52 protein-coding genes, 1 pseudogene, 1 riboswitch and 1 other annotated feature are annotated in these 53,530 nt (G+C 33.5%); of the genes and pseudogenes, 14 read left to right on the top strand and 39 right to left on the bottom strand.

The window, feature by feature from the left end; genetic code table 11:
• The first annotated feature begins 501 nt into the window (after positions 1-501).
• Positions 502-759, top strand: coding sequence for a GlsB/YeaQ/YmgE family stress response membrane protein (locus H9636_RS14465; RefSeq protein ID WP_191708277.1), 258 nt, complete (start codon positions 502-504; stop codon positions 757-759).
• Between the two features lie 157 nt (positions 760-916).
• On the opposite strand, the gene H9636_RS14460 is transcribed toward H9636_RS14465, so the two are convergent.
• Positions 917-1,609: a lytic transglycosylase domain-containing protein gene (locus tag H9636_RS14460; RefSeq protein ID WP_191708276.1), complete on the bottom strand. Its 693-nt coding sequence runs from the start codon at positions 1,607-1,609 to the stop codon at positions 917-919.
• A 141-nt stretch (positions 1,610-1,750) separates the two neighbouring features.
• Here H9636_RS14460 and mscL point away from each other — a divergent pair, with 141 nt between their 5' ends.
• Both mscL and H9636_RS14450 read left to right on the top strand, forming a co-directional pair.
• Complete coding sequence (mscL, locus tag H9636_RS14455; protein ID WP_191708275.1) at positions 1,751-2,140, top strand: large conductance mechanosensitive channel protein MscL; 390 nt, start codon at positions 1,751-1,753, stop codon at positions 2,138-2,140.
• Positions 2,141-2,337: 197 nt separating this feature from the next.
• On the top strand, positions 2,338-3,444 hold the full coding sequence (locus tag H9636_RS14450; RefSeq protein WP_191708274.1) for a methionine biosynthesis PLP-dependent protein: 1,107 nt from the start codon (positions 2,338-2,340) through the stop codon (positions 3,442-3,444).
• Positions 3,445-3,609: 165 nt separating this feature from the next.
• Here H9636_RS14450 and H9636_RS14445 read toward each other — a convergent pair whose 3' ends face one another.
• The 5 genes from H9636_RS14445 to H9636_RS14425 form a co-directional block, all read right to left on the bottom strand.
• On the bottom strand, positions 3,610-4,041 hold the full coding sequence (locus H9636_RS14445; RefSeq protein WP_191708273.1) for a CBS domain-containing protein: 432 nt from the start codon (positions 4,039-4,041) through the stop codon (positions 3,610-3,612).
• 124 nt (positions 4,042-4,165) lie between these two features.
• The gene (locus tag H9636_RS14440) at positions 4,166-4,780 is read right to left on the bottom strand and encodes an SCO family protein (protein ID WP_191708272.1); all 615 of its coding nucleotides are present in this window, start codon (positions 4,778-4,780) and stop codon (positions 4,166-4,168) included.
• A 115-nt stretch (positions 4,781-4,895) separates the two neighbouring features.
• Positions 4,896-5,024, bottom strand: coding sequence for a YvrJ family protein (locus H9636_RS14435; RefSeq protein ID WP_122970630.1), 129 nt, complete (start codon positions 5,022-5,024; stop codon positions 4,896-4,898).
• An 86-nt stretch (positions 5,025-5,110) separates the two neighbouring features.
• Complete coding sequence (locus H9636_RS14430) at positions 5,111-5,338, bottom strand: DUF2922 domain-containing protein (RefSeq protein WP_191708271.1); 228 nt, start codon at positions 5,336-5,338, stop codon at positions 5,111-5,113.
• A gap of 30 nt (positions 5,339-5,368) precedes the next feature.
• Entirely contained in the window at positions 5,369-5,587 is a 219-nt protein-coding gene (locus H9636_RS14425) for a DUF1659 domain-containing protein (RefSeq protein ID WP_191708270.1), read from the bottom strand.
• Positions 5,588-5,709: 122 nt separating this feature from the next.
• On the opposite strand from H9636_RS14425, the gene H9636_RS14420 reads away from it, so the two are divergent.
• The gene (locus H9636_RS14420) at positions 5,710-6,141 is read left to right on the top strand and encodes a DUF2621 domain-containing protein (RefSeq protein ID WP_225230245.1); all 432 of its coding nucleotides are present in this window, start codon (positions 5,710-5,712) and stop codon (positions 6,139-6,141) included.
• 54 nt (positions 6,142-6,195) lie between these two features.
• Here H9636_RS14420 and H9636_RS14415 read toward each other — a convergent pair whose 3' ends face one another.
• The 8 genes from H9636_RS14415 to H9636_RS14380 form a co-directional block, all read right to left on the bottom strand.
• Positions 6,196-6,687, bottom strand: coding sequence for a CcdC family protein (locus H9636_RS14415; protein ID WP_191708268.1), 492 nt, complete (start codon positions 6,685-6,687; stop codon positions 6,196-6,198).
• A gap of 119 nt (positions 6,688-6,806) precedes the next feature.
• On the bottom strand, positions 6,807-7,178 hold the full coding sequence (locus H9636_RS14410) for a response regulator (protein ID WP_225230241.1): 372 nt from the start codon (positions 7,176-7,178) through the stop codon (positions 6,807-6,809).
• A 50-nt stretch (positions 7,179-7,228) separates the two neighbouring features.
• A complete protein-coding gene (locus tag H9636_RS14405; protein WP_191708267.1) occupies positions 7,229-7,939 on the bottom strand; it encodes a cytochrome c biogenesis CcdA family protein in 711 nt (236 codons plus the stop codon).
• Between the two features lie 187 nt (positions 7,940-8,126).
• Complete coding sequence (gene rarD / locus H9636_RS14400) at positions 8,127-9,053, bottom strand: EamA family transporter RarD (protein WP_191708266.1); 927 nt, start codon at positions 9,051-9,053, stop codon at positions 8,127-8,129.
• Positions 9,054-9,231: 178 nt separating this feature from the next.
• Positions 9,232-11,001 (bottom strand): ABC transporter ATP-binding protein, encoded by a 1,770-nt coding sequence (locus H9636_RS14395; protein ID WP_191708265.1) that lies wholly within the window; start codon positions 10,999-11,001, stop codon positions 9,232-9,234.
• Complete coding sequence (locus H9636_RS14390) at positions 10,998-12,755, bottom strand: ABC transporter transmembrane domain-containing protein (protein ID WP_191708264.1); 1,758 nt, start codon at positions 12,753-12,755, stop codon at positions 10,998-11,000. The genes H9636_RS14395 and H9636_RS14390 overlap by 4 nt, the downstream gene beginning before the upstream one ends.
• Before the next feature lie 215 nt (positions 12,756-12,970).
• Positions 12,971-14,209, bottom strand: coding sequence for an ABC transporter permease (locus H9636_RS14385; protein WP_191708263.1), 1,239 nt, complete (start codon positions 14,207-14,209; stop codon positions 12,971-12,973).
• The gene (locus H9636_RS14380; protein WP_191708262.1) at positions 14,202-15,101 is read right to left on the bottom strand and encodes an ABC transporter ATP-binding protein; all 900 of its coding nucleotides are present in this window, start codon (positions 15,099-15,101) and stop codon (positions 14,202-14,204) included. The genes H9636_RS14385 and H9636_RS14380 overlap by 8 nt, the downstream gene beginning before the upstream one ends.
• Positions 15,102-15,617: 516 nt before the next feature.
• On the opposite strand from H9636_RS14380, the gene H9636_RS14375 reads away from it, so the two are divergent.
• Positions 15,618-15,983: a CotD family spore coat protein gene (locus tag H9636_RS14375; RefSeq protein ID WP_191708261.1), complete on the top strand. Its 366-nt coding sequence runs from the start codon at positions 15,618-15,620 to the stop codon at positions 15,981-15,983.
• Positions 15,984-16,025: 42 nt separating this feature from the next.
• Here the strand turns inward: H9636_RS14375 and H9636_RS14370 are convergent, their stop codons facing one another.
• From H9636_RS14370 to H9636_RS14350, 5 genes are all read right to left on the bottom strand, one after another.
• On the bottom strand, positions 16,026-17,174 hold the full coding sequence (locus H9636_RS14370; RefSeq protein WP_191708260.1) for a toxic anion resistance protein: 1,149 nt from the start codon (positions 17,172-17,174) through the stop codon (positions 16,026-16,028).
• 250 nt (positions 17,175-17,424) lie between these two features.
• Positions 17,425-18,207 carry an SDR family NAD(P)-dependent oxidoreductase gene (locus H9636_RS14365; protein WP_191708259.1) on the bottom strand — a complete coding sequence of 261 codons (783 nt, stop codon included), beginning with the start codon at positions 18,205-18,207 and terminating at the stop codon, positions 17,425-17,427.
• Positions 18,208-18,281: 74 nt separating this feature from the next.
• Positions 18,282-20,444 (bottom strand): DUF2339 domain-containing protein, encoded by a 2,163-nt coding sequence (locus H9636_RS14360; protein WP_191708258.1) that lies wholly within the window; start codon positions 20,442-20,444, stop codon positions 18,282-18,284.
• 499 nt (positions 20,445-20,943) lie between these two features.
• Entirely contained in the window at positions 20,944-21,060 is a 117-nt protein-coding gene (locus tag H9636_RS14355; RefSeq protein ID WP_191708257.1) for a YjcZ family sporulation protein, read from the bottom strand.
• Between the two features lie 146 nt (positions 21,061-21,206).
• Positions 21,207-21,386 carry a YjcZ family sporulation protein gene (locus H9636_RS14350; protein WP_191708256.1) on the bottom strand — a complete coding sequence of 60 codons (180 nt, stop codon included), beginning with the start codon at positions 21,384-21,386 and terminating at the stop codon, positions 21,207-21,209.
• A 493-nt stretch (positions 21,387-21,879) separates the two neighbouring features.
• On the opposite strand from H9636_RS14350, the gene serC reads away from it, so the two are divergent.
• Positions 21,880-22,977 carry a 3-phosphoserine/phosphohydroxythreonine transaminase gene (gene serC / locus H9636_RS14345; RefSeq protein WP_225230240.1) on the top strand — a complete coding sequence of 366 codons (1,098 nt, stop codon included), beginning with the start codon at positions 21,880-21,882 and terminating at the stop codon, positions 22,975-22,977.
• Positions 22,978-23,295: 318 nt separating this feature from the next.
• Here serC and proS read toward each other — a convergent pair whose 3' ends face one another.
• The 13 genes from proS to H9636_RS14280 all read right to left on the bottom strand — a co-directional run bounded on the left by proS (position 23,296) and on the right by H9636_RS14280 (position 36,917).
• A complete protein-coding gene (gene proS, locus H9636_RS14340) occupies positions 23,296-24,732 on the bottom strand; it encodes a proline--tRNA ligase (RefSeq protein ID WP_191708255.1) in 1,437 nt (478 codons plus the stop codon).
• 115 nt (positions 24,733-24,847) lie between these two features.
• Positions 24,848-25,070, bottom strand: a binding site (T-box leader).
• An 88-nt stretch (positions 25,071-25,158) separates the two neighbouring features.
• Positions 25,159-25,923: a coiled-coil domain-containing protein gene (locus tag H9636_RS14335; RefSeq protein WP_191708254.1), complete on the bottom strand. Its 765-nt coding sequence runs from the start codon at positions 25,921-25,923 to the stop codon at positions 25,159-25,161.
• A 90-nt stretch (positions 25,924-26,013) separates the two neighbouring features.
• On the bottom strand, positions 26,014-26,832 hold the full coding sequence (locus H9636_RS14330; RefSeq protein ID WP_191708253.1) for an MBL fold metallo-hydrolase: 819 nt from the start codon (positions 26,830-26,832) through the stop codon (positions 26,014-26,016).
• 157 nt (positions 26,833-26,989) lie between these two features.
• Complete coding sequence (locus H9636_RS14325) at positions 26,990-27,757, bottom strand: aminoglycoside phosphotransferase family protein (RefSeq protein WP_191708252.1); 768 nt, start codon at positions 27,755-27,757, stop codon at positions 26,990-26,992.
• Positions 27,758-27,813: 56 nt separating this feature from the next.
• Positions 27,814-28,446, bottom strand: a complete 633-nt coding sequence (thiE, locus tag H9636_RS14320; protein WP_191708251.1) for a thiamine phosphate synthase — start codon at positions 28,444-28,446, stop codon at positions 27,814-27,816.
• On the bottom strand, positions 28,436-29,260 hold the full coding sequence (gene thiD / locus H9636_RS14315) for a bifunctional hydroxymethylpyrimidine kinase/phosphomethylpyrimidine kinase (RefSeq protein ID WP_191708250.1): 825 nt from the start codon (positions 29,258-29,260) through the stop codon (positions 28,436-28,438). Before thiD ends, thiE begins: the two co-directional genes overlap by 11 nt.
• A complete protein-coding gene (thiM, locus tag H9636_RS14310; RefSeq protein ID WP_191708249.1) occupies positions 29,245-30,009 on the bottom strand; it encodes a hydroxyethylthiazole kinase in 765 nt (254 codons plus the stop codon). The genes thiD and thiM overlap by 16 nt, the downstream gene beginning before the upstream one ends.
• 119 nt (positions 30,010-30,128) lie before the next feature.
• Positions 30,129-30,228, bottom strand: a riboswitch (TPP riboswitch).
• Between the two features lie 108 nt (positions 30,229-30,336).
• The gene (locus H9636_RS14305; RefSeq protein ID WP_191708248.1) at positions 30,337-30,873 is read right to left on the bottom strand and encodes a GNAT family N-acetyltransferase; all 537 of its coding nucleotides are present in this window, start codon (positions 30,871-30,873) and stop codon (positions 30,337-30,339) included.
• Between the two features lie 66 nt (positions 30,874-30,939).
• Positions 30,940-31,845 (bottom strand): NAD(P)/FAD-dependent oxidoreductase, encoded by a 906-nt coding sequence (locus tag H9636_RS14300; RefSeq protein WP_191708247.1) that lies wholly within the window; start codon positions 31,843-31,845, stop codon positions 30,940-30,942.
• Between the two features lie 135 nt (positions 31,846-31,980).
• Positions 31,981-32,598, bottom strand: coding sequence for a nitroreductase family protein (locus tag H9636_RS14295; protein ID WP_191708246.1), 618 nt, complete (start codon positions 32,596-32,598; stop codon positions 31,981-31,983).
• Between the two features lie 101 nt (positions 32,599-32,699).
• Positions 32,700-33,134, bottom strand: coding sequence for a MarR family winged helix-turn-helix transcriptional regulator (locus H9636_RS14290; protein WP_191708245.1), 435 nt, complete (start codon positions 33,132-33,134; stop codon positions 32,700-32,702).
• A gap of 263 nt (positions 33,135-33,397) precedes the next feature.
• The gene (locus H9636_RS14285) at positions 33,398-36,346 is read right to left on the bottom strand and encodes a Tn3 family transposase (RefSeq protein WP_191708244.1); all 2,949 of its coding nucleotides are present in this window, start codon (positions 36,344-36,346) and stop codon (positions 33,398-33,400) included.
• A 1-nt stretch (position 36,347) separates the two neighbouring features.
• Positions 36,348-36,917, bottom strand: coding sequence for a recombinase family protein (locus H9636_RS14280; RefSeq protein WP_000668444.1), 570 nt, complete (start codon positions 36,915-36,917; stop codon positions 36,348-36,350).
• A gap of 346 nt (positions 36,918-37,263) precedes the next feature.
• Here H9636_RS14280 and H9636_RS14275 point away from each other — a divergent pair.
• The 5 genes and pseudogenes from H9636_RS14275 to H9636_RS14255 all read left to right on the top strand — a co-directional run bounded on the left by H9636_RS14275 (position 37,264) and on the right by H9636_RS14255 (position 43,977).
• A pseudogene (locus H9636_RS14275) lies at positions 37,264-38,526 on the top strand (IS110 family transposase).
• Between the two features lie 822 nt (positions 38,527-39,348).
• Positions 39,349-40,674, top strand: a complete 1,326-nt coding sequence (locus H9636_RS14270; RefSeq protein ID WP_191708243.1) for a spore germination protein — start codon at positions 39,349-39,351, stop codon at positions 40,672-40,674.
• A gap of 20 nt (positions 40,675-40,694) precedes the next feature.
• Positions 40,695-41,750 carry a GerAB/ArcD/ProY family transporter gene (locus H9636_RS14265; RefSeq protein WP_225230243.1) on the top strand — a complete coding sequence of 352 codons (1,056 nt, stop codon included), beginning with the start codon at positions 40,695-40,697 and terminating at the stop codon, positions 41,748-41,750.
• Positions 41,737-42,813: a Ger(x)C family spore germination protein gene (locus tag H9636_RS14260; RefSeq protein ID WP_191708242.1), complete on the top strand. Its 1,077-nt coding sequence runs from the start codon at positions 41,737-41,739 to the stop codon at positions 42,811-42,813. The genes H9636_RS14265 and H9636_RS14260 overlap by 14 nt, the downstream gene beginning before the upstream one ends.
• Before the next feature lie 564 nt (positions 42,814-43,377).
• A complete protein-coding gene (locus tag H9636_RS14255) occupies positions 43,378-43,977 on the top strand; it encodes a YitT family protein (protein ID WP_191708241.1) in 600 nt (199 codons plus the stop codon).
• Positions 43,978-44,031: 54 nt separating this feature from the next.
• Here H9636_RS14255 and H9636_RS14250 read toward each other — a convergent pair whose 3' ends face one another.
• From H9636_RS14250 to H9636_RS14240, 3 genes are all read right to left on the bottom strand, one after another.
• On the bottom strand, positions 44,032-44,235 hold the full coding sequence (locus H9636_RS14250) for a hypothetical protein (protein ID WP_191708240.1): 204 nt from the start codon (positions 44,233-44,235) through the stop codon (positions 44,032-44,034).
• A 103-nt stretch (positions 44,236-44,338) separates the two neighbouring features.
• Positions 44,339-46,291, bottom strand: a complete 1,953-nt coding sequence (locus H9636_RS14245; protein WP_191708239.1) for an elongation factor G — start codon at positions 46,289-46,291, stop codon at positions 44,339-44,341.
• A 149-nt stretch (positions 46,292-46,440) separates the two neighbouring features.
• Positions 46,441-47,127, bottom strand: coding sequence for an MBL fold metallo-hydrolase (locus H9636_RS14240; RefSeq protein WP_191708238.1), 687 nt, complete (start codon positions 47,125-47,127; stop codon positions 46,441-46,443).
• 214 nt (positions 47,128-47,341) lie between these two features.
• Here H9636_RS14240 and H9636_RS14235 point away from each other — a divergent pair, with 214 nt between their 5' ends.
• Positions 47,342-47,797 carry a GNAT family N-acetyltransferase gene (locus H9636_RS14235; protein ID WP_191708237.1) on the top strand — a complete coding sequence of 152 codons (456 nt, stop codon included), beginning with the start codon at positions 47,342-47,344 and terminating at the stop codon, positions 47,795-47,797.
• Positions 47,798-47,836: 39 nt separating this feature from the next.
• Here the strand turns inward: H9636_RS14235 and H9636_RS14230 are convergent, their stop codons facing one another.
• The 3 genes from H9636_RS14230 to H9636_RS14220 all read right to left on the bottom strand — a co-directional run bounded on the left by H9636_RS14230 (position 47,837) and on the right by H9636_RS14220 (position 51,022).
• Positions 47,837-49,342: a succinate CoA transferase gene (locus H9636_RS14230; RefSeq protein WP_191708236.1), complete on the bottom strand. Its 1,506-nt coding sequence runs from the start codon at positions 49,340-49,342 to the stop codon at positions 47,837-47,839.
• A gap of 188 nt (positions 49,343-49,530) precedes the next feature.
• A complete protein-coding gene (locus H9636_RS14225; RefSeq protein WP_191708235.1) occupies positions 49,531-50,187 on the bottom strand; it encodes a reverse transcriptase-like protein in 657 nt (218 codons plus the stop codon).
• Between the two features lie 97 nt (positions 50,188-50,284).
• The gene (locus H9636_RS14220; RefSeq protein ID WP_191708234.1) at positions 50,285-51,022 is read right to left on the bottom strand and encodes a hypothetical protein; all 738 of its coding nucleotides are present in this window, start codon (positions 51,020-51,022) and stop codon (positions 50,285-50,287) included.
• Between the two features lie 184 nt (positions 51,023-51,206).
• Between H9636_RS14220 and H9636_RS14215 the strand changes: the two genes are divergently transcribed.
• Positions 51,207-52,034: an EcsC family protein gene (locus tag H9636_RS14215; protein WP_191708233.1), complete on the top strand. Its 828-nt coding sequence runs from the start codon at positions 51,207-51,209 to the stop codon at positions 52,032-52,034.
• 73 nt (positions 52,035-52,107) lie between these two features.
• On the opposite strand, the gene purU is transcribed toward H9636_RS14215, so the two are convergent.
• Positions 52,108-53,007, bottom strand: coding sequence for a formyltetrahydrofolate deformylase (gene purU / locus H9636_RS14210; protein WP_191708232.1), 900 nt, complete (start codon positions 53,005-53,007; stop codon positions 52,108-52,110).
• A gap of 130 nt (positions 53,008-53,137) precedes the next feature.
• On the opposite strand from purU, the gene H9636_RS14205 reads away from it, so the two are divergent.
• Positions 53,138-53,356 carry a hypothetical protein gene (locus tag H9636_RS14205; protein WP_191708231.1) on the top strand — a complete coding sequence of 73 codons (219 nt, stop codon included), beginning with the start codon at positions 53,138-53,140 and terminating at the stop codon, positions 53,354-53,356.
• The last annotated feature ends 174 nt before the right edge of the window (positions 53,357-53,530 follow it).

Here is a 53,530-nt window from a genome sequence, read left to right as displayed (position 1 = left end):
AAAAGAAAAAGGTGAATTTGAGTTTCCTCAAATTCACCTTTCTCACTATTTGAAGCTAGTTATGTCCCAGCCTCTTTAACTATGAAACAATTACTTTATGAGGAATAAATCCCAAGAGAGGTTTAATAGGATGACACTGTGCAAAAAGGCCAAAAGAATTCCACGTCGATTTAACTTTTTCATCATTTTCATATCCATACTAAACACCTCATTTTTTAATTTTTATTTCTTTTTTGCAATTATACTCCCCCCTTTTAAAAAATGCAAAATTTTTTGAATATTTTGTGAACGTATTTTGAAAATTCATTCAATAAAATATTTCTATTTAATGGATTAAATTAAATTACACGTTATTTATGCATTTGTTTACTTAAAATTGAGCATATTACTTACTAAAGAGCTGTATTACCTAGTATGAAATTTTATAACTTATGTTTAATTTTTAAATAATCGGTTATAGGTAAGTACACGCTTTAATAAATAAAAGGAGTTGACTAAATTATGATGAGTTTCATTTGGTATTTAGTTATTGGCGGAGTACTTGGCTGGCTTGCAGGAGTCATTATCGGTAGAGATGTGCCTGGAGGTATTATCGGAAATATTGTTGCCGGTATCATTGGTTCTTGGATAGGTAGTGCTGTATTAGGAAACTGGGGATGGCAAGTATCTGATTTCTACGTTTTCCCTGCATTAATCGGTGCAATCGTATTAATCTTTATTGTAAGTCTCATTATGAGATCGATGAGAAAAGCAACTTAAAAAGTTTATTCAAGTTCAAACTGAATAGCGTGTGAAAAGTAAAAAAAGGTTCATTACAAATAAAGACGAAAGAACCCAACCTTAGTATTAGCACATTATTATTTAGTACTAATTATTGACGAAAGTTGGGTCTTTCGTCTTTTTGTATTGGTAAGTTTTATGAATGATTAAAACTTAATTGTACTAGTTCCTCGCCAACTTCTTCATATAGATGAAAATAATATAATATATCTTCTACATATTCCTCACTATGGTTATAATTAAAAATCGCTTCTCTTAATTTCCCGTCCGAAGCGCCAGATTTCGATAAATAATTTGCAGCACTGTAAATTGCGTCTTCAATATCATAAGGGTCTGCAACACCGTCACCATTTGCATCTACCCCGTATCCACCGTATTTTTCAATTATTTTGGGGTTCGTTTTTTCATCAGAAGGAATTTCCCCTTCGCCTAATCCACTGCATGTCGGATGATTCCAACCGACAAATGTACATGGCATAAATTGCATATGCCCTTCTGCTCCAGCTGGGGATATTAATTGCTCCATTGTTGAAAATCTTGTTTCTACACGATGATGTGCAGCTAGTAATGTCCACGGTACTTCATAGGCTTCTCCTGCTGAAATGTAAATAGGGATATACTCTTCTGGTATTTCAATATCAAAATGGTCCTGAATATTAATCGCTTTTTCTCTTTGAAAGAGAGTGGAAATATTTAAATTATCCCAAACTAAAAAAACACCAAAATAAACTGTCACGGAAACCGGAAGTAATAAAATAATAAGAAATAATTTTTTAGCAGGGCTAATAAATGGTTTTTTTTGCTTCTTTTTAAAAGTTTTATTTGCCACTTTAGCCACATCCTTTATATTTTTTTTAATACAAAACTATTAATTTGATGTAATTCATTTGAAATATTGCATGAAAAGATAGCTTTATATAATATAGCTTTCTATACTAATTATGTATTATACAACAAGGAGTGGAATAAAATGTGGAAAGAATTTAAAGAATTCGCAATGAAAGGTAATATTATCGATTTAGCTATTGGTGTCGTTATTGGTGGAGCTTTCGGTAAAATCGTTTCATCATTAGTAGAAAATATCATTACCCCGATCATTGGAATCATTACGGGTGGTATAAATTTAACGGATAGTCTAATTTTCGGTATAGGTGATGCACAAATTAAGCTTGGTGTATTTATTCAGTCTATTATTGACTTTATTATTATTGCATTTTCTATTTTTATGGCATTACGAGTATTATCGAAATTAAATCGTAAAAAGAAAGAGGAACTAGCAGAAGTACCATCAGCCCCAGAAGTTGATGCGAAAGAAGAGTTACTAATGGAAATCCGTGATTTATTAAAAAATAAACAATAATGATGACAAGTATTTAACTATTATTGGTTAAATACTTTTTCTTTATACTTTTTTTCATCATTTTTTCTTGTAAATATGAATTTTCATTAAGAGAGTGTTGTTTTCACTAATTTATCGTGATAAATTGAATTAATAATCGATTCATTCCCAATGTTTCGTAAAATGAGACAACTTTGAAAGAGAAAGAAGTGAGTATAGTGACAAATCGTTCAATCGAAACGAAACTTGTTCAATTAGGAAATTTAAGTGATGCCAAAACGGGTGCGGTTAATCCACCAATTTATATGTCAACGGCCTATAAACATAATGGAATCGGACAATCTACTGGATATGATTACACTAGAACTAAAAATCCAACTCGTGAAATTTTAGAAAAAGGAATTGCCGAATTAGAAAATGGTGATGCTGGATTTGCTTGTAGTTCTGGTATGGCAGCGGTTCAGTTAGTTCTTTCTTTATTTAAACCTGGCGATGAAATTATCTTACCCGATGATATTTACGGTGGGACATACCGTTTATTAAAAACTTTTAGTGAAACGTATAATATAAACCCTGTCTATTTTACATCAATAGAAGATATCGAAGGACTCGTTAATGAGAATACGAAGGCTATTTTCCTTGAAACACCGACGAATCCTCTGATGATTGAATTTGACCTTGATCAATTTGCTGTTATTTGTAAAAAGCATAATTTATTATTCATCGTAGATAATACGTTTTATACACCATACTTCCAGCGTCCGATAGAACATGGAGCAGATATTGTATTACATAGTGCAACAAAATATATTGCGGGTCATAATGATGTTTTGGCAGGGTTAGTCGTTGCCAAGGGAGAGAATTTATGTGAAAAATTAGCTTTTGCCCATAATGGAATGGGGTTAGTACTTTCTCCTATGGACAGTTGGCTAGTTATTCGTGGCTTAAAAACAATGCACTTGCGTTTAAAACAGCATGATTTAAATGGGAAAAAAGTAGCTGCTTATTTAGAATCTGAACCTTTAGTAAGCGATGTATTATATACGGGTAAAGGTGGTATGTTATCTTTCAGAGTTCAAAAACCAGAAATGGTAGATCCTTTCCTCCAAAAAATTCAATTAATCACTTTTGCTGAAAGTCTTGGAGGCGTTGAAAGTTTTATTACTTACCCAGCAACTCAAACCCATGCGGATATCCCTTATGAAGAGCGGGTTGCTCGTGGGGTAGATGATCGCTTATTACGCTTCTCTGTTGGTGTTGAAGAAGCAGAGGATATTATTGCTGATTTAAAACAAGTATTTGACCAATTGAGAAAAGAATTTTAATAATGAATAAAGAAAATCTGCTCGTTTTCTAAGAATTGTACGAAGACAAACTGATGTTAACAATGATTATCAATATTATGACCACTGTTAACCTATTTGTTCTTCTTACATTCTCGTATAAACAAGCAGATTTTTCATCTCTCAAAAAATAATCTTTATATATTATTAATGATCATAGCGAGAATGTTCAGAAATATCACTTAGAGCATCCCCTGCTTCATTAATATATATATTTTCTCTAGCTAAGTCACCAATAGCAATAATTCCTACTATTTCACCATTTTCAACTACCGGAATACGACGGATTTGGTGCTGCGCCATCATACGCGCACACTCATGCACATCTGTATCTGCAGTACATGTAACAACATCTGTAGACATACAGTCATGACAATGTACTGAATTGCTATCTTTTCCTTCTGCAACACATTGAATGACGATATCACGGTCAGTAATAATTCCTACCACTTCTTTTCCTTCACAAACAGGTACTGAACCACATTCAATATCGCGCATAATTTTTGCAGCAGATGTTACAGAATCATGGGGTGTACATACTTTAATATCTTTCGTCATAATTTCAGAAACAGTTTTCATCTTCTTACCTCCATTCATATTTACGATATTATTTTCTGTTATTTAAATAAAATTATTCCTTAAAGTACGAATATCGAAAAAAAACATAGAAAAAGCCAGGCAATTATGCCTGACTTTAGGTAGTTTATTTATCTAATCTTTCTTTAATTAATGTTTCCATATCGATTGCAATCGTTTCAGATGGAACACCATCTGCACTATCTGAATAACCAGTATAACTTTTTACTGCTACACCCTTTTCATCTACAAGATAAAAAGTAGAACCATGGATTACTTGATCTCCTTCTTCAGGCATTTTTACTAATGATTTAAATGAATTTAATGCAAACTGTTCAATCCATTTTTGATCATAATTCGTTAATAAGTTCCATTTCGATTCATCTGCAATTGTGTAATGACTTAAATATTCAGAAAGTACTTCGGGTGTATCAGTGGCAGGGTCAACGGAGAAACCTACAATATTGTAATCTTCAACCCCACGTTTTTCCAATTCTTCTTGAATCGTTGTCATATTAAAAGTCATCGGCTGACAAATCGTTGTACAATTTGTAAATATAAACATCGCTAACCACGGTTTCCCTTTTAACTTATCAAGTGAAACTTCTTCACCGCGATGATTTGTCGCAGTAAAATCATTTACTTCATATTCTATATCCGGTTTAAATTTATAATTGCTACATGCATTTAAAATAGTCATAAGTAATAGTATTCCGATAAGTCCGACTAATTTCTTTTTCAATGTATTCACTCCCTCTAGTCCTTCTCTCATATTATCGGAATACGAAACATAGTACAACCTCTCGAATCAATAGTTCTGGAACAAATTTGTGAAATTTATCCCTCCATTTAATCTATTAATTTTGATGCATTGATATAATGGCTGTGTGAATGGCATCAAGTTTCGTTTCAATACGATATAACAAATAAAATGATACGAGTATTGGAAAACCGATTTCTTGAACTAAAGACACCCATTCTTGCATCAGTTTCTCCCCCATCCTCTCTAATATTGAATAAAAAAGCCGACAAAATCGAACGGATGATTTTGCCGACTTAAAAAGGAAGTTCATTAACGATTTTGTGTTAAATTAAACTCCGAAACATTTCGTTCAACAATACGTGCCTGATTAATCGCTACTAATCCATGCCCTTCATTATGAAAAACATCGGCAGTCATAATTGTTTGCATTGCTGCAGCGATTTCTGTAGCTGTTAAATTTGCTTTCGGTTCATTGATAGATAATGTCATTGTTTTCCCATTCGCTGTATCAAATTTTAATTCTAATACTTGAGCCATTTAAAAAACTCCCTTCCTTATTTCGTTTCATTACAGTTCAACAGATTCGGTTTCGATTTTTTGAGCTTTTTGTAAAGTATAGCTAGATAGACTTGCTAGTACTTGTACAACTGCAGCAATTTGCGAAGCATCCACATTAGCGCGAACATGTTTGTAAGTTTTAGAAGTTAAAATTGGCTTACCTTGTTCATCAACTCCTGTTTCAAATGATAATTTTAATGTGGCATTATCAAAATTATATGCTGCCATCCTTTTTCCCCCTTTCATTTATATAAATACCTTCTTTTCCTGGAAAAAGAGACATGAAATTAGTGAAAACTTTTGAAGTTCCTTTTATAATAGATATTAGTGAAATTAAAGAGGTGAACGGTTTGAATTTAGATGGTTGGTTTTTATGGTTTATACTATTTTGGGTATTTGTTCTCATTACGTTAATGGGGATTGGCGGATTTTTTATGTTCCGAAAATTTTTGAAAGCTTTACCTAAGCAGGATGGAAAGTCTGATTTAGATTGGCAAAATTATTATTTAGATAAAACAATCCACCTATGGAATGATGAGTCAAAGGAACTGTTAAATGAATTAGTAAGTCCTGTTCCTGAGTTATTTCGGCAAGTGGCAAAAGAAAAAATCGCAGGTAAAATTGGAGAAATTGCTTTAAAAGAAAAGGCAAAGTCAATCTCCCATGATTTGATTATTAAAGGTTATATTCAAGCAACACCAAAACGGGATCATAAGTTTTTAAGAAAGAAACTAGATGAAATGAAAATTGATGTATCGCCATACGAACAATATTTTGAATAGTTTCTCTTCTACATACGAACAAAAGGGATTGTCCAATAAGACAATCCCTTTTGTTTAAGCTGTTATTAAACTTTTTTTAATTTTTTTAAATTGTATAAACATGGCGATTCTCCATGGCCATAGCATAGAGAATGCTAATATCCAAAACATTCCGCCAAGTTCACCTATATTAAAGGAATTTGAAAGAATAACCTTCATAAACACTCGAATAATCAGTAAACCACCTAATATAAAGAAAAAAGCTTTAGAACGTTTCATATAAATTTCATCTTGCCTTACTTCAAATTTTGATGTGGCAATTAATACTGTTGAAAATATGACTCCAACAACAACAGCTTCTAATATTTGTAACGGTGTAACACGGAATTCCTCAAATAAAAACATCAGTGCGCCGGATGACATAGCGATGGGAGGAATTAAGATTTTCTTAGCAGTAACTGGTTTTTTTTGAGATCGTATACGAACAAACATAACAAGCAATCCCATAAATATAGCCATTACTGTTGAACCGATTATTAAATATTGAGAAGGTATATTAGCAAACATAACTCTTCCCTCCTCTTGCAATCTCTATTAAAATAACGTATTGATAATACCTTATTTTCTAAATTATTTCCACAAAAAGCTCAACGAAAATCCTGCTAAACAACATTAGCAGGATTTTTTTATAAATCGTAAGTATCGAAAATATTCGCTACAATCATTTTTAATTGATTTTGTTCGAATGGTTTAATAATAAAATCCTTTGCACCAGCTTCTATTGCTTCAACTATAATCTTTTGTTGATCTAGTGCAGAAAGCATAATAATGTTTGCATTAGGGTATTGGGGCAATATTTCTTTTACTGCATCTAAGCCTGACTTAATCGGCATTGTTACATCCATCATCACAAGATCAGGTTGGTATTGTTTAAATAATTCCACCGCTTCTTTCCCATTTGCGGCTTCTCCAACAACTTCGAAACCCCACTCTTTGAACATATTGCCAACTTTTACTCGCATAAAAAGTGTATCATCAACTATTAATACTGTTGGCATAATTTATTCCCCTTTTTCTATACTACTAATTATTTTCTTCTAAAGTGATATTAAAAACCTGTAAATCCTCCAAAGAAAGGAGAAAGGAGGCGAATAATATAATCTAAACCGTCGAAAAATAGTAAAATTCCGACAGCAATCATGATAATTCCACCGACTTTAACGATTTTTTGACTATGTTTTCGAATCCAGCCAAGTTTAGAAATGAAGAAAGATAAAATAAAGAATGGTATAGCAAAACCAAAATAATACGCTAACATATACCATAAGCCCGATTGTGGATTAGCTCCAGCTAAAGTAATAATGGACATTAAGATCGGCCCTGTACAAGGTGTCCAACCTGCTGCGAAAGCAAGACCAATTAATAACGAACCAAAGTATCCTGAGGGTCTATTTTTAAATTGAAATTTGTGATCCTTCATCAAAAAGTCAATTTGTAATAATCCTACAATCATTAATCCGAAAATAACAATTAAGATGGCGCCAATTTGTCTTAATAAATCTTGATACGAAATAAAAAAGTCTCTCGCTAATGAAGTACCAAAACCGATGGCGATAAATATAATCGAAAAACCTATAAGAAAGAATAGCGTATGTAAAATGGCTCTCTTTTGTAACATCCCCTTCTCATTTTTTAGCTCATCATAGCTCATTCCCGTGATATAGGATAAAAAGGCTGGGTATAGGGGTAATGTACATGGTGAAATAAAACTTAAAAACCCAGCACCGAATGCTAAAAAGACATTAACATCTGTGTTCATGTATTTCTCTCCTTACAATTAATGTCTTCATCGTACCAAACTTTCCATAAAAATGCCCTTAATGGGTTGTGAAAATTTCTTGTCTAAAAACAATACAAAAACAATACAATGATAAAACTTGTTTATAGTGAAGCGCTATATTCAGTTATCTATGGAAAACTAACATGTTTCCAAGAAAAACGATAAACTATAATTCACTATTCACAGTTTTTTGGTGTAAAATATGTCTTTTTCTCGACTCCCAGATGGTCGATATCGTAAAGAGTAAAATTGCTAACCAAATAAAACTAAAAGATACTAACTCGGTTTTCGTAAATGGCTCATGATATAAAAGGACCCCTAAAATAAGTACAATCGTAGGGGTCATATATTGAATAAACCCTATTACATATTGTGGCAGTAGTTTAGCACCTTTTGCAAATAAAACAAGAGGATATGCAGTTACTACCCCACCTAAAATTAAAAATACATCCGTTTGCCAACTAAAATGTAAAAAAGACATTTTATCAGTAGACATAATATAAATATAGTAAACTATACCGAAAGGTAGAATAAATAACGTTTCAATCACTAAGCCTCGAGTAGCATTCAAAGTAATTTTTTTCTTTAAAGCACTATAAATTGCAAAACTAAAAGCAATTAAAAGGGCTATCCATGGTATTTTACCATAGCCGAAAGTTAGCAATAGTACGCCTATAAATGCGACGAGTACGGAACATAATTGAAGCTTCGATAATCTCTCATTAAAGAAGATCATTCCAAATACAACTGTAATTAACGGGTTAATATAATAACCTAAACTTGCATCAACTACATGGTCGTTATTTACAGCATAAATATATAAAAACCAGTTGCAGGAAATGACGAAGGAAGCAGCTAATAGTGATATAAATAATTTTTTATTTTGCCACAATGATTTTAAATCTTCCATTAACAAATGTCTTTGTTTAATAATTAAAATAAATATAAACGTAAAAACAAAGGACCATATAACTCGAGAAACTAATACTTCCAAACTATCGACATGATTTAGTAACTTCCAGTAAAGGGGAAAAATACCCCATATTCCATATGCTGCAAAAGCATAGAGAATACCTTTTTGATTATCATTCATTTTGACACCTTCTTCATTTTTATAACTGTAGAATAAACCAATTATAGTACTCGGGAATTATGAAGTAAATGCTCTAATTTACTAATTCCATTTGAAACAGTCAGCCAAAGAGAATAGTGAGATAAATTATGGTAAAGAAAGGGATGTTTCAATTTTGAAACATCCCATTACTACTTTCTTATTGTACGATTCCATTTTGTAATAAATACATTTTATGGTAAAGACCTTGCTGTGCTAATAATTCTTGATGAGTACCCTTTTCAATTATTTCCCCTTGATGTAAAACTAAAATTTGTTCCGCATCTTGAATGGTTGATAGACGATGGGCAATCGCAATCGTTGTTCTACCTTTTCTCATCTTTTCCAGTGAAGATTGGATTGCTACTTCCGTTTCCGTATCAATGGATGCTGTCGCTTCATCTAAAACTAATATTTTCGGATTAGTTGCAATTGTTCGTGCAAAGGCAACAAGTTGTCGTTGGCCGCTTGAAAAAGTTGAACCTCGTTCTGTTACCCGTTGATTATATGCATTTGGCAATTGTTCGATGAATGTATCTGCTTGCACAAATTTCGCTGCATCCACTACATCTTGATCTGTCAGTTCGTCATTAAATAGTTTAATATTACTTTCTATCGTCCCATAAAACAAAAACGGATCTTGAAGTACTAAACCAATTTTTCTTCTTAATTCATCTTTACGATAGGATTTAATGGAAACACCATCTATGAAAATGTCACCTTGTTTAAACTCGTAAAAACGCATTAATAGATTAATAATCGAACTTTTCCCGCTTCCAGTATGTCCAACGAGAGCAACCGTTTCACCAGGTTTAACAGTAAACGATATATTTTTTAACACATTTGTTTTACCATCATAACTAAAAGTAACATTTTTAAACTCAATTAATCCTTCTGTTATAAGTTCATTACTTTCCCCTTGTTTTGGTTCGTTTTCCTCTTCATCTAGCAAAGTGAACACTCGGGAACCCGCAACAATAGCTTGTTGATAAATCGCTAACCGTTCCATCACATTGTTAACCGGTTCAAAGAAGCGATTAATGTAAGTGATGAAGGCATATACCGTACCAACTTCAATTGCAGTCTCAAAAGATGTAATCCCAAAGTACGTTAGTAATATGACAATGGCAGTAAAGTAAATTAAGTCGATTACAGGACGAAGTAAAATACTATTTAACTTTGTATTATTCATCATTGCTATATAATGCTCATGATTGATTTCGTCGAATTCTTCATTAAAACGTTTTTCTTGGCGAAAAGCTTGGATAATCCCCATGCCCGATAAACTCTCAGCCAATTTGGCATTCAATTGACTTAACTTTTCTCGCATCGTCATATATACTACCGAACTATATTTTCGATACAAGTAAACAACTAAGAAAATAAGCGGTAGTAAAATTAACGTAAACAAGGCTAACATTGGATTTAATAAAAACATAGCAACATATATCCCTACGATTAGGAAAGCAGCTTGTACGAAGGTGCTTAAAACAGAAACAAACAAATCTTTAATGGCCTCTGTATCATTTGTCGCTCTGGAAACAATCGTTCCTGCAGGAGTATCATCGAAATAACGCATGCCTAGTTGATGTATTTTCTTAAATACATCGATTCGTAACTGTTGAATAATTTTTAAAGCAATTTCTTGAAATTTTACTAACTGTAAATAAGAAATAATGACATTTAGCACTTGGATAACAAAATAAGAAACAGCCAACAAAATGATTGGTTGTAAATCAAAATTTCCAACGGCTAAATGATCATCAAGAAAAACTTTTATAATATATGGACCTAAAACATCCCCAATAACCGTCAACAATAATAAAAACAACGCAAAAGAAACGGCTTTTTTATGGGGCTTCAAGTAACTAAACAGTCTTACTACAATTTGTCTTTGTTCTTTACTAGAAAAGGCAGTTTGTTTTTTCATGATACTCCCCCTCCCTTTTCTACTAATTGTTCAAGTTGTTGAAGCTGATACATTTCATAATAGCGTCCTTGAAGTTCCATTAATTCATCATGGGTACCTTTTTCAACAATGGTCCCTTCATGCATCACAATAATGAGATGGGCGTGTTCAATGGCACTTAAGCGATGGGACGTAATAATCGTTGTCGAATCTTCCCTTGCTTCTTTCAATGATTTTAAAATGGATTCCTCAGTTTTAGCATCTACAGCTGATAACGAATCATCTAAAATTAATAATTCCGGTTGCATCATTAAAGCTCGCGCAATGGAGATACGCTGCTTTTGACCACCAGATAGTGAAACGCCACGTTCACCGACAACTGTGTCATATCCATCTGAAAAGCGTAAAATATCGTCATGTATGTGGGCAAGTTTTGCAACCCGTTCCACTGTTTCTTTGTCCGTTTTCGGATTAATAAAAGCGATATTTTCATAGACGGATGCTGAAAATAGGAAATGATCTTGGGGAACATAACCAATTGCTTCCCTCAATTTAATTTTTTTATATTCATCAATTGAATAATTACCAAACTTTATAATCCCGTCAAACCCTTCAAATTCACGAAGTAATAACTTCAAAATTGACGTTTTCCCGGAACCGGTTTTCCCAACAATTCCTAATGTTTGGCCTTGTTTTAATTCAAAGTGTACATTATACAGAGCGCTAGCTTCTTCTCCAGGGAATTTAAAATCATTGACAGAGAAAACAATATCACCATTCGGTTTGACATCAATTGCTTGCTCTTTGTCATCGATTTCTACTGGTACAGACAGAAGTTGTTCAATCCGATCATAGGAAGCAGATCCCCGTTCCATTATGTTAAATAACATTCCAAAGGCAAGCATTGGCCATACAAGCAATCCTAAGTATGTGTTGAAAGCAACCAAGTCTCCAATTGACATTATACCTTCATGTATAAATTTTGCTCCAAATCCGAGACTTAACATAAAACTAAATCCAATGATTAAACTAATTGTAGGATCGAATAAAGAATCGATTTTAGCTACTTTCATATTTTTTTCTACAACATCATTAGAAAGACGAGTAAAGTCTTCTGTATCTTCCCTTTGCTGACCAAAAGTTTTAATGACTTTTATTCCAGATATACTTTCCTGAGTTTTGTCGTTTAGATCTGAAAAAGCAGCCTGAGCATCACGGAATTTTAAATGTAGTAATTTGCCATAGTAACTTGTGGATATGGCCATCAATGGCATTGGGATTAAGGCAATTAATGTCAATCGCCAGTCAATCGTAATAGCCATCGCGAGAATAACAAATCCACCAGTCGTCACAGAATCAAATAAAGTGAGGACTCCTCCACCAGCTGTTTGTTGCACTGCTGAAATGTCATTTGTCGCATGGGCCATTAAGTCTCCAACTCGCCGCTGTTGGTAAAAGGATGGGCTCATTTTACTAAAATGACGAAAAAGTTTTTCCCGTAAATTTTTCGCAAGATAATTGGATGAACCAAAGATCATTAGCCTCCAATAGTAGCGGAGAATGTATGCTAAAATGGCAACAACAATGATAAGGCCTACCCATTTTGCCAGGGATCCAGAAGTAAGTTCTCGACTCCCAATTTCATCAATCACATAGCCAATAACCTTTGGCGGAATCAAATTTAGTATTGCTACTAAAGCGAGCATCGTTAGCCCAAAAAGATACTCCTTTTTTCTTTCTTTAAAAAACCAACCTAATTTCAAAAAAACTTTCATCGTTTCACCTTCTTCTTGCCTCAGAGTAAATTTTTAATTTCTAGAATTTTCAGTTCATTATATGAGACCAACCTATTTTAGCAAATAATGTATAATGCGTGAAGATGATTCCAAAAAATAATTCAATATTCGAAACATTTAGGTCGAAAGTTGTATAAGCAAAAAAAGATATATGTTCAAAAAGCGAACATATACCTTTTTTAAGTTAGAAAATTTTAAGTTGTTACTTTTAAAACGGTTTTGATTTTTTCAATAATGCCACCTGTACTATAAGTTAATACACTTCGTTTATAGAATGAAAGGCTTAATATATAAGCAGCAACACACGTTACAATAAGAAGTACTAATGAAATAATAGGTTCAACTGTTGAAATGTCAGTTGCTCCAATACGCATCGGCATGACCATCCCTGACGTTAATGGGATATAGGAGAATACTTTAATTAATAATGTATCAGGATTTGCCACACCTGAAATCATGACATAAAATCCAATTAAAGTAATCATGATGGCAGGCGTCATTACTTGTGATGCTTCTTCTACTTTTGAAACAAGGGAACCGAATAAAGCTCCGATAATTAAATAAAGAACGATCGTTAAGAATAGGAAGGCAATCACGTAAAATACGTAAGAATAGGAAATGTCACTTAGTACGGACTCAACCATTTTCCATTTTGAACCGCCATCCGTAAATCGTAATAAGACAAAAAGGAATCCGAAAATGACACCAAACTGTGTTAACGCGACTAACATTGTACCGATAATTTTCGATTGAAAATGTGTTCCTGGTTTTACACTTACTAATAACATTTCTAAAGCACGGGACCCTTTTTCGGAAGCCACATCTGTAGTAATAATAGATAAAAACGTCATTACAAAGAAGTAAATGACAATTCCAGCTCCATAAGAAACCCACATTCCGGATTGTTTTTGATCTTCACTTTTTGTGTCCCCGGTTTGCTCATTAATATTTGTTGTCGTAATAATTGGTTCAGAGTTTAATATTTTCTCTGCTTCCTCTGCCGTTAAATTTAATTGTTGTATACCATAAATACTTCCCGCATATTGAATTAAAGATGAAATTGTAGATTGATCATTTAACTTTAATGGGGTGTATGTAGCAATTTCCGCTTTTAACCTTTTATTTTCTTCTGAAACAATTATAACCGCATCTAATTTTTCATCTTTCAATTGTTCATATAAACTTTCTTTTGACTCGGTCGGATAACTAAAAGTAATGTCATCATTGGAAGCAAAAATAGGTTCCAATTCCACCGGTGTTTCATTAACTAGAGCGATTTGAAGAGCTTCTTCGTTAACAAACAGTGCTTTAATATCAGACCAAAACATTACGACAGTAATTACAGCGATATATAATAAGGTCATTAAAATAAAAGATTTTCCTTTTACCTTTTCCTTATATAGCTGCTTAACAAGTATGGATAATTTACTCATCATTTCCACCTACCTTATCTTTGAAGATTTCATCAAGGGATAAATAATCAAGACTAAATTTTTCGATATATTGACCGTTTGAAATCAACTCAAAAATAGGTTTTGCGAAGGATTCATTCATTAACGTTAAGACATATTCATCTCGCATTACTTTTACTTCTTTTACCCCTGCCATTTTTTCTAATTCGCTCTTCGGTACAGTAGTACGTATTGATAGCTTTGTTTTCCCGTACTGCTTTTTTAAATCTAATAAACTACCAGAAAACAAAGAAACACCGCGTTTTAATATACAAAGATGATCACATAACTCTTCCACGTTGTCCATTTGGTGACTTGAGAAAAGAATGGTTACCCCCTTTTCTTTTAATAATAAAATCGCATTTTTTAAAAGGTCACGGTTAACTGGATCAAGTCCACTAAAAGGTTCATCTAAGATTAAAAATTTTGGTTTGTGAATAAAACTAGCAATTAATTGGACTTTTTGTTGATTTCCTTTTGATAATGTTTCAGCTTTGTCATGTCTTTTTTCTTCTAATTCGAATCGATTAATCCAAAAGTCAATCTCTTTTTTTAATTCATTGCCGTTCATGCCACGTAATTTACCGAAGAAAATTAATTGATCTTCAACTTTCATTTGGGGGAAAATCCCCCTTTCTTCTGGTAAATATCCTAGCCAATCACGGTTAATTTTTTTTATTGGTGAGCCGTCCCATGTAATGCTTCCTTCAGTTTGTTCTTGCAAATCAAGAATCATGCGGAATGTAGTCGTCTTTCCCGCTCCGTTTTGACCGATTAAACCAAAAATTTCACCTTTATCAATTGTGAAATTTAAATCGTTTACTGCAGTGAAATCTTTATATTTTTTCACTACATGTTTTAAGGCTAAAGTCATTGTATAGCTCCTTCCTGAACTTTCGATTTCTAAGCGTATTGTACTAATAGCTGTCTGTTTGTAATACGGATTGGAATAGAAAAAGTTCCATGAATTATAAAATCCATTTACTTTTTTCCAATTATAAAGAAATTTTCCTCCAAATCGAGCATTTTCAAATTGAAATATCAATTACTTTATTGTTTATTCTATAAATATATTAAAAATAACAGTAAAATAGGTGAATATCAGTTACAAAGAGGTATGATTTTGCGAAATTTAATAGAATTACTATTTTGTTTTAAGCTCTTCCTTTTCTTAATTATCCAATGTAGAATCGGTTAATTTAAGCTTTAAGATGCCCCAAGGATTGAATTCCGATCTCTTCTTAAAAAGAAGGTAATTTATCACAAAAAAATAAAATTAGAAAATTGTTATGCTAGTACTTTCAATATAATAGGTAAAAATCTAGTTCATCTCCTTACAAATGAATACATTATTATTGCAGTAAATATTAAAAAGAGGAGGGGAAAATTTATGCATAGAAAACATCATCGTGGTCGATGCAATAATCCAATTTGCTGTCCACCAAACATTTTACCAACACGAGTTGCACCTACACGAGTATCACCAACTCAAGAGGTTGTAAAAACTAACATTATCAACACTGTTGTTCCACATGTTCATCCTATTCACACTACTACAGTAAATAGACATGTAATTCATAATGAACATTTCTTCCCAAGAACAGAATCTGTTGTTAATCAATTCGTTCGTGGGGCAGATAGATTCCCAATGGGAACTGGTGGATTTGGCGGTACTGGCGGATTCGGTGGAAATAGCGCAGTCGGCGGAGTTGGCGGTATTTGCGGAATGAACAGAAGAAGAAGATTTGGTTTTTAGATGAATAAAAAATAGATTACCTTTTCAGGTAATCTATTTTTTTTACAGTCGTTTTAATTTTTCATACTCAAGTTGTAATTGTTCAATTCGTTTTCTGCCTTCTTCCCGATTACGAACCGTTTCAGCTTGAATTTGTTTAGTCTCTTCGATGCCTGCCATAATCGTCTGCCAAGTTGTTTCAATTGTTTCTATTTTAATGCTTGGCTGCCCAGCGGAACGAGCAATATCCACACTATTTGATCTTATGTTTTCTGCGTTTCGTATCAACATTTCATTTGTACGTTTATCCAATTCATTCATCGAGTCGGCTACTAATTTTTGACGTTGAATTGAAACTGCGTGAATTAAACCTTGTTTAAATATCGGAATTGTTGTTACGAAAGCAGAGTTGATTTTTCCAATTAGATGATTATTCCCTTGTTGAATCATTCGAATTTGAGGTGCAGCTTGAAAAGAAACTTGCTGTGCCATTTCCAAATCGTATCTGCGCTGTTCTAATAGCTCCATAGAACGTCTTAACGATTCTAACTCCAATATTGCCTCTTGATCTCCTTCATTAGCACGTGCCTCAAGTAAAGGTATTTGAGGTTGTAATTGTTCGAGTTTTATTTCAATGGCAGCGATATGTTCACTTAAACTTTGAAAGTAATGTAAGTTTTGATCATACATTTGTTCCAATTCCATTGTATTTCGTTTCATTTCAATTTCATATTTTTGTATTTGGTTGTAGATGACATCGATTTCTTTATTCATCGTATCGTATTTTGATAATAGTCGCTCAAATTGTTCTTTTCCTTTATTAAGAAGACGTTTTAAAAAGTTCCCTTTTTTCTCTTCCTTGAAATCTTGAGGGTCAAAACGATCCATAATTTTATTTAAATTTTGTATTAACTCACTCGATTTTTCTAACTTACTTGTTTTAATCGTCGCAAGCATCTTATCAGAAAAATTCGAAATCGCTGTAGCTGTTTCCTTTCCAAACTCTAGGACGGCAATTTGATTTTTTTCATCGATTTTTTCAGCTAAGGACTGAACTTGTGGTTCTTGTTTTAGCGCAAGTTGCCGTTTTTTTATTTGAGACATTTCTTGTTGGGATACGAGTTGTGGTTGTGGCGTTTCAATCACATCCGTTGATTTTTCTTTTGTTATTGTTTCTAAATCTTCAAATAATGGATTTTTTATTTCAGACATCGTGTATCCTCCGTTCTAACAAATTGATATCTATTTTATATAAAATAGTAAGTATACTTCTTTATAATCTTTCACCATATTTGGCTTTTATAAAACATACGAATTAGATGGCACAAAAGTTTCATTCTATAAATTTACAAAATAGCGAAAATAAAAGGACACGAAACGAAAATCAAATCATTAATATAAAATTCTATGGAACGTAATAAAAAAATCCTGATTGTCGAAACAAACAGGATTTTAAATAAATTTATAGAGCTGCACCAGAACCGCCATCAATATTAACAGCAGTACCAGTTACATAGGAAGCCGCATCAGAAACTAAAAATGTAATCACATTCGCTGCTTCTTCCGTATTCCCTATACGACCTAGTGGAATGGATTTCCCTACTTCTTTTGAGTACTCCTCCCAAGTATGACTTGGCATTTCTTTTTGCCATTTTTCTTCGATTTGGCGGCTACGAATTAAGCCAATACAAACAGAATTTACACGAATATTATATTTACCTAAATCTTTACTCATTGCCTTTGTTAGGGCTAGACCTGCAGATCGACTTACTGTAGTTGGTAAGCTGGAAGCTGGTGGTGTTTTTGCTAATACGGCTGTTAAATTTAAAATGGCTCCTCCTTTTTGTTCTTTTAAATATGGGAGGGCGTATTTGGAACAATGGATGGCTCCAAATAATTTTAAATTTAGATCTGTATGCCAAAGATCCGAATCAACATCTTCAAATGAGTTGGCAGAAGATGTTCCAGCGTTATTAATTAAAATATTTAATTTACCATAATGCTGTACTGTCTCTTCAATTAGTCGCTTACAATCCTCTTCTTTTGAAACATCACAAGAAACGGTCAAAACGTCTTGACCCGTTTGTTGTTGGATAAATGATTTTGCCTCACTTAAAGTTGTTTCTGTGCGGGCAGCGATCACCACTTTTGCTCCCTCTTTTACTAGCTGTAAAGCGGTATATAAACCAATCCCTTTACTGGCACCCGTAATAATGGCTACTTTATCTTTTAATCCTAAATCCATTCGTTTTAACTCCTTTGTTAATGAAAGATATTTAAATTATATAAGAAAAGGATAGAATTGTGGGAATTTTTCTATTATTCTTCCCCTTTTCCTTTCTTTGATAATAATTTGTTTGATAGAAATAAACCAAGTCCTCCAATAGAAATAAATAAAATGGCACGAATAAATAGATTTAGGGAACTTAGATCAAAGAATACGAGTTTAAAAATAGCAAAAACAATGACCACATAGCCCATCACTTTTATTTTTCGGAACGGTTGTATCGTACTAATCCATAAAGAGATGCTGGAAACGATGAATAAAAGTATCGTTTTACTAGCGATAACAAAAATAGGACTTATCAATTGATCAAATTGCAACTGGTTTAGTAGTCCATATAACAACATCATCACAGCTAAAATACATACCGTATGAAGACCATCAAGATCAATTTTTGATTTTCGAATCCAAGTTTGATAGAAATATCCTTTCATCAAAATATCTACCATGAATGCGATAATAGAGCATACATAAACTAGCCGTGCAATAATATTTAACCAAATATCCATTCCGAAAACATAGTGACTAGGTAATAAATTAATCATAGAAATAGCAAATGCGAAAATGAATACATACTTTAAAAGTCTTCCGGTCAAATGTTTCGGCATAAAGAAGCTTACAAACATCATAAATGCCAATAAGATATAGGTTGCATATGGATATTCCTGAGAGATATAACTATAGTTAAAAATATTTACATAATAGAAGAAGAATCCTGTGATTACAATAGGCAAAATATCACCTGAAAAAGACAGATTTACTTTTGCCTTTCCCTCCACTTGAACATTCTGATGTTTTTGTTCAAATAAGAAAATAACGATTAAATATAGTAATATGAATAAATAGTTAGCATGTTCAATTGTCCAAAATGGTTTTACATCACTCAGTAACAAATGAGAAAAGACTGAAATTGTAAATAAAATACTATACGTTATTTTCATCATTTTTGCGCCAATTCGTATAGCTAACATGACGGATATAAAGGCACATAACGGGAATAATACGATATCTAACGAACTGGATAATTCCAGAGCTAGTAAAAGATTAAATAGGGAAAGTAAAGATAACGTCCCCATAACATCAACAAGTTGTTTCATTTTACTTTGATATGCATAGTAAGCGAAAACCATATAGACAATCGTTAATGATAATAAAGCAAGTTCTGGTTCATTTGAAATCAAATTGATCATCGCAATCGTCAATCCGCTTAAACTAAACAATAGCCCCTCGTGTAGTGCTATTGTTTTCCCTCTTAATTTATTTTGGTGCCACCAAACATAAAGCAAGAACACATTCAAAATAATAGCACTTGCTAGATAAAACCAAGGCTGTTCTTGATTTAATATCCAGATAATCATTATTGCGAGAAGCGAAAAACTGTAAGAAATGTAGAGCGCTATTTTTTGAATATGTTTAATAAATACAAGCTGCATTGCTATAAAAATAATTAAAACGTAAAGTAAAATAGATGGCCCGTTAAAATTCATATATTCTAGTAAATAAGGTAATAATAACGAGGTGAAAATAACAAATATTGAAAGAACTTCATTTTTCTTTACATAACAAATACTTACACCATAAGCGATGTAAATGAAGGTAATAAATAAAGCAAAGTAAAGACCTAATACTTCATAAATAATTGCTCCAGCTGCTGTTGTTAAAATTCCGATGATAAATGTCCCACCATATAAAACAACGGTCAAAACTTGTGTAGTATCCTTCTTCTTTTTGTCCATCGTAAATGCGATGATAAATAATCCTATCGATAAACCATAAGCTAAAACAAGCTTAACTACTGTTGACAGTAAACCGAAATCACTAATCAGTTTTAATCCCCAAAGAACACCTAAAACTAGAATAACCATAAAAATTTTCGGTAAAGACCATACAATGATTTCCTCAAAGCTTTTTTGCTTTTTAGGTGGCAAAGGTTGTTTCATTGGTTGTTGAACTTTTTGAGGTCGTTCTTTTGGCTTTTGAATGGTTTGATTTTTGGGGCGGATATTTTCTACGGAATCATTTGTATGGTTATTTACTCTCTGTATTTCTTTATGACCTTTTTCAGATGTTTCTTTCATCACAATTGGAAATGGTTGTTCCACATCCTTTGTAGCTGATTTTAATTGATGAAGTTCTAATCGTAAATTGTGTACTTCTTTCTCTAGAAAAGCGACACGCTTTTCAATGTCATTTTGCATTTTTGTTCCCCCATCATTCATTTCATTCTAGCTTTTTTATAACTCTCCTCTAAGGCTAGCTAGAAAATAGTGTGCGACATCCCTAAAACCCAAATATACCGAGTATAATAAGGAATGAGTATTGATAAGAAAAATATAAAGGTGCACCGCTAGATCCTACCAATTAATGTCTCAAAGGAAGAATCTGTTTAGCTAAAAGAATTGTTTGCCTTTCTGTTTCGAAAGTAGAGTGGATTACCTGCTGCTTTTAGTAAATGCAGCCCTTTTTACAGATCAGCTATGTATCCTACATTCCTTTATTATAGATTTTAAGAAATATACTCTTCAATATTATAAAATATCATGCTTTGCATTATAAATATACTCCTCTCCAAGATCCGTATTCATCATTTCTACAAATATAATTGGAAATCCTTTCAAGTTGTTTCTTTTACAGACAAAATAAAAAGGATTTTAAAGCGAAATGGCTTTAAAATCCTATCAGGTGTTCGATAATGTTTTAGTGGTTGAAGTAAAATGTTCCAACAATTATTAAAAGAATAAACAAAACAACGAGTAGAACAAATTCACTTCCATTTTTAGAGTAACCACCATCACCATAATAATTATAATGCATAACATTTCTCTCCCTTTATCTAAGATACTACAATTTATGTCTAGAACCTGGCATTGGTAGGGACAAATGTTTAGTTTTTAGAATGTATTTCCCATTTATGTAGTAAAGAATGGGATGTACTCCCATTCTTTTGTCAATAAATAATACTAGTAGTATCTTTTATTGAATTGTGTACCGATAATAATTAGAAGAATGAATAGAACAACAAGCAATGCAAAGCCGCCGCCGAATCCGCCGGATCCACCATTGCAGTAATTATCTTCTACTCCTCCTACATTATTATTACAGTAGTCGCCTACGCCACCTACATCGTTAGAGTATCCCATGCCATATTCCTCCTTTCGATTGTTATATTTCTACTTTATGATTTTAAGTAAGTAAGGTGATGGACAAGCGTGGAGCTTCTAAAGAAAAAATAGATTCTTTTTCATATATCACTATTGAAACTGTAAATTTTTTTAATCTCTGAGTAATAAATGCATGGAAAAAAGCTAGTAGCAAGACATACGTTTAATAAACTAACATTTTTTATACAAATATTTTTTAATCTTTCATAAACAACGAATAGTTTACTCTTTGGCTTTCTATTGCAAATTTTATTACCGAATTAACTAGGAAACAATCACTCTCTCAATAAGTTATTTTTTTCATTTAAAAATACTTTCATAAAATATTTTAGTATAAATATTTATCATTTATTTACAATAAAATTCGAAAAATCAAAATTTTTATCACTTTTATCTAAAATTCAAAACCACTTAGTTATAATTCAGTATATAATCAACTATATCGATTAATTTACTTCAAGGAGTGTTTCATTTGAATTCAACCATTACACGTGCATTTAATTTCAATGCAGGTCCATCCGCTTTACCACTAGAAGTACTTGAAAAAGCGCAACAAGAACTAATTAATTACAACAATGCTGGAATGTCCATAATGGAAATGAGCCATCGGAGTAAAGATTATGATGAGGTTCATAACGAAGCAATTGCTCGTCTAAGATCGTTATATACGATTCCAGAAAACTATGAAGTTCTTTTTTTACAAGGTGGTGCAAGTCTTCAATTTACAATGGTCCCGATGAACTTTTTAAAAGAAGATCAAACGGCGAGTTATGTACTAACAGGTTCATGGTCTGAAAAAGCATTAAAAGAAGCATTACTTTTCGGAAAAACGGCGGAAGCTGCTAGTACAAAAGAAAACAAATATCGCAACATCCCCACTTTAAATGAAATTCGATTTAATCAATCAGATGCATATGTTCATATTACTTCGAACAATACGATATACGGGACACAGTGGAAGGAATTTCCTACTACAGGCGAAGTACCTTTAGTAGCAGATATGTCTAGTGATATTCTTTCTAAACCGGTTGATATAAGTAAATTTGGTATAATATATGCAGGTGCCCAAAAGAATTTAGGTCCATCAGGTGTTACCGTTGTGATTATTCGAAAAGATCTTCTAGAAAAAGCGAACAAGAACATCCCTACAATGTTAAAATACTCAACCCATGCAGATTCAAATTCTTTATATAACACTCCACCAACCTTTGGTATTTACATGTTAGGTGAAGTACTAAAATGGGTAGAAGCTCAGGGTGGACTTGAAGGTATTGCGAAAAATAATGAAGAAAAAGCAAAATTGATTTATGATGTGATTGATCAAAGTAATGGATTTTATAGAGGACATGCCGAAACATCATCCCGTTCATTGATGAATATTACGTTCCGTGTTACAGATGAAGAACTAGAAAAACAATTCCTTATTGAGGCAAAAGAAGCTGGTTTTGTAGGTTTAAACGGTCACCGCTCAGTAGGAGGATGCCGTGCATCTACTTACAATGCTGTCCCGGTTGAAGCATGTCAAGCCCTTGCTAATTTTATGATTGAATTCCAGAAAAAACATCAATAAATGAAATGGCCCAATTTTGAAAATTGGGTCTTTTTTTATTTTCAAAACTACTGAGTGCAAAAACTAGCAAACAAGTATGATATTTATTAAAAGAACCAAACTGAATAATGATTCGAACAATTAATCATTGATACTATTTTTTCATCTTTTCCTAACAAGGGAGCTGATTTAATGACACATACTAAGTTAGAATCTTTCTTACTTTCTCTACTTTATAGTCTGTGCTAAGTCATATGAAGTAGCGTTCGAATCATCAAAATAATAAAATCCACCCAAAAATTCTCTTCGAGGAAGATTTTTGGGTGGATTATAATTTAATTAATATGCACGGCCAAACCAAACTGTATGTTTCGCTTCTTTGCCACAGTTAATACAAGTATGTTTTTCTGTTGGTGGATTAAACGGAATGTTACGAGTTGTAAATTTTGTTTGTTCTTTAACATTAGATTCACAAGCATCGTCACCACACCAACCTGCTAAAATCCAACCAGGAATCGTACCGTTTTTCTCAGAATCAGATAAATGTTGCTGTAATTGCTCTAAAGAATCAATGTGCGTATGAGAATTCGCATCGCGGAATGCTTTTGCTTTGTCATAAAGTCTTGTTTGCATCACTTTTAACTCTTCTTCAATTACTTCTACTACAGAACTTAATTCAACTGTTTGTTTGTCTGATTCATCACGCATTTTGATTAATACTTGATTATTTTCTAAATCACGAGGACCTAGTTCAATACGTGCTGGTACCCCTTTTAACTCCCATTCGTTAAATTTATATCCTGGTGATTGATCAGAATCATCAAGACGGACACGAATACCCTTTGCTTTAAGCGCTGCGAAGATTTCATCTAATTTCTCGATAATAGCTGGATTCTTCTTCCATGGACCTACAGGAATTAATACAACTTGTGTTGGAGCAATTATTGGCGGTAAAACTAAACCTTGCTCGTCACCGTGTACCATAATGACAGAACCAATTAAACGAGTAGATGTCCCCCATGATGTCGTATGCACATGAACATGTTTATTTTCTTTATTTAAATATTTAATATCAAAGGCTTCCGCAAACTTCGTACCTAAATAATGGGATGTACCAGCTTGTACTGCTTTACCATCTTTCATCATTGCTTCGATAGAGTACGTATCAACAGCCCCTGCGAAACGTTCAGACGGTGTTTTTTGTCCATCATAAACAGGAATCGCTAAAAAGTTTTCAACAACTTCTTTATAAATGTTTAACATTTGCATCGTTTCTTTTCGAGCATCTTCTTCATCGACGTGCGCTGTGTGCCCTTCTTGCCATAAAAATTCAGAAGTACGAATGAATGGAAGAGTTTTCTTTTCCCAACGGAAAACGTTTGCCCATTGGTTGATTAAAAGTGGTAAATCACGGTAACTTTTAATCCAATCAGAATAAAGGTGACCAATCATTGTTTCAGAAGTCGGACGAAGAGCTAAACGTTCTTCTAATTTTTCCCCTGCTGCTTCTGTTACCCATGGAAGTTCTGGTGAAAATCCTTCAATGTGATCCTTCTCTTTTTGGAAGAAAGATTCTGGGATTAACATTGGGAAATAGGCATTACGGTGACCTGTTTCTTTAAAACGACGGTCCATTTCCGATTGAATATGTTCCCATAGTTCATAACCGTCTGGTTTAAATGCAATACACCCACGAACCGGTGTATAGTCCATTAAATCTGCTTTTTGAATTGTGTCAATGTACCATTTAGAAAAATCATTCGTTTGTTGTGACATTGTTATTTCCTCCTAAAACTTTTTACAATTTTCATTTTCCCTATCTAGCGCTACAATTTATGGTTCCGACTCGTTCGTATTTTTTTGAACAATAAAAAGCACAAAGAGTCCTAATCAAAAGGACGTCTTTGTGCTGAATAGACGTGGTACCACCTTAGTTCGGTAAAAAGAAAAAATTCCCCTTTTACCCTCTACGCGTTTGTAACGATAACGACTCGGCAAGCTTTAACTTGCATCTCCGTGATAGGTTTCAATAAGAAGTGGTGATATAGCTCTCAGCATCTGCTATATTTTCTGTTTCACAATTCTTATTTACTTGGTCACTTCATAGATTCCATATTTCTTATACTGTATCAAATAAAAGGAATTAATTCAATCTAAGTGAAAAATTTTCTAAAAAATAATTATGACAAAGGAAAACAAAGTTTATTTTTTAAAAAATGTCACCGAGTTTTGTAGTACTTTCTCCAACTTTTCTTCTAAATCGTTCGTCCGTTCAAATAAAATTGATCGTAGATGATCGATTTGTCGCATTACTTTTTCGATTAATCCTTCGTTATTATCAACCCGATCTAAAACATCTTTTTGAGCTTCTTCGATAAAGGTCATTTGATTAACTAATTGTTGATTATGTTCTCTATTGGCATGAATTTGTTCTTCTAATTTCTCTTTCGTCATCGCAACTGTTTCCAAACGTGATATTAACGCTTCATTCATAGCTGAGTAATCTTTTAAAATTGTGACAATTTCTTTATATTCATCATCTAAAACATCGATGCGATTTACGATTTCTTTTTGAGAATAATTAATCGCATTTACTTGATGAAATAAGTCTTGGTGAAAGTGTTGTTCATGAAGGATTGATTCATTTAATGTACGATTTTGATTTTCAATGTTTTCTAACCTAGATTCGACTTGTTGTTCAACAGATTGTTGATGTTGTTGGAAATCCCTAAGTTCATCTATTCGTCCATTTAAATTTCGTAATTGGTTTGATTGGTGCTCATTCCAATCATTTTGAGAATATTGGATTTGATTTAAAGAAAATTGCAAATTTCGAGTAGCATTTACTTGTTGTTCAATTAACTCAGATAAATAATCGCGCTTAAATTCCACTTGATTTGGTTCTACCAAATGATTTGACTGACTAAACACTCTCGGGTGTTCTTTATTATTAATATATAATCCCATTCGAGGACACCCCCTTTTGCTCGCCTCATTTAGTTTATGCGGCAATTGTCTTGAGGGTTCAACTATAGAACATTCGTTTCTTAAACCTGATTATGTTGATTCAACTTTCAATTCTTTTTTGATTAAATGATAGTTTTCCTCATGGCTTTTTATTTGTTCCTCTTTATATTTATATCCTTGAATTAAAAAATGATGGTCAATGTTTTCTTTTATCGCATTTCGTAGTTCCTGAATATATCGATATGAAGTGATTTTTCGAAAAATGATCTCCTCTTTGATGTTTGTAGCATCTCCATGTCCAGGCACAAGAAGCTGAATGTTATGATTTTTTAATATATCATTTGTTTTTCGCAATGTTTCTTCATACTTTTCACTATTATAATAAATAAAAGGAAATTCAACATTTGATAAATAATCACCAGCAATCCATAAACCTAAAGGTTCTATTACAATAAATATCCCATCATCTGTATGACCTTCCGCTTTATAAAACGTTAAAGTCGTATTCCCAATTTCCAATACTTGCCCATCATCGGTTACAGGGATATCTACAGCAGGATAAAGTATAGGATAATTCCGATCTAAATAATATTGATTATCAAATTGTCTAATTTGATGGAGTATTACTTCTTTATCATTTCGATTCCCCAATCGCTCACTTGCGACAACAATCCCGTCGGGGAAAGCTCCATAGCCGACAATATGATCCCAATCTGAATGGGTAAAAAGTAAATAGATAGGGCGTTTCCCTCGTATCTTTTCAACATATTCTTTAATTTCACTTACTTCAATAGGGAGTAAATTTGGATCCACAATTAAAATACAATCCTTTGTTTGGATAACAAGAGATGTGGTTTTATATAGTAAACTTTGAAAAATCGTAACATTGTTTGATTGATAGGTTATCAATAAGTTTCACCCCTATTTTTAAATCTATTGTTTATGAATAATAAAAGAAGTGCACGCATCATAGAAAATGATGGTACACTTTTTATTTATGCTAGTATATTGTATTCTACTACTTTTTTATGGAATCTTCTTTCATTATACTTAAAAATTATTCATATTAGAAAAATTCATATAATCCATGATTAAAATAAGTAAATTCTAAAGTAGTCATTGGTTTTCGATTATATCCTTCATAAAAGGAAGCTAAATCACGTGGGTGATGAATCATTTTTCGTATAGCAAGCGCTTCATCATAACGCGGGTCCCCTATCGTCATTCCAGCAATGTCAATAAAACAAGCTACTTCACCATTCGCAACAAGAACATTATCAATCGTACAATCACCATGAATAAAAGTAGGTGTAATCGATGATGGACGATGATGTTGAATATGTTCCCAAAGCTCCATCGTTCCATCACATTCATTATTTTGTACCGAATGAAGGGCTTTTTGAAGCTCATCATTTAACCATTGTTCTGTCGAAAGTTGAGGGTTTTCTACAGGTATTGAATGGAATTGATTTAAAAATAATCCGAAGCTAACTAACAGTTGGTGTTTTTCTTTTTCGGACTTAGCTCGTTCTAAAGCAACTCTTAATGGAACTCCATCGATAAAAGACATTAGTAAATAGCTATGCTGAGAATCTTCCCAAAATTGATAGTATTTTGGTATGGAGAATCCTTTTCGATCTTGGTACCGCTTCATTGCTTCTGCTTCTTGTTTTAACCAGAGTCGGTAGTTCTTTTTAGAAGCGATTTTTAATAAATAGTGTTGATGTTTATTAGTGATTTGATAGACTTCCGATGTCCACCCTTGAAAGGGTAATTTATAAATGTCCTGAATTTCTCCAATATGTTGGATGACATCAACTTCCCAAGCATACATTTCATTTTCCTCCGTTACCATTCTTTAACATATTATAACGTAGGAATAATATTTTTTTAGTAATTTTTAATAATTTTTAATTGATTCACTGTTTCTCTTCGATTAGAACTTTGACAAATTGCAGAGATTACCGCTACTCCATCTGCACCTGCTTGAATAATTTCCGATGAATTTTCTGTTGTAATGCCTCCTATTGCGACAATTGGATAATTCGGATATTTATTTCGTATTTCCTTTATAAAACTGACACCAGTAGGCGGTTCTGCATCAGGTTTTGAAGTCGTTTCGAAAATAGGACCAATTCCAACATAATCTGCTCCATTTAATACAGCTGCGGACATTTCCTGTTCATTATGTACGGAAACACCAATTATTTTTCCTTTAAATTGTTCACGAATGTTTACTAACGCCATATCCTTTTGTCCCACATGGATACCGTCTGCCTGTAATTTCAAGGCTAGCTCCACATCATCGTTCACTATAAATGGCACATGATAATGTTTACATAACCGTTGACATGCTCTAGCAAACTCTTCATATTTCTCCCCTTTTAATGCACGAGGACCTTTTTCTCTAAATTGAAACATTGTTATTCCTGCCTGCAAAGCATCTTCTAGTACGTTTAAAGGGTCTGTTTCACAGTTTTCTGTTCCCATTATAAAATAAACAGCTAAATCGTTAGGATTCATTGATACTCACCTCATATTGACCTTTCCTTTGTTGATAAGCAAAATGGTTGGTAGGACCATGCCCATGGCCGATATTTAATGGATTTTCAATAGCTAATTGAACAAACTTTTTCGCTTCAATCATTGCATTTTTAAGGGAATATCCCTTTGCTAAAAAGGAAGTAAGTGCAGCTGAGAAAGTGCAGCCTGTTCCATGGGTATGCTTCGTTTGAATTCTTTCACTTTTCATTGAAAAAGTCGTTCCATCGGCTAAATATACTTTATCTGTTGCTGAATATTGATCGTGCAAATGGCCGCCCTTCATGACAACACACTGTACACCATATTGAAGAATTTTATGTGCAGCATTTGCCATTTGATCCTCGTTTTCTATTTTAATGCCGCTAATTACTTCAGCTTCAGGTATATTCGGGGTTAGTACAGTAGCTAGAGGAATGAGCTTACTCTTTAAAGCTTCCACCGCTTCTTTTTGAAGTAAACTTTCTCCACCTTTTGCGATCATTACAGGGTCGATTACTAGTTGAACGTTTTTTTGCTGTAAGAAATGAGCGATGACTTCAATAATCTCAGCGGAAAAAAGCATCCCTGTTTTGACAGCTTTTACATCAAAGTCTGAAAAAACGGAAGTTAATTGTTGAAGTACGAAATCAGGTGAAATAGGAAATATCCCTTGAACCCCTAATGTATTCTGTGCAGTGAGTGCAGTTATGGCGGAAGTACCAAATACTTTTAGTTCTTGAAAGGTCTTTAAATCTGCCTGAATACCTGCTCCACCACCACTATCTGTTCCTGCTATTGTCATGACAACGTCCATTGTTTAGCACCTCTTGATAATAAATGAATATTGTTTAATATTTCTGCCTGGAATGTACCGAGAAGAAGATGGTCACTTGCCAATTCAGCTACACGTTTATAATCCATGAAGAGCTCACATAAATTTGATAATTGGTCACCTTCTATAGCTAAAGTTGCAGCGCACAACGCACTTAATAAACATCCAGTACCAGTAACTTGGGTCATTAATTCATGTCCTCCAACTGTCCAATGTTCTAAATAGCCATCTGTTAAATAATCCTTTGAACCTGTAACAGCAACAAGACAGTTATATTGAACTGCAACTTGTTTTGCTATTTTCGGTAAATCCATATCCCCGTTACCACTATCTACACCTCTTCCTTGCCACTCTACTTCTGCGATTGTTGCTAATTCGCCCATATTACAGCGTATTAGTTGAACGTTTACTTTGTTCAATATTTGTTTTATCGCTTGTTGACGAAATTTTGTAGCTCCAACTCCGACGGGATCTAGTACTACTGGGATGTTTAATTCATTAGCCTTTTTTCCAGCAATCATCATAGATTCTAACGTTCGAACATTCACTGTTCCTAAATTAATTAATAATGCATTTGCAATGGAAACCATTTCTTCAACTTCTTCCACTTCATCCGCCATTACGGGGGATGCACCTACAGCTAATAAACCATTTGCTGTAAAATTAGCAACTACATAGTTTGTAATACAATGTACTAGCGGACTTTTCTTTCGAATACTAGACAACGTCATTAAATTTTCACCTCAATGATTTTACTCGTTTCCCTTTGTATTGGTTATTGCTATAAATAAAAACGCCCTTTTGTACAATGACAAAAGAGCGTTAAAATTCCAAGATATGAATATGTATTCTCGAAAAAATGTTTGCTCCCTACGTCAGTCTTAACTGTCAGGTTCAAAGGGTCAGGTTTTAACCTTCTCAACGCAAAGTGCGTCCCCCTGCAAAATTATTTAATTGATTTCATATTAACATAAAACTAGTTTTCTACAAGTGAAAAGATAAACAAAATTTTAAACCTCTTTCGAATGAAATCTTCAAAGAGGTTACAAATATTTCGATTAAAAAGGTATTTCGTTAAGTTTTATAGGGGTTATTTTACCCTTTTCCCAATCATCACGAATGATAGCATAACAAATTGAATCGGATATCGTACCACCATTATTTTCCCATGCATTTCTAAAATAACCTTCTTTAACGAAACGACATTTAAAGAGAGTTTTTCTCATTGCTAAGTTGTCACTTCTTGTATGAGCTTCAATTCGAATTTTCTTATCGGGTAAAGTAAAGAGATATTGAACAATCCATTGGACAGCTAAAGCCCCATATCCTTTTCCCCGTACAGCTTTATCTAAACGAATATCAAATAATGGTATCGTATCATTGATATCTTCTATTATAATGATGCCTATTTTGTTATCGCTATTTATAATCCAAAATGTTTCCCGATTTTGAAAATAATATCCAGTATAATAGTTTTGAATGATTTGTTCCTTTGATGGATTAGGTATCAAATGGAATTCCCACGTATTATTTGTCATAAAAGAAACCAATTCATTTATTTCATTATCAAATTTCACAAATTGTATTTCACTCATTTATATTCCCCCTATCTACTACCATTCGACAAACAGGGAATATTTTCCTCTAAAATCAGCTTATAATTAAAATCTTTCTTCCGATAGATCATGATTAATCGAAATAGCCACTTTATAACCATCAGCAGCTGAATTAATTAGTGATGATGGGCTACTTATTCTTTTTATTTCTCCAGCAATATAGACATTTTTGCAAGAAGTGCGACCAAGTCCATCTGTTATAACTTCACCATCTTCATTTATTTCACAATTGAATTGTTCAAGAAAAGGATTAGGTCGATAAAAGGATGGTACAACAAATCCGCCTACACAATTCACTTTTTCGCCAGAAGTTAATTCAACTTGTTGAATATAACCATTATCTCCGATTAAATTTTTAATCGTTTCCGTTTTTACTTTTATATTTCTTTTCTGTAGTTCATGGATTCCTTCTTTTGAAAACTTATTCCCATTAGATAATATAACGAACTCCTTTGACCAGTTATAGAGTAATTTTGCCATATGAAGAGCATGTTCTTCTTTGTCAGCAATAATAATAAGTTGCTTATCCCTCAACTCCCAACCATCACAATAAGGACAATTAAATAAACTTTTCCCGTAAAAATCTCTAATATTTGGGACAGAAAAATGTTCTTGAATGCCACTCGCAAGTAAAAGTTTATCGGAAATAAAACTTTGTCCATCATCCGTTTTTACAATAAATTGATTACTACGATACTTTGAGATATTTTGAATAGTCTTTTTAAAAAAATGAACGGAGGGATAGTGACTTAACTCCCTTAATCCAATTTCTTTAAATTCCATTGGTTTAATGCCATCACGAGTTAAAAAACCATTCGACTGGGTTGTTACTCGATTTCGATTTGTACCATCATCAAAAAGAGCAATTTTTCTTCTAGCTCTTCCTAAAGTCAAGCTTGCGCTTAAACCAGCTGGCCCTGCTCCTACAATTACACAATCAAAAATATTCACTATTCTTCTATCCTTTTCACATTAATATCCTTTATTGTTTGCTTAAAGAATACTTTCATTCCTCAATTTCAATATAAAAAATAGCGTTGACCATTTAAGTCAACGCTACTTTTCATATATCAATCGTTATGATTATTAAATAAATCTTGTGATTTGTTCAATTGGCAGACGTGATGATCCGTAAGCTGGAGCAGATGCTTCGCCAATAGCAATTAAAATGATAGGTATTTCGTTTTTTGGTAAATTAAATTTTTCCCCAAATTTCGCTTTATCAAAACCACCCATTGGTACTGTATCATAACCCATTTCTTTAGCCAGAAGCATAATTTGCATTGAAACTAAACCAGCATCAAAATGAACAATATTTTTAATAATATCTACTGGTAAACTTCCATACATGGAAAGGGAATTTTTTATCATTAAATCAGCTAATTCTCGAGGCATATAACCCTTTTCATAATTAGCATTATAAATTTGTTCAGAGTTTTTGTACATTTCAAGATCACCAAGAACGGCAATAATCGCTGACGAAGTTTCGACTTGTTCTTGGTCATTTGCAATTTGACGCAACTCTTTTTTAACTTGTTGATCCTCAATAACGATGAAACGCCACGGTTGCATATTACTTGATGATGGAGCTGAAATGGCATTTTCTAATAAAGCTTGTAATTTCTCCCTAGGGATTACGACACCTTCTTTATATTTACGAACTGATTTTCTTTCATGCATGATTTGTTGAATTGTGTTTGGCATTTTATATACCCCTTTCAAAATAGCTATATCATTTTAAATAACAATGGTTTGTGTGGTACGACCTGCTGACAATCTAAGATGGCATGTATAACGTTTTTGTACTAACAATGTGGTTTGTCAGAATTATCCATTAGTTTTTTTAACATAATTTGAAGTTCTTGTATTTCTTTCGTTGTAAAATTATGAAATAATTCATCAAAAAATTGTTTTCTATTTGAATCACAGTTTTCTAAAATTCCTTTGCCTCTATCTGTAATTTCCACAATAACTTCTCGATTATTTTGTTTATTACGATTTCGAAAAACAAAATCTTTTTCTTCAAGAATTTTTAAGTGTCTCGTAATAGCAGCTTGATCAATTTTCAATTTTTTTTGTAACTCGATTTGTGAAAGTTGTCCGCATTTTAATAAGGTATACAAAATTTCATATCGAGTTAGACTGATCCCTGTGCGCTTTTCAAAGTTCTGTGTAACTTGTCGATCAATATTTTTAAACATAAAAATCATCTGTTTTATTTCTTCGCAGGATTGATCCATTTCATGCCTCCTTATCAATTGATTGGTCAACAATTGACTAGTCAATTATAATATAAATAATCTATTAATCAAGTGTTTTGTTTTAGCAATTATTGTAAACGTCCTAATTATATAGTTAGTTTCAGTTTTTTCTGCAAAATTATACTTTTATAATTTTACCTATAAGGGGTACTGCCGACAAAACGCGGATATTATACGCTAAGACATTTTTTGGATATGAAAACCCTAATTTTTCTACGCTAAGCAGAAAAATTAGGGTTTTTTTATATCCTAAGTGGACTTAGGGAATGTATTGAGTTCAAAATCTCAGGTATAAATGAATATTCACCTAGAAAGTTTATATGTTCCCATCCTAATGGTGATATGTGCGGGAGCAATTCCTCTTGATACTTTCCTGTATTTTTAAAATGTTCAATTGCTTGTGATAGATACACGGTATTCCAAATACTAATAGCATTAATAATTAAGTTTAAGGCGCTGGCACGCTGTAATTGATCTTGTATTGCTCTTTCTCTAAGTTCCCCATGTTTCCCAAAGAAAATAGCTCGTGCCAATGCATTCATAGCTTCTCCTTTATTTAATCCACGTTGAATTCGCCGACGCAATGTTTCGCTAGAAATATAATCTAATATAAACAAGGTTTTATCTATGCGACCCATCTCTCTTAAAGTTGTCGCAAGGCTATTTTGACGAGAATAAGAACCTAATTTCCCCATAATGAGAGAAGCAGAGACCGTTCCTTTACGAATGGAATGTGCCAACCTTAATACATCATCATAATTTTCCTGAATGATCTTGGTGTTAATTCTTCCACGAAGCAACTTCTCCATTTCTGGATATTGGTCTGGCTTTTCAAATGAATAAAGTTTTGAATCTGCAAGGTCTCGTAGTCTTGGGGCAAATCGAAATCCTAACAAATTAGTTAATCCGAATACTTGATCCGTATAACCAGCCGTATCTGTATAATGTTCTTCAATATGCAAGTCGGTTTCATGATGCAATAAACCATCTATAACATGAACAGCGTCTCTTGCGTTTGTATTAATCACTTTCGTATAGAAGCTAGAAAATTGGTCACTAACAAACCGATAAATGGTTGTTCCTTTCCCTGTGCCGTAATGTGGATTTGCATCAGCGTGTAAGGATGAAACTCCTACTTGAACACGCATTCCATCTGAAGAAGAAGTTGTACCATCGCCCCAGTACGACGACAAGTTTAACTGGTGTTGAAAATTCACTATAACGGCTTGTGCTTTATTCATAGCATCTTCATATAAACGCCACTGTGAGGCTGTGGACATTTGCCGGTAAGAAACCCCTTGTGTCGCTTCTGCCATCTTAGTAAGACCGATGTTTGTTCCCATAGCCATAATCGCTGCCATGATCGCAGGCTTTTCTTCTTCTTTCGGTGGATTCAGCGTAGAAGCATGGAGGAACTGCTTTTCGAATCCCGTCCAACTTGCTACTTCCATAAGCAAATCTGTCAACTTCACACGAGGTATCAGTTGATATAGAGATAAACTATATTCTCGTGCTGTTTCTGGAACGTTTTTCTCCAAACGATGGAGATGCAGCCGTCCGTCTTCAAAATTAACCCCATCTAATTCTGTGATATTCGCTTTAATCCATTCAAGCCGATCATGTAATGCATCTATTTTCAATTTTAAGTATTCATCAACAGAAGGTGGTGCGGTAAGTCCATTAAGGTGCTTGTTTTGCTCCCATGCTTCTTTTGTCACTAAATAATTATCAAAATCTTGATGCTGACGACTTCCTTTAATAGAAACGTTACCTGAGCGTACAAGATTTCTTAACTCGGTAAGAACAGACATCTCATAATATTGGCGATTTATATTACCATCATCATCATAAACGTGCTTTTGCCAGCGATTCGAGATAAAGTCCAAAGGAGCTCCTTCTGGAATTTTTCGTTTATTATTTTTGTTCATCTCTTTAATGGTCTCAATAGCTTGAAGCAATGGCTCTCCTGATTTTGTAGAAGTGAATTCTAGGGCTTCTAACAATGTTGGAGTATATTTACGTAAGTAGTTAAAGCGAAATTTTAGTAAGTCTAAGTAATCGTAATCCATAGGGCGTGATAATTGCTTCGCCTCTTCTATTGAGTTTACGAAGTCCTCCCAAGGCATAATAGCTTCTAAGGCTTCAAATGGGTCCTTCCCTTGTTCTTTTGCTTGAATCAATGCTGTTCCCAAATCTGCAAAGTGAATAACCTTTTCATTAACTGATTTACCATTTAACCTCTGAATCTCTTCTTGAGCTTTACGTCCTTTTGATAACAATAGGCTAATTTGCCGATCATGTATCTCAAAGGCATGATCAGTAAGGTTTTGGCTAAGTTGTAGGAGGTGTAAAACTAAAAGCGCAAATTTCTTATTCTCTTTAAATCTACGGAATGAACGGGGTTCATATTTGGAACCCAATCGTGCTAGCTGTAAGACCCTATTTGGATGAATTTCTTTAATATCCACATTAAGTTGCAAAGTTCGTATGACTTGAAGACGTTTTATAACCTTTAAGAAGGCATCTGGAGAAGATTGACCGGGAACTTCTCGCAACCAAGCAAGGGGTGTCTTTGAATTGGTGGAACTTGCATCAAGTAAGTGATCTAACTTTTGTTTTTGAGATTCACTTAATGTAGAGATGATAGATTTAAAAATTCGTTCTTCTGCCCGTTGACGAGCTTCCCATACAATCCTTTCTATTGTTGTCAGTGCTGGCAAAATTACTTTTTGTCTTCGCAATTCTTCAATTGTTGAGCGAATCAAGTAGTCTGTATTTCCGTTCTCAAGAGCAAGTTTAAGAGTAAATTGTGCAATTATTCGATATGCCCCAAAGGATAAGTTTTGGTAGCCATAATGTTGCCGAAGTTCCTCTAGATGTTCATTTCGAGTTGCTACCCGTTTTGCATACTGGGTATATTCTTGAGGGGAGACATCAATTTGTTTTGCAATATAATCGAGTATTGGGCTGGGAATGTCTTTAATCTGAAATAAAGTCCAACCTGGATACCGAAGGACAGCGAGCTGTAAAGCAACCCCTAAGCGATTATGGTCTCTTCGGTGCTTATTAATAAATCCAAGATCTTCTGAGGTAAAAGTATAGTGCATTTCTATGTCATGCTCATTCATATCATCAGGAATAGACACAAACATATTTCGCTGATCGGAGGTTAACAGCTCTTTCCCTCTCATGTTATACCTCCTTGCCAGATTTTTCTTTTGTTCCTAAGTAACGATATAACGTTGTTGCTCCTATTCCTGTGGCTTCTTTAATTTGAGATAAGGAGTAGTCTTTACTTTCATACATCTTCATGGCAAGCATGATTTTTTTAGGTTCAACCTTCGGTCTACCTCCATTTCTTCCCCTAGCTCTAGCAGCTACCAGTCCATCTTTAGTTCGTTCACTAATGATGTCCCGTTCTAATTCGGCTATGCTGGCTAACATTCTGAAAAAGAATCGCCCCATAGCTGTTGTTGTGTCAATTTTATCTTGAATAGACACGAAATGAATTCCCTTAGCTTCAAACTGCTCCATGAGTTCAATTAAATGTTTGGTACTTCGACTGATACGATCTAATTTGTAGACAACTACTGTGTCGCCCTTACGCAGAACTTTAAGTAGCTCGTCCAATTGAGGCCGGTTTTTCCTCTTACCTGATTCTTTTTCTTCAAAAATCTGTTCCACTTCATAATGGTTCAAAGCATCCAGTTGTAATGACAATGACTGATCTTGCGTACTTACCCGTGCATATCCAAATTTCAACACAAATCCCCCCTTACTTAATACATTTACTATACCATAAAGGGTATTTAAATAGATATATTAGTAATTTGATTTTGGTTATATTTTTGGTTATGTGTTTTAAGTAGTTTTTGAATATTTTTAGATAATCTCTTTTCTACAACCAAAAACGGTCGTTTTTGGTATTTTTTTATATAGAGGAAATGGATATAGGAGATTGTGAAAAGGTGTACTTACACTAACGGGCAGCATTCCTGTAATGAAGAAATATGAGGTTTGAACATAAAAAAGCCCCTTGGTATGATATGAATGTCCAAAGCTTGGCGGCAAAAAGGACAACAAACACATATACCAGGAGGCTATTCAAATGAATTATAACCAAAATGAAAAGATTGCTCAAATTACTTCTCAAACATTAATTATAGGTGTTGATATTGCTAAATACAAGCATGTGGCAAGAGCCCAAGACTTTAGAGGTTTAGAATTTTCAGCACCTTTATACTTTGAAAATACAGATTCTAGTTTTAACTGTTTCTTAGAGTGGATAAAAAAGTTAATGAATCAAAACAATATGGAAAAAGTGATCGTAGGAATGGAGCCGACAGGTCACTATTGGCTGAATTTAGCTCACTTCCTTAAGGCGAAAAATATCAAGTTTGTAGTTGTAAATCCTTTGCATGTAAAGAAAAGTAAAGAGTTAGATGATAATTCTCCAACTAAAAATGATGTAAAGGATGCAAGAGTTATCGCACAGTTGGTCAAAGACGGGAGATATGCAGAACTTCGTGTGGCTAGAAAAATACGTGATCTTCTATCTGTTGATCTTCAAGCAGTTCAAGGGCAAGTCCATAATTGGATAGACCGCTATTTTCCAGAGTTTCTTACCGTCTTTTAAGGATTGGGAAGGTAAATCTGCTATACAATTATTAAAACTAAATTTATTGCCACATGAGTTAGTAGCTCTCTCCGAACAGGAGATACTAGTACATCTTCGAAAAGCTGTTAAACGTGCAGTGGGACTCAGTAAAATAAAAGAACTAAAGAAGATTGCAGTTGCTTCAATTGGTATTAGGGAAGGTTCTGATATGGCTAAGTTAGAGCTTCGCACGTTAATAGACAAATATGAACTAATAAAAGAAAAGTTCGAAGAACTGGAATCTAACATAGATAAACTTCTTGAACAAATTCCAGGTGTTGAACAAATGTTGGCTATTAAGGGAATAGGGAAAGACACGGTTGCAGGCTTTTTTTCAGAGGTAGGAGACCTAAGTTACTATTCCCACCCAAGGCAGATTATCAAACTAGCTGGGCTTAGTCTTAAGGAAAATACATCTGGTAAGCATAAAGGACAAACCTAAATTACCAAGAGAGGTAGGAAGACATTAAGAGCTCTCCTCTTTCGAGTTGCAATGCCTTTGGTCGCTAAAAATACCGCTTTTAAGGCATTACATGAGTATTTTACAAAGCGTCCAAATAATCCTTTGAAGAAGATGCAATCTCTAATTGAATTGCAATATGTAATAAGCTCATACGTATTTTATTTACCATCGGTAAAAAGCAGTGCGAATTTAGTGAAGAACGCATGTTATCGGACATTCCTCATATGGACGTATTACAGGTAGCAGCTTAATTTCTTTTCTTGATTGAAATTATTTAGTAGGTTAATTGTTTTAAACATTTGAAGCACGGATTAGTCAGTAAAACAACTAAAATACGGGCAAGGACCCTGTCGGGCAGCATGACTGACATCCACCTCATGGAAAGGTTGGACGAAGGAATTTTGGAGCGAAGACTCTGTGAGATATGGGAGGGTTGACCTCCATGAGAAATGTGGAGATCCACCAGTGCAATCATATTTTTACTCATCCACCAATGGTTGTAAGAAGGTGGTTGATGGGTTATAGCTCTTTTTTCTCTCAGAGTCCAAATATATCCTTTCAAGTGAGAATCCTCCAGCTATAAGGACATTTACCGACAGGTAAATAACTATGAAAATCTAAGAAAACAAGAGTAATCCGGCGTTTTCCCTTCTTTTATAGAGGGAGTTTAGTTGAATAGCGCTATTAATAAAAACAAATCCCAATCATCAAGATTGTTCACACAAATTCCTCGTTCCCACCTGAAATGGGGATATTTGTGTGGCTATTCAAAAATTCCGTAACTTAGCTGGTATGTACTTTTATTATAAAAATTATTTCAAACTGTTTATAAACAATAATATTGTATTCCTCTTCATCCTAAACTTCTACACTTCAACTTTTCCAGATTTCTGTATCTTAATTTTTTCTTCTAAGGACAATAGTTCGTATTCCCAATTTGCGTTCATTCACTTCCTTTTATTTTCTTAAACATTTAGAAGTTATATAAATTGTTCCAGTATCAATTTTCCCCCTGAATAATTATATAAAATTAAGTGCATATTAAACATATAGGAAATGAAAGGAAAAATGTTATGGAACAAATGGTTTTAGATATTAAAAAAGCGTTAGGGGGTAATGATGACTTTTTTATAAAACGTGATTACCTTTTAGAAAATGAAGTTTTGTTACTAGGACTAAATACACTAATAGATATAACAAAAACAAAAACAATTTTTCAAAAACAGTCAGAGGGTTTAATTTCTCAAGGGAAAACATCAGAAACTATATTTATTTTAATGGGTGAACTTTTTGAAGACGATACAAAAAAGGCTATTACATCAATTCTTGAAGGTAAACTCATTATATATATAGAAAATACAAAAAAGTTTATTATTTACGAACCTGTTCCTAAGGGGTTAAATCGTTCAATTGAAGTTCCATCAAATGAAAGTGTAATTCAAGGACCTTCAAACTCCTTTACAGAAGATATTGATACAAATATTGGACTCCTTCGTAAACAACTTACTTCAAATAAACTTCTTGTTCATTCCTTCACAACAGGGAAAAATCAGAAGACAAAAATTTCTTTACTATTTATTAATGGCGTAGTGGATAAAGAACTTGTTGAAAATATAAATAGTCTTATTGAAAAGAATAAGAGTATGGATATCAGTAACTTACAAAGCTTGTCAAAAATGCTGGGGTTTTCATCTTGGGATACAATTTCAAAATTTAATACGACAGAGCTTCCTTTTCATGCATCACAATTTCTTAAAACGGGAAGAGTTGTTATATTAGTTGATCAATTACCATTTGCTTTAATCCTGCCTAATCTCCTATGGGATATGTTTATTGTTGAAAGTGATCGTAATTTTCCATTTCCCATTATGATAACTATCCGTTGCCTCCGAGTAATTGGTGCATTAATTGCTCTAATAAGTCCAGGAATGTATGTTGCTCTTGTTGCTGTGAATCCCGAAGCGTTGCAGATAGAGCTTGCACTTTCTGTAGCTCAAAGTCGAGAAGGGGTTCCTTATCCAGCACTTGTTGAAGTTATAATCATGTTGGTTGTTCTTGAACTGATATTAGAAGCAAGCATAAGGCTTCCAAAATCAGTAGGTCCCACAATTACAATGGTTGGAGGAATTATATTAGGACAAGCAGTTGTTGAAGCTAAATTAGTCAGCAATCTCTTAATCATCATTCTTGCAGCAACAACAATTGCTAACTCAACCCTCGTAGGGGCTCAAAGCTCGCTTTCAATCAGATTATTTAAATATATTAATGTAATTCTTTCTTCACTATTTGGGGTTTTAGGATTAGTAGTAGGTCTAGTTTTTATTAGTTCTTATTTGGCAAGTTTAACTACCTTTGGCAAGTCCTATCTCTATTTAAATATAGGAAGGAAGGAACAATAGTGGTAAGAAGTCTTCATGTTATGATAATGTATGTACTTTGTCATCTCGGACTAATTTTTTTTATGTTTCCTGCTGATATTATTGCTAGTACAGAACAAGGCCATTGGTTCCCAATTTTAATAGGGATTATAGTCCATTTTGTATGTTTGTTGACTTATATGAAAGGTCTCAGTTTTTTTCCAACAAAGGATATTTTAAGTATATTTTCAAAAAGCAAAAAAGGCGTAACCTTTTTATTTTTTGCCCCCATTTTACTTTATCTAATCATGGCCATTATTATAACAGTCAGAGCATACGCAGAAATCGTAACATTGGTATTTTTATCTCATACCCCATTATGGACAATTATACTATTATTGTTGTCTGTTTCTGCGTACATTTCATATAAAGGTATTGAAGCCATTTTACGAGCTGCATTTTTATTATTTATATTATTTTTTCCAATATTATTGTTTGTCTTAATCATGTCATTTCAGAATGTTGATTGGAGATATGCCATACCTTTTGACACAGACTTAGGATTCATTAGTAAGCCTGCTTACTTCGAGAGTTATTTTGCATTCGCCGGTGGGTTTCTCTTTCTTGGATTTGTACAACCATTTTTCTCTTATGAAAGAAAAAATGTTATTTTGTCTGCGATATTTCTTATTCCTTTCTTTCTTTTTTCAGTCTACATTCCAATTCTTACTTTGGGACAAGCGTCTGCATCTAAAGCATTTCTTCCTTTTGTACTTATTGTGGATTCTATAAATATCGATTGGTTAATGTTTGACCGAGTTACAATGTTTTTTCTTTTAAGCCTTATTGCTTTCATTATTTTGTATCTCTCTCTCTCATTGTGGAAAGCAATTCGAATAATCAACTATTACATTCCTAAAAGTAGACCTAGCTACCTATTGTTCGGTTTGTCTGTTGCAATTTTTTTCGTTTGCTTTTGGATTCCAGACTGGAAGGATGTTGAAAATATCCTTTTTATGAATTCTTTTTTAAGGTCTTACGTTTTAATTGTGGTACCTCTTTTTATTTACTATATTGGAAGAAGATTAAAGAGGAAGGATACAAATGAAACTATCTAATAAAAATGTCATTTATTTAATTTGTAGTCTTTTAACTATGGTTTTGATTTTAAGCGGTTGTTGGGATAATAAGGATATAAATCATCGTCTACTACCAGTGTCGATAGGTGTTAAGAAAGTTGACGACCAATATTTGGTAATCCTGAATATACCAGTGCCTATTGATGGTAGTATGGAAACAAAAATTGTATCTGCTAAAGCTGAAACGGTCTCAAAAGCAGTGGATACAATTAGTAGAAATATGGAGAGCGATGTGGATTTATTGCATGTAAAGCTAATCTTTATTGAGAAAGAAACTGCTGAGGATGGAATAAACGATATAATTGCAGGATTTATGCGTTCAAGAGACGTTTCCCCAAAAGCTTTAGTTGCAATATGTGATGAGGATCTTCAAGAATTTTTCAATAACATTAAAATTAATGCCGAAAAAAAAGGGCTCAGCACTTATAACTATTTCGAAAAAAATGCAGGCTGGAATCCTGACATTGCCCTTACAAGAGTTTGGGAGGTCTTCCGAGGCATACATTCTTATACACATGATGTGGCTATACCTTTGATTCGTTCGGGAAAAGATACGACTATGGATCAAATCGGTTCTGCCATATTAAAAAGAGGAAAAATGGTCGAGCAAATCAGTTCAAACGAAACCCTGCTGTACAATGTTTTTAAAGGGGAGAGTGGTAATGGAAAAATGGAAGTAATGGAACATGCTACAGTCATGCTACTGGGTTCTAAAACTGACAATATAGGAAGACTAGTGAATAATGATGCACATATGGAAAGTCTAATAAAAATGAGAGTTGTGATATTGGAAACAAAAGGAGAACCCAGTTTGAATTTAATTAAAGAGGAAATTAATACTCTAATCTCTGAGAGGTATAATAAATTATTTACAAAACTTCAAGAGAATGAGGCTGATGTATTCGGAATGGGTCAGTTTTTTAGAAATCAAATCCCTCGTGATGAATTAAAAAACTGGAGGTCAGATTACTTTAAAAACATGAAGATTAATATTAATGTTAAAATAGACATTCAAAATGAAGGTTATCTGAAAACAACTTAAAGAATTATATCTATATCCATTTTTGTAACTGGATTGGATTTTATGAATCAAATTTATGTTATCTCAGCAGTTATCTTGAATATAACAATTGAAAAAATAAATAGATAATAAAAAGCTGTTTTTCGATAAGAAAACCGGCTTTCTTTGTGAATTATGTGAAACAATGTACTTAAACAAACGGGTGCGTTAGTTCAACATGACATTATTTGGAAACTACGAAACCAAAAGAATACGAAGAAAAATATTAAACCCTGATCCTTCTGCTTAGCGTAGAAAAATCAGGGTTTTCATATCCAAAAAATGTCTTAGCGTATAATATCTGCGTTTTGTCGGCAGTACCCCTATAATCCGTTATGAGGATTCCCCATCTTTCAAGTAAATGTTGAGAAAGCTTTCCACTACAACCCGAGTTTTTTAACCTTCATTAGAGAATGGTAAACATTTAAAATAAATCCTTTAATCTGTGTATCATCTCCTTTTTCAACTCATAGTTTGATAGGGGTATCACTTATTTCTGTGATTAATTTTAAAATGAACTATTCTTGTTACATAAGGAGAACTTACTTGAAATCTACAAATTCGTTTAAATTTTATGTATTAGATCTCCTCTTTAAAATACCTTGGATTATTATAGGAGCACTCATGGCAGCAATTAGCCTCGAGGTAATTCTTATTCCTAACGGATTAATTGATGGAGGTATTACCGGCATATCAATGATGTTATCTGAAATGATGGGGTATTCTTTAAGTTTTTTACTGTTTTTATTAAATATTCCTTTTATTTTATTAGGCTATAAACATTTGGGGAAACGTTTTGCTTTTTCTACTTCATTAGGCATCATTTCTTTAACCGTTTCTACAGGGCTTCTGAAAATATTTCCACCTTTTCTGAATGGAAACCCTGTTTTATTAATTTTTATTGGAGGTATTTTACTTGGATTAGGTATTGGGATTGTTTTACGTAATGGTGGAGCATTAGATGGGACAGACGTACTTGCGATACTTATTTCCAGTAAAACATCCTACTCTGTCGGTGAATCCATTCTTGTGATCAATTTTTTTATTTTTCTTTTCGCCCTCATATTATTTGGTTGGAAAGGGGCATTAATTTCCATCATTACATATTTTATTGCAACAACGATTGTTGATATGGTTCGGACGTAAAAAATAGAACAATCATAAAGGGCAATTGCAAATAGAGTGCAATTGCCCTGCTCATTAACTTAATGGCTCATCTTTCATTCTCTGTATTGCGTGTTTACGACGCTCATTTTTTTCTTGGAGATGCTCAAGCTCTTCTTCACCAGCAAATTCCATACTAATTTCGGCCTCGCGTATATTTTCTTCTGTGTTACGTATCATTTCTTCCTTACTAACAAATTTTTTCGGTCTACCAGGAATTTGTTGTGGATTTTGTTTCATCCAAAAAACCTCCATTTGTCATTTCATTTTCAATTTAGTTTGGTATTCTTACATTCATTTATACTCAAATTAAATCGATCAAACGAATAATCAAATGGTGATGTTATCCTTTTTTTAAGCAATGCATCGCATCTTCTGCTTCATACCAAGGAACCGAATATCCTTTTCCTTTCGCACAAAAAATGCTGGATGATGAATATTCCGGATCCGCGTTTTTATCGTAGCCGATTTGTTCGATAACCTCCTCTGAATTATGACATAAATCATAACCAGTAAATTGTAAGGATAGTGAACCTTTCCCATTTGTATAGGCTGCAAAAGTTGTACTGTAATTCATGAATGTGGAAACAGGTACTTTTCCTATAATGGTAACTTGTTCATCAATGATTATTGGAGGTTCGAACGTTCCGCTCGCTTGTTGAATATCTGTCATCATTCGACCCATCAAATCAGTGGAGGCTTTCATTTTAAAGCGATAATAAGGCTCTAACAAAATGTTTTCTGCTTTTTCCAACCCTTGACGAAGGGCCCGAAATGTCGCTTCTCGAAAATCTCCGCCTTCTGTATGTTTTTGATGTGCCCTTCCCGTTAAAAGTGTAAAACAAATATCAGTAATGGGGTATCCTGTTAGTAAACCATGATGTTCCCTTTCAAATAAATGTTTTTCGATTAATCGTTGATGACCGACGGACAAATCGTCTGCATGACACTCATTTTTAAATTGAATACCTGAACCTCGAGGAGCAGGTTCCATTTTTAAATGGACTTCTGCATAATGTTTCAACGGTTCAAAATGACCATAGCCAATGATTGACTGTTGAATCGTTTCCATATATAAAATTTTTGGATCTTCAAATTGAACTTGAATGCCAAATCGGGTTTCGATAACTTCCAATAATACTTCCAGTTGGATTACACACATTACATGGACGTTGATCTCTTGAAATTTTTCGCTCCAAACAACTTTCAACGTTGGTTCTTCCGCTTCAAGAATTCGGAAATAGCTTAAAAGTTCTTTTATATGTACACTACCATCATAAACAACTTTGGCCTGAAGGGTTGGTGTAAGTTCGAATTCATCCTGGTTTACGACATTGTTGCCAATTACTTGTCCAATTTGTGCTTTTGAAATCCCCTTCACTGCAAAGATTTCACCAGCTTCAACCTGTTGAACTGTTTCAAAACGTTGGCCGTTGTAGAGACGAATTTCTGTTATTTTTTCACTACCATCATCAAAGGAAATTTCATCACGAACCTGTAGAGTTCCTTGTAATGCTTTCATGAATGTTAGTCGTTGATTTTTTTCATCGTGTCGAATTTTATAAACCAATCCTTTGAAGGACTTATCAACTTGATAGGAGGTTTTTGTTAATAATGCAAATTGTTCAAAAAACTCTTTGATTCCAATATCTTTCAGTGCTGAACCAGCCATACATACAAAGGCCTGTCTATGCTGAATCATAGAACAAAAAATTTGGAAGCAAATTTGAAAATCTATTGTCCCTTCCATATATTGTTCCAAAAGGGTTTCGTCTCTTTCTGCGAGCCACTCTATTACGTCTTGAGGAATGTGATCAGAAGTTACTTTTTCTGTTATCAATAAGGCATCGTTAGTTAATTCTTTTTGAATAGAAGTCATGACCGCTTGTAAATCTGCCCCTTCCCTGTCCATTTTATTAATAAAAAGAAAGGTTGGGATATCATATTTTTTTAATAATTGCCAAACGGTTTCTGTATGTCCCTCAATACCATCTACCGCACTTATAATTAGGATGGCATAATCCATTACACGAATGGCTCTCTCCATTTCTGGAGAAAAATCGACATGTCCAGGTGTATCAATTAATGTATAGGAATCATCGTTATAATGAATCCGCCCTTGTTCAGCAAAAATAGTGATACCTCTTTTACGTTCGATCGAATGATTATCTAAAAAAGCATCTTGATGATCCACCTTACCTCTTTCTTTAATACTTAACGTATGGTAAAGGAGCTGTTCTGAAAAGGTTGTTTTTCCAGCATCCACATGGGCCAACACTCCGATAGTTTTATACATATATATCCCCATTTCTAGTTCGTTCAATTTGTTTCATTGTCTACCTTGAATGATATACTCCGTGTTTATTGAGTAGATAAAATAATATGTAAAGGATTCAATACTCAAGATTGACGATTAATGCGTAATATTTTTTGTTTAATCCCTGATTATAAGGTAAATTTCCCACCGTGGTAACAATAATAATGTTCAGCTTTAAGATTTTTAATCTTTTTTAAAGACTGTTCTGCCCTTTCAATATCTAAACAAAAGGATGGATTAGCAATGACTAAATCATGATTCTCATTAACAGCTGCATCACCTGTAATTACACTTTTTATACTTGGAAAATATAATGAAATATGTCCTGAAGTATGCCCTGGTGTTGCTATTACTCTACATTTGTTATGTAAAATCATATCACCATCACGAACTTTTTTATCGATTGCCACATGCTTTAAATTCTTTAATTGGTTTATAAACCATTTGCCAAATTCGATTTCTTCATTTGACATATTGTCTAACAATTCTTCCGCTTGAACCAATCGCTCAGACTTCATTTCGCCGCTAATGTATTTTGATTCAATGTCACTAGCTATAATGTTAATCCAATGATACTTTTCTTTAAAATCATATAAGGAACCTATATGATCATCATCATAGTGTGTAATGATGATATTCTTTAAATTCTTGATTTCATAACCATTTTTTAAAATTTCATTTTCAATTAAAGTTAAAAAATTCGTATACCCTGTATCGACTAAGGTTAGTTCATTATTCGATATAATTAAGCTAGGATAAATGGTATTTTTTTGACCATTAAATTCAAATTCAATTGGTAGTTCTAATATTTTCAATTCTCTTCCTCCATTGTTGTAAACTCCGAATACTGTATATATTTATAATACATGACAATGAACTCTTTCATATCCCCGAAAATATTAAACAACTTATTTTTTTAAAAAGAACTTTATTGTATGTTTTTAAAGTCATTGGCATTTATTTCAAGTATAACTAGTGAGTATAATTAAATATGTTGTATAAGAAAAAGTTAAAAAGGAGGAAAGATTATTGGAATTACATACAAAAAATTTAAGAATTCTGCCTTGTACTGAACTATTTCTTTCATCGGTTTCTACAAATTATCCATTAGGTCAACATATAAAGAACTATTTGGACGAACTAAAGAATGACTCCTCACTATTAGGATGGGGTGTTTGGTTTGTAATCGAGAAAGAAACAAATCAAATTGTTGGGGATATTGGGTTTAAAGGTAAACCGAATTTAGAAAACTCAGTCGAAGTAGGTTATGGAATATTACCTTCATCTCAAAATAAAGGTTATGCAACAGGAGCAGTGAAAGAACTACTAAATTGGGCATTTTCCAAGCCAAATGTAACAAAGATTATCGCAGAATGTTTAGAGGATAATCATTCTTCCATTCGAGTATTAGAAAAGTTAAATATGAAAAAAGTCGGTTTGGAGAATCATATGATAAAATGGCAATTAGAAAAGTCAATTGAATGAATAAGTGCGTGTTCAACTTGAGAACACGCACTTTTTTTATCAAAGTTTCATCGAACCAGTTTTTGCAGCATTCACATGCCAAGAAAGCGCTTTTTCCAAATTGTGTGGCGTTTGGGCATTACCAGTTAATTCAACAGCTTCGTTATAATAATCCCACAGTTGTTGTTTAAAGTCAGGATGTACACAGTTTTCAATAATTAATGGTACCCTTTCTTTTGGTGCTAACCCTCTTAAGTCAGCAACACCTTGTTCCGTTACAATGACATGAACATCATGTTCTGTATGATCATGATGGGCTACCATTGGTACGATTGAAGAAAGTTTACCGCCTTTCGCATAGGACTTTGTTACAAAAATACTTAAACGAGAATTGCGAGTAAAATCACCAGAACCGCCTATTCCATTCATCATTTTTGTGCCGCCAACATGGGTTGAGTTAACGTTACCATAAATATCTACTTCCAGGGCAGCATTAATGGCAATTAATCCTAAGCGACGAATGACTTCAGGATGATTCGATATTTCCTGTGGACGGATAATAATTTTATCTGCATATTTCTCAATATTTCCATAAACCTTTTTCTGTAATTCTTCGGATATCGTAATGGAAGTACAAGATGCGAAAGATACTTTTCCAGCATCGATTAAATTAAAGACGGCATCTTGTAACACTTCGGAGAAAATAATCAAATCTTCAAACTCAGAAACTTTAAATCCTTCTAAAACAGCATTAGCAACAGAACCAACCCCTGATTGTAAAGGTGCTAATTTATTTGTTAAACGACCTGCTGTAATTTCACTGCGAAGGAAATTTAATAAATGATTAGCCATTTCCTGTGTTTCATCATCCGGATCAACAATTAAAGATGGAGCGTCCTGTTCGTTTGAAATGACAATGGCTTTTATTTTTTCTGGATTAATTTTAATTCCAATTTCACCTATGCGATCTGTAGCACTTAAGAGTGGAATTGGTTGCCGTTGACCTTGTACTTCTGGAATATAAATATCATGAACACCAATTAAGGATTCGGAATGTGCTAAGTTTAACTCCACAATAATGTTCTTTGCATATTGGGCGAAAATTGGAGAGTTCCCGACGGATGTTGTTGGAACGAGAAAGCCGTCTTTTGTAATCGCTGTTGCTTCGATGATAGCAAAGTCAATTGGTCCAATAATACCTTGACGAACAAGTTCCGCATTATGCGAAAGATGCGCATCTACATATAACACTTCCCCTGTATTAATTAAATTCCGAATAGCTGCGTCGCCTTGATATGGTCCGCGTTTACGGATTCCACCTGCTTCAGCTAAAATTTTATCTACTTCTGGACCAAGAGATGCCCCCGTATAAACATCAAGTTTCAAGTTTTCATTTTTTGCCCGTTCGGCTAAAGCTAAAGGCACTACTTTTGCATCTCCTGCCCGGGTAAAACCACTCATCCCGACAATATTGCCATCTTGGATAAACGATGCTGCCTCTTGTGCTGAAATAACTTTGTCTAATAAACTACTAATACCGATCCGTTTTTCAACTACTTGTTCCAAATTCGTTTCCTCCTCAACTATTTAGTATAAAAATGATAGAACTTCTCACCTATTTTATTTATGCTCCGAACGAATATAATAGAACAAAATTGTAGAAAAATACTAGAAAAAGAATAATATTTTTATTAGTTAACATAATAATATTATGTAATAAAAAAGACTTGTGTTATAACAAGTCTTTTTACATTTTATTGCAATTCAATCTGGCCAGTTATATCCGTACCTTGTAAAGCTTGTGTAGCAAGTCGATCGGCTTCGGCATTTAATTTTCGAGGAACGAGTTCAAATTCTGGTGTAATACCTAGTTCGTTTAATTTAATGTCAATCCGATCTGCCCAGCTAACTAATTCTTTTTCATAAGCTGGCCATTCTCCACTCATTTGATTGATAACTACTTGTGAATCCCCGATAAATTGTACCGTTTGATGATGCACATCTAATAAATCAAGTTCAACAATTGCTAAGTGCAATGCTGCATATTCAGCTTCGTTATTCGAATTTAATCCTACAGCTGGTGCATTACGACGTAATCGATAGTTCTTTCCGTTTTGTTCATAATAAATCGCGATACCTAACCCAGCTTGGCTCGTTTGAATATCATATCCCCCATCAAAGTAAACACGGACGTTGTGGGGTTCTGTATCCATTTCTTGAATATATTTTTTTAACTCTTTAACCATCCATGTACTATCATGTTGGTCAATATACGTAATGGATTTCGCCCTACCTGTTTTCTCTAAATCCTCTCCAATAGATAAAGCATGGGCTGGCGGCAATTTATCGGATCGAAAAACGGTTTCTACTCCGTTTTTTGTTTTATATGTCCATTCGATTGTAATTTTCATCGAAGTCCTCCTATTTTTATTCCAGTTACTGATTTATTATGGTCATGATATAGGATCTTTTATGAAGATGAATAAATAAATTTTGCTCTCCCCCTATTTACCTTTCATCATTCAGTTTTTCCAGCAACCAATAACTGGCTTGGTCTGCTATAAATTTTTCGTATTTATTTTTACTATATAAATAAACTGTTTTAAAAAGAGATTGAACTTCTTTCCAAGTGAAAACATTAATACCTTTTAAGTTAGCAAGGTTTTTTCTATGTGGAAGTAGGCCAATGATTCCTTCTATAGAATCACGATACTCTGTTGTCATACGATAACCATATGGACTAGAATATTTATCCATTATGATTAAAGAAAAATAAAAATCTTTTTTCCTTGCATAATTAGTTCCGACATCAATATGACGAAGTATTTCGTCTCTTTTTCGATGCTGTGTTGTATTGAAAAGAATGTCTGATTTATATTTTGCTTCCAAAAACCAAACGAATTCATCAGATTCAATAATAATATCAATTTCTGATTGTTCTTCTAATAAAGGATAACTTTTTGGTGGTCGGATTCTTTTCCAAAAATGAATTTTGATCGCGTCTATGGAATACGGGAAATTGATATGAAAGGAAGTTTGAAATAATGGTTCTATCCAAAGGGATCGATCGATTTGATTAAAAGTCCGAAATACATTCCATACAATTGCATCTTCACTATATTGATTGCTTAATTGTTCCTGTTTTCTTTTACGCAAACGTTCCAATTGTGGATCATAGCGGTCAATGATTAAAGAATCCCGAAAATGTTCCTGAAGGTACACACCACTCTCTATTTGTTCAGCCATCCACTTCCCCCTTTCAACTCTCCCACTAAAATTTTTGGGATTTAGCCTTAGTTTACCAAAAGGACAACGTAATTGTCAGATTTTTATAAAAAATGAATGTTCAATTATTGTACATACTTTGAATGAAACATTTTGGTTAATTATTACGTAAAACACTTAAAGACAATAGAATGGGGAAATCACATTGGAAACAAAGGAACAATTGCAAGACTATTTACTAGAAATTGAAAAATGGGAAGAAGATCAAAAAGGATTATTTTTTTGGGAGAAACTTGGTCGATTACCTTTTAAGGTAATCGACAAGTTAACACCGAAATTTTTACAAGAGAAAATCGGCATTTTAGTAAATGAACTGGGAAGTTACATTCAAACTGGTGGAAAATATTTAATTAGTGAAAATGGAATGATTAAGAAGATAAAAAAATCAACTTCTTATCCAATCGAAACAATTGATGATATCGCAAAAATGCCAATTGAAGACATGACTGAAATGAGTCATCAATTACAAAGCGAGCGGAGTAAATTAGCCACCGTACAAGGTGCCTCTACTGGTTTTGGCGGAATATTTACCTTAGTAATTGATATTCCATTAATTTTAGGAATGGCTTTGAAAACATTACAAGAAATCGCCATTATTCATGGGTATGATCCAAATGAGAAACAGGAGCGGGTCTTTATCGTAAAATGTTTACAATTTGCCTCAGCGGACATTGTCGGTAAAGAAGCGATTTTAAAGGAACTGGCAAATATGCATCATTCTAAAAATGATGGGCCAGAGAGTATGATTAGCCAGTTAAAAGGTTGGCAAGAAGTATTTTTCACCTACCGAGATCAATTTGGATGGAAAAAACTACTACAAATGGTTCCCGTTGCAGGAATGATCTTTGGGGCATTTGTCAATAAAGGAATGATTGAAGATGTCAGTGAGGCTGGCATGATGCTCTATCGAAAAAGAAGAATTAATGAACGATTATATGAACTTGATCATATTGAAAATAGTCTAATGGAATAAAGTTTTACAATTATAAAGGATGTCCCACTTTTAAAAAGAGGACATCCTTTATTTGTCGCTTTCTAATTCGTATTTAGTGGAAAACAATCGTTTTGTTATTCACTACAATGATACGATTTTGCAAGTGCCATTTTACAGCTTTTGTTAAAACCCGACGTTCAATTTTTCTTCCGATTTTTTTTAATGTGGCAACATCATCACGATGGTCCACCCGTTCTACATCTTGTTCAATAATTGGACCTTCATCTAAATCATTTGTTACATAATGGGAAGTTGCTCCAATTAATTTAACTCCTCTTTTATATGCACGATCATAAGGATTTGCCCCGATAAACGCTGGTAAAAATGAATGATGGATATTAATAATGCGGTTTTCAAAATAATTGACAAAATCAGGTGTTAATATTTGCATATATCGGGCTAAAATTAATAAATCTACTTGATACTGTTCCATTAATGTTATTTGTTTTGCTTCCACTTCTTGACGTATATTTTTATTTGCAGGTAAATAATAAAATGGGATCCCGTAAGATTCAACTATTGGACGGGCATCTTCATGATTACTAATAACTGCCACGATATCTGTTTCCAAATCTCCATTTTGCCATTCCCAAAGTAATTCCAATAAACAATGTAATTCTTTAGAGACAAAAATAGCAGATCGTTGACGGCGATTTAAATAATAAAATTGGTAGTTCATCTCATACTCATTGGCAATTTGGATAAATTCCTGTTCCATCAAAGGAGATTTTTGTTGTAAATTTTCACTGTAAAATTCGATACGGATAAAAAACGTGCCTTCCTCAGGATCGCTCGAATATTGACTCGATTCGATAATATTTGCTTGATACTTGAATAAAAATGTCGACAAAACCGAAACAATTCCTGGTTTATCTGGACATTTTACTAGTAATCGTGCTTTATTTGCTAAATCGTCACTGTTTTCAATTTTTTTCCCTTGTTCTCCATGCATTGCTTACACTCCTAGCCTTTCATAATTGTATTATTATCTATTATTTTCTGAAAATGAGCAAACATAAACGTTACGATTTACATAAACAATACAGAAAATTCCCATAATAAAACTGAAAGGAGTTGAGAAAATGACAAATAAAAAAGAATTTGATGATTATTCAAACTATGATGATCGTGGTTTATTAAATGAAAGTAGTGCAACTGCGAAAAGTTCTCAACCTAGTGCAAATAACGCAAATAAACAAAGGGAAGAGTTCGGCGCAGAAAAAAATCCATTACTGAAAAAAATTAAAAATAACCCGATTATGAAAAAAGTTGAGCAATTATTCGATAATAACAAACAATAATACAAACAATACCTCGAATAATCCTTCGAGGTATTTTTATTTAGGCTATGTTAATAAAGAATGTTATTTCTATTAAGGACTTCTTAATATGAAGTCCCCAGACTGTAGACAAACTCGAAATTTCGAGTTTGCCTACAGTCTTTTTTCTTTTAAAATAAAAGTAATAGTTTCTGA

The sequence above is a fragment of the Ureibacillus galli genome (genome assembly GCF_014836845.1).
GTDB classification, from domain to species: Bacteria; Bacillota; Bacilli; order Bacillales_A; family Planococcaceae; genus Ureibacillus; species Ureibacillus galli.
This window is presented reverse-complemented; position numbering and strand designations above follow the sequence as displayed.

What these genes read in the sequence shown, in the direction of transcription:
- H9636_RS14355 (WP_191708257.1), bottom strand. Translation starts at nt 21,060, where the DNA reads ATGCATTATAATTATTATGGTGATGGTGGTTACTCTAAAAATGGAAGT.
- thiE (WP_191708251.1), bottom strand. Translation starts at nt 28,446, where the DNA reads ATGAATCCTAACGATTTAGCTGTTTATTTTATAATGGGAACAGAAAAC.
- H9636_RS14375 (WP_191708261.1), top strand. Translation starts at nt 15,618, where the DNA reads ATGCATAGAAAACATCATCGTGGTCGATGCAATAATCCAATTTGCTGT.
- H9636_RS14335 (WP_191708254.1), bottom strand. Translation starts at nt 25,923, where the DNA reads ATGGGATTATATATTAATAATAAAGAACACCCGAGAGTGTTTAGTCAG.
- H9636_RS14445 (WP_191708273.1), bottom strand. Translation starts at nt 4,041, where the DNA reads ATGAAAACTGTTTCTGAAATTATGACGAAAGATATTAAAGTATGTACA.
- H9636_RS14290 (WP_191708245.1), bottom strand. Translation starts at nt 33,134, where the DNA reads ATGGATCAATCCTGCGAAGAAATAAAACAGATGATTTTTATGTTTAAA.
- H9636_RS14415 (WP_191708268.1), bottom strand. Translation starts at nt 6,687, where the DNA reads ATGTTTGCTAATATACCTTCTCAATATTTAATAATCGGTTCAACAGTA.
- H9636_RS14250 (WP_191708240.1), bottom strand. Translation starts at nt 44,235, where the DNA reads ATGAAACAAAATCCACAACAAATTCCTGGTAGACCGAAAAAATTTGTT.
- H9636_RS14435 (WP_122970630.1), bottom strand. Translation starts at nt 5,024, where the DNA reads ATGCAAGAATGGGTGTCTTTAGTTCAAGAAATCGGTTTTCCAATACTC.
- H9636_RS14245 (WP_191708239.1), bottom strand. Translation starts at nt 46,291, where the DNA reads ATGTATAAAACTATCGGAGTGTTGGCCCATGTGGATGCTGGAAAAACA.
- H9636_RS14205 (WP_191708231.1), top strand. Translation starts at nt 53,138, where the DNA reads ATGACAAATAAAAAAGAATTTGATGATTATTCAAACTATGATGATCGT.
- H9636_RS14285 (WP_191708244.1), bottom strand. Translation starts at nt 36,346, where the DNA reads ATGAGAGGGAAAGAGCTGTTAACCTCCGATCAGCGAAATATGTTTGTG.
- H9636_RS14410 (WP_225230241.1), bottom strand. Translation starts at nt 7,178, where the DNA reads ATGCCAACAGTATTAATAGTTGATGATACACTTTTTATGCGAGTAAAA.
- H9636_RS14270 (WP_191708243.1), top strand. Translation starts at nt 39,349, where the DNA reads ATGGAACAAATGGTTTTAGATATTAAAAAAGCGTTAGGGGGTAATGAT.
- thiM (WP_191708249.1), bottom strand. Translation starts at nt 30,009, where the DNA reads ATGACGTTGTCTAGTATTCGAAAGAAAAGTCCGCTAGTACATTGTATT.
- H9636_RS14385 (WP_191708263.1), bottom strand. Translation starts at nt 14,209, where the DNA reads ATGAGTAAATTATCCATACTTGTTAAGCAGCTATATAAGGAAAAGGTA.
- rarD (WP_191708266.1), bottom strand. Translation starts at nt 9,053, where the DNA reads ATGAATGATAATCAAAAAGGTATTCTCTATGCTTTTGCAGCATATGGA.
- proS (WP_191708255.1), bottom strand. Translation starts at nt 24,732, where the DNA reads ATGTCACAACAAACGAATGATTTTTCTAAATGGTACATTGACACAATT.
- H9636_RS14260 (WP_191708242.1), top strand. Translation starts at nt 41,737, where the DNA reads ATGAAACTATCTAATAAAAATGTCATTTATTTAATTTGTAGTCTTTTA.
- H9636_RS14225 (WP_191708235.1), bottom strand. Translation starts at nt 50,187, where the DNA reads ATGAAAATTACAATCGAATGGACATATAAAACAAAAAACGGAGTAGAA.
- H9636_RS14405 (WP_191708267.1), bottom strand. Translation starts at nt 7,939, where the DNA reads ATGAACACAGATGTTAATGTCTTTTTAGCATTCGGTGCTGGGTTTTTA.
- H9636_RS14380 (WP_191708262.1), bottom strand. Translation starts at nt 15,101, where the DNA reads ATGACTTTAGCCTTAAAACATGTAGTGAAAAAATATAAAGATTTCACT.
- mscL (WP_191708275.1), top strand. Translation starts at nt 1,751, where the DNA reads ATGTGGAAAGAATTTAAAGAATTCGCAATGAAAGGTAATATTATCGAT.
- H9636_RS14295 (WP_191708246.1), bottom strand. Translation starts at nt 32,598, where the DNA reads ATGCCAAACACAATTCAACAAATCATGCATGAAAGAAAATCAGTTCGT.
- H9636_RS14350 (WP_191708256.1), bottom strand. Translation starts at nt 21,386, where the DNA reads ATGGGATACTCTAACGATGTAGGTGGCGTAGGCGACTACTGTAATAAT.
- purU (WP_191708232.1), bottom strand. Translation starts at nt 53,007, where the DNA reads ATGCATGGAGAACAAGGGAAAAAAATTGAAAACAGTGACGATTTAGCA.
- H9636_RS14360 (WP_191708258.1), bottom strand. Translation starts at nt 20,444, where the DNA reads ATGCAAAATGACATTGAAAAGCGTGTCGCTTTTCTAGAGAAAGAAGTA.
- H9636_RS14430 (WP_191708271.1), bottom strand. Translation starts at nt 5,338, where the DNA reads ATGGCTCAAGTATTAGAATTAAAATTTGATACAGCGAATGGGAAAACA.
- H9636_RS14325 (WP_191708252.1), bottom strand. Translation starts at nt 27,757, where the DNA reads ATGTATGCTTGGGAAGTTGATGTCATCCAACATATTGGAGAAATTCAG.
- H9636_RS14265 (WP_225230243.1), top strand. Translation starts at nt 40,695, where the DNA reads ATGATAATGTATGTACTTTGTCATCTCGGACTAATTTTTTTTATGTTT.
- H9636_RS14465 (WP_191708277.1), top strand. Translation starts at nt 502, where the DNA reads ATGATGAGTTTCATTTGGTATTTAGTTATTGGCGGAGTACTTGGCTGG.
- H9636_RS14365 (WP_191708259.1), bottom strand. Translation starts at nt 18,207, where the DNA reads ATGGATTTAGGATTAAAAGATAAAGTAGCCATTATTACGGGTGCCAGT.
- H9636_RS14395 (WP_191708265.1), bottom strand. Translation starts at nt 11,001, where the DNA reads ATGAAAAAACAAACTGCCTTTTCTAGTAAAGAACAAAGACAAATTGTA.
- H9636_RS14305 (WP_191708248.1), bottom strand. Translation starts at nt 30,873, where the DNA reads ATGAGTGAAATACAATTTGTGAAATTTGATAATGAAATAAATGAATTG.
- H9636_RS14370 (WP_191708260.1), bottom strand. Translation starts at nt 17,174, where the DNA reads ATGTCTGAAATAAAAAATCCATTATTTGAAGATTTAGAAACAATAACA.
- H9636_RS14425 (WP_191708270.1), bottom strand. Translation starts at nt 5,587, where the DNA reads ATGGCAGCATATAATTTTGATAATGCCACATTAAAATTATCATTTGAA.
- thiD (WP_191708250.1), bottom strand. Translation starts at nt 29,260, where the DNA reads ATGGACGTTGTCATGACAATAGCAGGAACAGATAGTGGTGGTGGAGCA.
- H9636_RS14390 (WP_191708264.1), bottom strand. Translation starts at nt 12,755, where the DNA reads ATGAAAGTTTTTTTGAAATTAGGTTGGTTTTTTAAAGAAAGAAAAAAG.
- H9636_RS14220 (WP_191708234.1), bottom strand. Translation starts at nt 51,022, where the DNA reads ATGGCTGAACAAATAGAGAGTGGTGTGTACCTTCAGGAACATTTTCGG.